Source organism: Tepidimonas alkaliphilus (assembly GCF_007556595.1).
GTDB classification, from domain to species: Bacteria; Pseudomonadota; Gammaproteobacteria; order Burkholderiales; family Burkholderiaceae_C; genus Tepidimonas; species Tepidimonas alkaliphila.
The window spans coordinates 1-56,665 of record NZ_VJNB01000010.1 but is presented as its reverse complement, the minus strand read 5'-3'; the positions used below and the strand labels follow the sequence as shown (position 1 = coordinate 56,665).

Sequence of the window (56,665 nt, the reverse complement as noted above, 5' to 3'; positions counted from 1 at the left end):
CGGTCCGACGATCGAGGTCGTGGAAGGTGACCGCGTGCGCATCTTCGTCACCAACCGGCTGCCGGAGCCCACCACCATCCACTGGCACGGCCAGCGCCTGCCCAACGGCATGGACGGTGTGGGCGGCCTCAACCAGCCGCCGATCCCCCCCGGCCAGACCTGGGTGTACGAGTTCGTCGCCCGCCGGCCCGGCACCTTCATGTACCACCCGCACGCCGACGAGATGGTGCAGATGGCCATGGGCATGATGGGACTGTGGATCACGCACCCGCGCCAGCCGCATCCGTGGATCGCCGACGTGGAGCGCGACTACGCCTTCCTGATCAACGCCTTCGACATCACGCCCGGCGCGCGCACGCCCAACGTCAACACCATGCTGGACTTCAACCTCTGGGCGTGGAACAGCCGCGTCTTTCCTGGCATCGACCCGCTGCTGGCGCGCCTGGGCGAGCGCGTGCGCGTGCGCATCGGCAACCTGACGATGACCAACCACCCTATTCACATCCACGGCCTCGAGTTCGAGGTCACCGGCACCGACGGCGGCCCGGTGCGGCCCGAGGCGCGCTGGCCCGAGGTGACGGTGGACATCGCCGTCGGACAGATGCGCCAGATCGAGTTCGTCGCCGACGAGGAAGGCGACTGGGCCATGCACTGCCACAAGAGCCACCACACCATGGGCCCCATGGGCCACGGCGTGCCGACGCTGATCGGCGTCGATCACCGCGGGCTGGTGCACCGGCTGCAGCGGCTGGCGCCGGACTGGATGGCGATGGGCGAGCGCGGCATGGCCGACATGGGCGCCATGGAGATGCCGCTGCCGGACAACACGCTGCCGATGATGACCGGGCAGGGCCCCTACGGCCCGATCGAGATGGGCGGCATGTTCACGGTGCTGAAGGTGCGCCGCGACCTGCCCACCGGCAGCCTGAGCGACCCGGGCTGGTACACCCAACCACCGGGCTCCCGGGCGCGCCCGGTCGAGGGTCAGGCCGCCCCGCCCGCCCCCCACCCGGCCCACGGGGCCGTGGAACCCCCGTCCGCCACCCCGGCGGCCCCTTTCCAGGCCCGCAAACCCCAAGGAGGTCACCATGGCCACTCGCACTGAATCCTTGCCTCTTCGCCGCACGCTGCTGGCCGGGCTGGCGGCGCTGCCGCTGGCCTGGCCCGCCGCCCGGGCCGCCGAACCGCCCGGCCCGCTGGTGGAGGTCTGGAAGGATCCCAACTGCGGCTGCTGCAACGACTGGATCGCGCACCTGCAGGCGCACGGCCTGCGCGTGCGCGCGCACGACACCGGCAACGCCGCGCTGCGCCAGCGCCTGGGGCTGCCGGCGCGCTACGCCTCGTGCCACACCGCGCGCGCCGGCGGCTACGTGATCGAGGGGCACGTGCCGGCGCCCGACATCCTGCGCCTGCTGCGCGAGCGCCCCCCAGCGCTCGGGCTGGCGGTGCCGGGCATGCCGGTCGGCAGCCCCGGCATGGACGGCCCCGAGTACGGCGGCCGGCGGGATCCATACGACGTCCTGCTGGTGCAGCGCGACGGCTCAAGCCGCGTCTGGGCGCGCTACCCCGGCGGCGGCCTGCGCCCGGTGCAGGCGCACGGGCACGAGACCCATGGCGCCGCCGGTGGCGCGCCCGTGGTCAGCGACTGGGTCGATGGCGAGGTGCACCGCATTGACCTGGCCGCGCGCAAGATCACGCTGCGTCACGGCGAGATCGCGGCGTTGGCGATGCCGCCGATGACGATGGTGTTCCAGGTGCGCGATGCGGCGCTGCTGCAGGGCCTGCAGCCGGGGCAGCGGGTGCGCTTCCGCGCCACCCAGGTCCACGGCGCCTACCTCGTGACCGAGATCAAACCGGGGTCTTGAACGCGCGGCTACGATGCGTCGCCATGAATACGCTCGTCGATGCCACGCTGATCGCCGCCGACAACGCCCTGCGCACGCTGCTGGCCCCGCACCGCGCCGCGCGCCCGACGCCGCAGCCGCCAGCGGAGCTCGCCGCCCAGACCGCGGCGCTGTCGGACGGCGAGCGGCGTCTGAGCGGCGCGCTGATGCGCGTCAACCACGTCGGGGAGATCTGCGCGCAGGCACTCTACACCGGGCAGGCGTACGCGGCGCGCCTGGGGCGGCGCGGCACGCCGGCGGAGCGCGAGCGCACCGCGCGCCACCTGGAGGCCGCGGCGCAGGACGAGACCGATCATCTGGCTTGGTGCCAGCAGCGGCTCGACGAGCTGGGCGAGCGCCGCTCGCTGCTGTGCCCGCTGTGGTACGCAGGGGCGTTCGCGATCGGCGTGGCCGCCGGGCTCGCCGGCCGCGGCGTCAGCCTCGGCTTCGTCGTCGAAACCGAGCGTCAGGTCGAGGCGCACCTGGACGGCCACCTCGACCGCCTGCCGCCGCAGGACCACGCCTCGCGCGCCATCGTGCAGCAGATGAAGGAGGACGAGATCCGCCACGCGCGCGACGCGCTGCACGCCGGCGGCGTGGAGCTGCCGGCGCCGGTCCGGTGGGCGATGCGCGCCGCCGCCAAGGTGATGACGACGGTGGCCCACCGCATCTGACCGGACGCGCAGCGGGGCCGGCTTCGCCGGCGGCGTGACCGCCAGGCTCGCGCCGAGGGGCCCGCGCGGATGCGGCCGCCGCCCGCCGGCGCTCAGCCCTCGACGACCTCGAAACTGGTCGTGATCTCGGCGGTCTTGCCGAGCATGATGCTGGCCGAGCAGTACTTCTCGTGGCTGAGCTCGATCGCGCGCGCCACCGCCGCCTCCGGGATGCCACGGCCCTGCACGACGAAGTGCATGTGGATCCGCGTGAACACCTTCGGGTCGGTCTCGGCGCGCTCGGCCTTCAGCTGCACCTGGCAGCCGCGCACGTCGTGGCGGCCGCGGCGCAGGATCAGCACCACGTCGTAGGCGGTGCAGCCGCCGGTGCCGGCCAGCACCAGCTCCATCGGCCGCGGCGCCAGGTTCGCGCCGCCGTGCTCCGGGCGCTGCGCGTCGGGCGCGCCGTCCATCGCCACCACGTGGCCGCTGCCGGTGCGGGCCACGAAGCCCATGCCCGTGCCGAGCCCCAGACCACCGCCCCACGCCACTGTGCATTCCATCGCTTTTGCCCCCGCGGGCCGCGCACGGCCCCATGTTGCACCGCAATATAAGCCGTGTATAATACGGCTCGTTGTCTCCTCTGCCCTCAAAAGGGTGGTTCACAAGCCCAAGTGGTCTGTCCGCTTGGGCTTTTTTTTGCCTCTCGGCGCCCCGTATGATACGGCTCCTTGGCCGCACGCCGCGCGCGGCCATGGCCCGCCGATCATGAGCACCCACGCAAACCTCACCCCGCAGGACTACCTCAAAAAAATCCTTACCGCTCGCGTTTATGACGTGGCGCGCGAAACGCCGCTGGAGCCGGCGCGCAACCTCAGCCGCCGCCTGCACAACAAGGTGCTGCTCAAGCGCGAGGACCAGCAGCCGGTGTTCAGCTTCAAGCTGCGCGGCGCCTACAACAAGCTGGCGCACTTGTCGGCTGAGCAGCTGCAGCGCGGCGTCATCTGCGCCTCGGCCGGCAACCACGCACAGGGCGTGGCGCTGGGCGCGCACAAGCTCGGCGCGCGCGCCGTCATCGTCATGCCCACCACCACGCCGCAGGTCAAGATCGACGCCGTGCGGGCGCTGGGCGGCGAGGTGGTGCTGCACGGCGACAGCTATTCGGATGCCGCGCAGCACGCCGCGGAGCTGGCGCGCCGCGAGGGTCTCACCTTCGTGCACCCGTTCGACGACCCCGACGTCATCGCCGGCCAGGGCACCATCGCGATGGAGATGCTGCGCCAGCTGCAGGGCCTGGGCTCCAACCGGCTCGACGCGGTGTTCGTCGCCATCGGCGGCGGCGGCCTGATCGCCGGCGTGGCCTGCTATCTCAAAGCCGTGCGGCCCGACATCCGCGTCATCGGCGTGCAGATGAGCGACTCGGATGCCATGCTGCGCTCGGTGCGCGCGGGCCAGCGCGTGCAGCTGGCCGACGTCGGGTTGTTTTCGGACGGCACCGCCGTCAAGCTGGTCGGCGAGGAGACCTTCCGCATCGCGCGCGAGCTGGTCGATGACTTCGTCACAGTGGACACCGACGAGGTCTGCGCCGCGATCAAGGACGTCTTCGTCGACACGCGCAGCATCGTCGAGCCGGCCGGCGCGATGGCGGTGGCGGCGATCAAGAAGCACGTCGCCGGGCGCAAGACGCGCGGCGAGACCTACGCCGCCATCCTGTGCGGCGCCAACATGAACTTCGACCGGCTGCGCTTCGTCGCCGAACGCGCCGAGGTCGGCGAGGAACGCGAGGCGCTGTTTGCCGTCACCATCCCCGAGGAGCGCGGCAGCTTCCTGCGCTTCCTGCAGGCCATCGGTTCGCTGCCCGGCGGCCCGCGCAACGTCACCGAGTTCAACTACCGCATCCACGACGCCAGGGTGGCGCACGTGTTCGTGGGCCTGACCACCCACGGCAAGGGGGAAAGCGGCAAGATCGCCGCGGCCTTCGAGCGGCAGGGCTTCGCCACCCTGGACCTGACGCACGACGACCTGGCGCAGGAGCACATCCGCCACATGGTCGGCGGCCACTCGCCGCTGGCGCAGGACGAGCGGCTGCTGCGCTTCATCTTCCCGGAGCGGCCCGGCGCGCTGCTGAAGTTCCTCACGTTGATGCGCCCGAGCTGGAACATCAGCCTGTTCCACTACCGCAACCAGGGCGCCGACTACGGCCGCATCCTGGTCGGCCTGCAGGTGCCGCCGAAGGACGCGCGGGCGTTCGAGCGCTTCCTGCGCGAACTCGGCTACCCCTACGTCGAAGAGACCGACAACCCGGTCTACCGGCTGTTCCTGCGGGGGTGAGGGAGGGACGCGGCGCCCCCGCTCGCCGCACGGCTGCGAAGCGTGGGCTGACGACCGCCTCAACCGCCGGGCGGCGGCGCCGCAGTCGATGCCGCCGGCCGCACCGGCGCGGGCAGTCGCACCACCTCGCCGCCCTGCGGCGGGCTCAGCCACACCCCGTCGCGCTCGATGCGCTGCACGCGCCAGCCGTCCGGCAGCGCCGCACCCGCGCGGTAGGGCCTGGCGGGCTGGCCGTCGGCAGCGAGCAGCGCCGCGCCGCGCCCGCCGCCATCGGCCACCAAACCGAGTAGGCGCCACGCCGCGCCAGCAGCGGCTACGGCAGCCGGCGCCGGCGGCGGGGTTGCGGCCACGCCCTCCCCACCGCCCAGCGCCCGGGCCATCGTCTCCGCCTGCGCGACCGGGGCCGACGACGGCGGCGGCGCCGCAGGCGCCACGCCCTGCGCCTGCCCCCACAGCCGCCAGCCCCACGCCGCCGCGAGCCAGCCGGCCACCCCCCACGCGAGCAGCGCGGCCAGCGCGGGCAGCCGCGCCCGCCCATGCGCGCGGCAGCGGCAAACGGGCGGCGGGCGGACAGGGGGAACGGCAGGCGGCGTCATGGGCTGCATTATCATCGTTGCCATGACATCCGCCTGCGCGCCTGCACCCTCCGCCCGCCGCGTCCTGCGGGGCTTCACGCTGATCGAGCTGCTGGTCATCCTCGTCATCATCGGGGTGCTGGCGGCGCTGATCGTGCCCAACGTCATCGGCCGCGCCGAGGAGTCGCGCGTCACCGCCGCGCGCGCGGACGTGGCCAACCTGATGCAGGCGCTCAAGCTCTACCGGTTGGACAACCAGCGTTATCCCTCGCAGGAGCAAGGTCTGCAGGCGCTGGTGCAGCGGCCAACGTCGGGGCCGCCCGCGCCCAACTGGCGCCCGTATCTCGATAAATTACCGAACGATCCTTGGGGCCGCCCCTATCAATACCTGAACCCTGGTGTGCACGGCGAGGTGGATGTGTTTTCGCTCGGCGCCGACGGCCAGCCCGGCGGCGAGGGCGCTGATGCCGACATCGGCAGCTGGCAGTGACCCTGCGCCCGCCTGGGGCCCGCGGCGCCCGCGCGGGCTGACGCTGCTGGAGCTGCTGGTGGTGCTGGCCATCGTCGGCATCGCCAGCGTCGGCGTCGTGCAGGCGTGGCGCGGCGACGCCGACCGGCGGCTGGATCGGCTGGCGACCGAACTGCGCGACCAGATCGAGGCCGTGCGGGCGCTGGCGCGCGCCAGCGACACCCGTGCCGAGCTGGCCTGGGACGCCGAGGGCCTGCGCTGGCGCGGCCTGCCGGAGGGCGCGCTGCCCGAACTGCCGCGCGCGCGCCCGTGGCCGCTCGAGAACGTGGCGCTGACGCTGGAGCCGCCGCAGCCGACGCTCAAGCTCGGCACCGAACCGATGGGCCCGCCGTGGCGGCTGACGCTGCGCCACGGCGAGCGCACGCGCACGCTGGCCTTCGACGGCTGGGGCGCGGTGCGCGTGGAGTGAACCGCATGGCGCCCGCACCCGCCGCAGCCCCCCGCCCGGGCGTCCCGCGCCGCCGGAACCCCGGCGGCTTCACGCTGGTGGAGGTGCTGGTGGCGCTGGCGATCGTCGCCACCGCGGCGCTGGCCGCCCAGCAGGCCGGCCAGGCCCTGCTGCGCACCGCCGAGCGCCAGCCGGCCCAGTGGCTGGCACAGCTGTGCGCGCACAACGCGCAGGTCGCGCTGCGGCTGGAGCCGGCCTTCCCGCCCCCCGGCACGCGCGAGCTCACCTGCACGCAGGGCGGCGTGGAGCACACGGTGCAGATCGCCATCGACCCAACGCCGAACCCGAGCTTTCGCCGCGTCGAGGTGCGCGTGCGGCCTGCCGGCAGCGACTTGGTGCTGACGCGGCTGACCACCGTGCTCGGCCGGCACTGACGGGGCCGACGATGCGCCGCGCCGGGGGCCTGACGCTGATCGAGCTGCTGACCGCGCTGGCGGTGCTGGCGCTGCTGGCCACGCTCGGCTGGCGCGCGCTAGACGGGCTGCTGCGCGTGCGCGAAGCCACCGAGGCGCGCAGCGCCGCGCAGCTCGGCTGGGCCGACGTACTGGCGCAGTGGCAGCGCGATCTCGACCAGATGGTGATGCCGGCGGACGGCGCCATCGACCCGCCGCCGGCCTGGTCGCTGCAGGGTGGCACGGTGCGCCTGCTGCGCCACGCCGCCGACGGCGCCGGCTGGCAGGTGGTGGCGTGGGCCGCGGTCGATGATGGCGGACGCTGGGCGCGCTGGCAGTCGCCGCCGCTGACCACGCGGGAGGCGCTGGCGCAGGCGTGGGCGCAGGCCCCGCAGCGCGTGCGCGCCGACGGCGTGCGTACCGTGGCCATCAGCGCCGCCGAGGTGCGGGTGTGGGACGGCGCGCAGTGGAGCCCCGCGGGCGCCGAGGGGGTACCCCCCGCCGCGGTGCGGCTGGTGCTGGTGCCGGCCGCCGGCACCGGCTTCGACGGCGCCCTGACGCTGGACTGGGCCTCCGCCCGCGTCGCCGGGGGCAAGTCGTGAGGCGCACGCGCGGCGCGGCGCTGCTGATGGCGCTGATGCTGATGGCGGTGGTGGCCACGCTGGGGGCCGCCGCCTGGAGCCTGCAGTGGCGCGCCTGGGCCGTGGAGCGCGCCGCGCGCGACCAGGCGCAGGCCGCGTGGCTGCTGACCGGGGCGCTGGACTGGGCGCGGCTGATCGTGCGCGAGGACGGTCGCGCCTCGCGCACCGACCACCTGGCCGAGCCGTGGGCGGTGCCGCTGCAGCCGACGCGCCTGTCCACCTTCCTGCGCGCCAGCGCCGACGACGGCGCCGACGTGCTGGACGACGCGTGGCTGGCCGGCCGTATCGAAGACGCGCAGGCGCGCCTGAACTGGCGCAACCTCATCGACGTCACCGGTGCCACGCCGCGCCTCAACCCCATGGCGCTGGCGGCGTTCGAGCGACTTTACGCGCAACTGGATCTGCCCCCAGAAGAGTTACGCGCAGTAGCCGAAGCGTTGCAGCAAGCCTGGCCCGCCGGGCCGCAGCGCCCGGCGCGACACCCCTTGCCCGAACGCGCCGCTGACCTGCAAGCGCTGGGCTTGAGCGCCGCGAGCTGGGCGCGACTGGCCCCGCACACCATTTGGCTGCCGCAGCCAACGCCGGTCAACCTCAACACCGCCGGCCCCGTGGTGCTGCGCGCCGCCATCGCCGGGCTGGACGGCGCCGAAGCGCAGCGTCTGCTCGCGCTGCGCAACCAGCGCCCGTTCGAGCGCACCGAAGCGCTGGTGGAAGCGCTGCCACGACTGGCGGCCTCATGGCAGCCCGCGCTGCTGAGCGTCAGCAGCCAGCACTTTCTCGTCACCGGACAGCTGCGGCTGGGCGAGCTCACTGTGCAGCAGACCGCGCTGCTGCGCCGCAATGGAGCGCGGGTGGAGGTGCTGTGGCGCCAGCAAGGCGTGGCCGGGCCCGCCAGCCTGCCTTGAGGCGGTGCTATGCTTGCCGCGCCGCGACGTTGCCGCACCGCCGATGCTGATTTTGCGCCCCGTTGACCGCTGCGCATCCGAGACCGAACCCGCCGGCGCTACGCCGCAAGCTGCGCCATCGGCTTGGCATTGGGCCCGTTTGGATGCCTCCGGCGCGGTGCAGGCTCAGGGGCGCGCCCCTGCGGATGAGTTGGCCGCTTTGGGTCGCCGCGAGCACGTCGCGCTGGCGCTGCCCGTCGGCTGGCTGGCATGGCATGCGGTGGCCTTGCCCGCCCAGCGTGCGGCTCGAACACCCCAGGCGCTGGCCGGCTTGTTGGAAGACGAGGTGCTGGATCCCCCCGACCGGCTGCACTGGGCGTTGGGGCCGGCGGCGCCACAGGGCCACACCTGGGTCGCCGTGACGCGCGAAGAGCGCCTGCACGCCACCGTGGCGGCTTTGCAGGACCTTGGGTGGACCGTGCAGCGGCTGCTGGCTGAAAGTTACCCTCAGCCCGCGCCGGTGCTGTGGGTGCACGCGCTGGACGGCGCGCCGATGGCGGTGCTGGCCGGGCCGCACGGCGTGGCCGCCGTGCCGCTGACCGACCTCGACGCACTGCTGCCACCCGGTATGCCGCAGGACGACGACCAGGCCGCCCGCGACGCATGGTCGGCCTCGCTGACTTACACCGCCGATCCAGCCGCCTTCGACGACGCGCGCGCAGCGCGACCGCAGGCCCCCTGGCAGGCGCTGCCGGCGGCGCGGCGCTGGGCCGACGCTGGGCGCGACAGGCCGGATCTGGCGCAGTTTGCCTGGCGGCGGCGCATCGGCGGCGCGGGGTGGCAGCGGGCGCTGCGCGCCATGCGCGCCGTCGGCACCGATCCGGCCTGGGCGCCGGCGCGCTGGGGCGTGGCGGCGGGGGTCGCCGTCCCGCTGCTGGCCGTGCCGCTGGCCGCCTGGCAGGCGCGTCAGGCCGAGCGCGCGCTGCACGCCGAGACCCAGCGCATCGCGCGCGCGGCGCTGCCGCAGGCGCCGGTGCTGCTCGACCCGCCGCGCCAGCTTGCGCAGGCGCTGGCCCGGCTGGGCGGACCGGCGGCCCCCGGCGTGCTGGAGCGCTGGCTGCACGCCTGGGGCGCGCTGGGCGGGCCGCCGCCGCAGCAGGTGCGTCTGCAAGGGGATCGACTGGAACTGCGCTGGGATGCCGCCCCGCCCGCCGCGCAGGTGCGCGCCGCCGCCCGCGCCGCTGGGCTGACCGTGACCGAGGACAGCGGCCCGGTGTGGCGGCTGCAAGCGGAGGCCGGGCAATGACGGCGGTCCGCGCCGCGCTGCCGACGCTCACCGCGCGCCTGCCGGCGCCGCTGCGTCGGCACGCCGGCCTGCTGCTGGCGCTGGGGCTGCTGCTCGCGTGGGGGTTCGGCGTGGCGTGGCCCGCCTGGCGCGCGCTGCAGCAGGCCCCGCAGCGGTTGGCGCACGCCCAGGCCCAGGCGCAGCGCACCGCCGCACTGGCGCAGGCGCTGGCCGAGCGCAAAGCCGCCGCCGACGCCAGCACCGCTCTCCCTGCCACGCTGGAGGCGGTGCGCGCGCTAACCCAGGAACGGCTTGGCGCCAGCGCCCAAGTGCGCGCCGACGACGGTGGCGGCTGGCGCGTCGAGCTGGCCGGCGTGCCGGCACAGGCGCTGGCGCACTGGCTGGTGGCCGTGCGCGAGCGGCTGGCGCTGCAGGTGGTCGAACTCGACCTGCAGCGCGAGGGCGAGCTCTGGCGCGGCCAGGCGCGCCTTGCCCCCATGGGAGGCGCCCAGTGAACGCGCGCGGCTCCCGCCCCCCCTGGCGCGCCGCGGCGCTGGGCGCGCTGTTGGGCGTGCTGGTTGCCAGCGTCGCCTGGGCCCCGGCGCGCTGGGCCGACGTGGCGCTGGCCGCCGCCAGCGACGGCCGGCTGCGGCTGCTGCAGCCGGCCGGCACGCTGTGGGCCGGCTCCGGCGTGCTGCGCGTGGCCGGCGACGGCGCGGCGCTGACGCTGCCTGGGCGGCTGCGCTGGACGCTCTCGCCCGACCTCGCCACCCTCGGCGCGCGCCTGACGCTGCAGCCCGACGCCACCGCCGACGCGCCCTGGCGCGCCACGCTGGCCCGGCGCGACGGCGGCTGGTGGCTGCAGGCCGAACCGTGGCAGGCCCAGCTCGATCTGGCCTGGCTGCAGGCGCTGGGCGCGCCGTGGAACACCTTCGGACTGCAAGGGCGCGCGCACCTGGCGCTGCCGGCGCTGCGCTGGCCGCTTAGGGCGCCCGCCGCCGCAGCCACGGCCGCCCCCGCCTCGGTCACCGTCGAGCTGCTCGACGTCGCCTCCGCCGTCAGCCCGCTGCGGCCGCTGGGCAGCTACCGGCTCACCCTGCAGGCCGCACCGGGCGCCGCGCCGACGTTCGAGCTGGCCACGCTGCGCGGCGACCTGCGGCTGCAGGCCAGCGGCGGCTGGCCCGGCGGCCGGCTGCAGCTGCAGGGACTGGCCGAGGCCAACCCCGATCGGCTCGAAGCCCTGTCCAACCTGCTCAACCTGCTGGGCCGCCGCGACGGCGCGCGCGCCCACCTGCGCATCGGAAACCCCGCATGAACGACGCCACCCTCTCCGTCCGCCTGGGCCGCGCCGCGGCGCGGGCGCTGCTGGCGGCGGCGCTGGCCGGCCCGCTGGCCGCGCAGACCCCGCCGCCGGCGATCCGCCCCGGCCAGCCGATCACGCTCAACTTCGTCGAGGCCGAGATCGAGGCCGTGGCGCGGGCGCTGGCCGTGGCCACCGGACGCGCCATCGTCGTCGATCCGCGCGTCAAGGGGCCGCTGACGCTGATCACCGAGTCGCCGGTGCGCCCCGCCGCAGCGCTGGCGCAGTTCGGCGCCGAGCTGCGGCTGCGCGGCTTCGCGCTGGTGGAGTCGGCCGGGATCCTGAAAATCGTGCCGGAGGCCGAGGCCAAGCTGCTCGGCGGCCCGGTGCTGACCGAGGAGCCGGCCCCGGCGCGCGACGGCCTGCTCGTCACGCAGATCTTTCGCCTGCAGCACGAGAACGCCAACCACCTGCTGCCGATCCTGCGCCCGCTGATCAGCCCAAACAACCCGATCACCGTCAACAACACGCACAACGCCCTGGTCATCACCGACTACGCCGACAACCTGCAGCGGCTGGCGCGCATCATCGCGGCGCTGGACGTCGGCACCGCCACCGACCTGGAGGTGGTGCCGCTCAAGCACGCCATCGCCACCGACGTGGTCGGCTGGCTGCGCCAGCTGCTCGACGACGACGGCGCCCCCGGCCCCAACCGCACGCCGGGCGGGCCGCGCACCACGGTGCTGGCCGACCCGCGCAGCAACAGCCTGCTGCTGCGCGCCAGTCACCCGGCGCGGCTGCAGTTGGCCAAAGCGCTGATCGACAAGCTCGATCGGCCCAGCGCTGCCAGCGCGGCGGCCAACATCCATGTGGTGTATCTGCGCCACGCCGACGCCGTGCAGCTGGCCACGACGCTGCGCGCCGCGCTGGCTGGAGCTGCCGGCGGCGCGCCCCCCGCTGCAGACGGCGTCGCCACGAATCCGAGCACGAGTGCAAGCGTCTCGCCCAGCGGCTCGACGACGTCGGTCAACGCTGCGCCCGCCGCCGCCAGCGTCAACGTCTCCAGCGCCGGCGCTCGTCTCAACGCCAGCGCGCCCGCCAGCACCGCGGCAACAGGCGGTCAGGTGCAGGCCGACCCTGCCAACAACGCGCTCATCATCACGGCGCCGGAGCCGCTGTATCGCGAGTTGCGACGCATCATCGACTTGCTCGACGTGCGCCGCGCGCAGGTATATGTCGAAAGCCTCATCGCCGAGGTCAGCGCCGAAAAAGCCTCCGAGATCGGCGTGCAGTGGCAAAGCATCATCGGGCGCAGCGGCGACGGCGCCATCGGGCTGCTCGGCACCAACTTCGGCAGCGGCGGGGCCAACATCCTTAACTTGGCCACGCAAAATGGCGGCCAGGGCCAGTTGCCGGCGCCGGGCTTCAACATCGGCCTGGCGCAGCGCATCGGCGGCACTTATGTGCTGAGCGCCTTGGCCCGGTTTCTTGAAACCCAAGGCGACGCCAACATTCTTTCCACCCCGACGCTGCTGACGCTGGACAACGAAGAGGCCAAGATCGTCATCGGTCAGAACGTGCCGTTCATCACCGGGCAATACACCGCCAACAACAGCAACCAGGGCGCGGTCAACCCGTTTCAGACCATTGAGCGGCGCGACGTTGGCCTGACGTTGCGCGTGCGGCCGCAAATCCAGGATGGCGACACGGTGCGGCTGCAAATCTTTCAAGAAGTCAGCAGCGTGCTGCCGAGCTCCATCAACAACCCCAGCGGTCTGATCACCAACAAGCGCTCGATTGAATCCACCGTGCTGGTGGAGGATGGCGGCATCGTCGTGCTGGGCGGGCTGCTGCAGGACGAGTTTGGCGGCAATCAGGACAAGGTACCGGGGCTAGGCGACGTGCCGGTGCTGGGTCACTTGTTCCGCAGCGAAAAGCGCTCGCGCAAAAAAACCAACCTGATGGTGTTTTTGCGCCCGGTGGTGGTGCGCGACGCGCGCGCCGCCGACGCGCTGGCGCTGGACCGCTACCAGTGGATGCGCAGCCTGCAGCAGCAAGCGCAACCGCAACCCAGCCGCCTGCATCCCATCCAGGACGCCCCGCTGTTGCCGCCCAGCTGGCCCGGCGTGGCCATCCCCGCCGACGCGGCCGTCCCGGCACCGCCTTCCGCTGCCCCGACCGCGCCATGAACCCCGCCTATCCGCTCCCCTACCCCTGGGCGCGCGCCCACGGCGTGCTGCTGCACGTGGACCGCGGCGAGCGCTGGCTGATCGTGCGCGCCGACACCACGGCCCCTCTGCCCACCGCGCAGCTGACCGCCATCGCCGAGGCGCAGCGCGTGCATGGCCCCTGCCGGCTGCAGCGCGAACCCGCCGCCGCCTTCGACGCCCGGCTGCAGGCCGCCTACGCCGACGGCAGCAGCACCGCTGCGGCCATCGTCAGCGAGGTCGAAAGCGAAGCCGACCTGTCGCGCCTGATGCAGGAGCTGCCGCAGATCGAGGATCTGCTCGAAGCCGCCGACGACGCGCCGATCATCCGCATGCTCAACGCGCTGCTGACACAGGCGGTGCGCGAGCGCGCCAGCGACATCCACATCGAGCCCTACGAGCGCCACTCCAGCGTGCGCTTCCGCGTCGATGGCACGCTGCGCGAGGTGGTGCAGCCCAACCGCGCGCTGCACGCGGCGCTGATCTCGCGCCTGAAGATCATGGCCGAGCTCGACATCGCCGAAAAGCGCCTGCCGCAGGACGGCCGCATCGCCCTGCGGCTGGGAGGCCGCGCGGTGGACGTGCGCGTCTCCACCCTGCCCAGCGCCCACGGCGAGCGCGCGGTGCTGCGCCTGCTGGACAAGTCCGACGGCGTGCTCAGCCTCGAGGCCGTCGGCATGCAGGGCGCCACGCTGCAGGCGTTCGAGCGGCTCATCGCGCAGCCGCACGGCATCGTGCTCGTCACCGGCCCCACCGGCAGCGGCAAGACCACCACGCTCTACGCGGCGCTGAAGCGCCTGGACGCGCAGCGGCTCAACATCATGACGGTGGAAGACCCGATCGAATATGAGCTGCCCGGCATCGGCCAGACGCAGGTCAACCCGAAGATCGACCTGACGTTTGCCACGGCGCTGCGCGCGATCCTGCGCCAGGACCCCGACGTCATCATGATCGGCGAAATCCGCGACCAGGAGACCGCGCAGATCGCCATCCAGGCGTCGCTGACCGGCCACCTGGTGCTGGCCACGCTGCACACCAACGACGCGCCCAGCGCCGTCACGCGCCTGGTGGACATGGGCATCGAGCCGTTTTTGCTGGCGAGTTCCCTGCTGGGCGTGCTGGCGCAGCGGCTGGTGCGCAAGGTCTGCCCGGCCTGCGGCGGCGCCGGCTGCGCCGACTGCGGCCAGGCCGGCTACGCCGGGCGCACGGGGCTGTTCGAGCTGATGGTGGTCGATGAGGGCCTGCGCGCCCTGATCCACGACCGCGCGCCGGAAGCCGCGCTGCGCGCGCACGCGCTGCAACACGGCCTGGTGCCGCTGCGCCAGGCCGGCGACGCGCTGGTGGCGCAGGGCGTCACCACCGCCGAGGAAGTCTGGCGCGTGACGCGCGACTGAGCGACCCCAAGCCCTGCCGACCCGCGATGCCGACCTTCCGCTACCAGGCCCTCGACGCGCACGGACGGCGCCAGCGCGGCACGCTGGCGGCCGAACACGCGCGCGCCGCGCGCGCCCAGTTGCGCGCGCAGGGTCTGGTGCCGCTGCAGGTCACGGCGCTCGAAGGAGCGGCCCCGGCCCGTGGCGGCGCGCCCCGCTGGCCGGCGGCGCGGCTGGCGACGTGGACGCGGCAATTGGCCGCGCTCGTGGACAGCGGCCTGCCGCTGGAGCGGGCGCTGGCCGAACTCGCGCGCGAGGCCGACGACGCCGCGCAGCAGGCCCTCGTCGCCGAGCTGCGCGCCGAGGTCAACGCCGGCAGCACGCTGGCGGCGGCGCTTGCGCGCCATCCGCGCGTGTTCGATGCGCCGTACCGCGCGGTCGTGGCCGCCGGCGAAGCCAGCGGGCGCCTGGGCACCGTGCTGCAGCGCCTGGCCGACGAGCGCGAGGCCACCGAGGCGCTGCGCCAGCGCATCCTGTCGGCGCTGCTGTACCCGGCCATCGTCACCGCCTTCGCGCTGGTCATCGTGGTGTTCCTGATGACCTACGTCGTGCCGCAGGTGGCGCAGGCGTTCGCCAGCGGCCAGCGCGCGCTGCCGACGCTGACGGTGCTGGTGCTGCAGGCGAGCGCCTGGCTGCGCGGCTGGGGCTGGACGCTGCTGCCGCTGCTGGCCGCTGGGGTGGCGGCCTGGCGGCTGGCGCGGCGGCAACCGGCGGCGCGGCTGGCGCTGGACCGCACGTGGCTGCGCCTGCCGCTGCTGGGGCGGCTGGCGCGCCAGCTCGACGTGGCGCGGCTGGCCGCGACGCTGGCGCTGCTGGTGCAGGCCGGGGTGCCGCTGCTGCGGGCGCTGGCCACCGCCGCCGACACGCTGCGCAACACCGCACTCCAGCGCGACGTGCACGAAGCACTGGCGCTGGTGCGCGAAGGCGCGCCGCTGGCCGCGGCGCTGGCCACGCGCCCGGCGCTCGCCGGCCTGCTGGTGACGTTTGCGCGGCTGGGCGAGCAGACCGGCCAGCTCGGCCCCCTGCTGCAGCGCGCGGCGCAGCAGCTGGCCGACGACGCCCAGCGCCGCCTGCTGCGGCTGACCACGTGGCTGGAGCCGCTGCTGATCATCGCCATGGGCGGCGTGGTGCTGCTGATCGTGCTGGCGGTGATGCTGCCGATCATCCAGCTCAACCAGCTGGTGCGCTGACCATGGCCGCGCTGCCCGACCCCGACGACGGCTGGCTGCCTGGCGCGCGCCGCGTGCCGTCGCCCAACCACGGCCCGCGCCCGCCGGGCGTGCAGCCATGGCTCGTGGTGCTGCACAGCATCAGCCTGCCGCCGGGCGAGTACGGCGGCCCGTGGATCGAGCGGCTGTTCACCAACACGCTGGACTGGGACGCGCACCCCTATTTTGAGAGCATCCGCGGGCTGGAAGTCTCGGCCCACTTTCTGATCCGCCGCGACGGCGAGTGCGTGCAGTTCGTCGCGCTGAACCGCCGCGCCTGGCACGCTGGCCGCTCGTCGTGGCAGGGGCACGACAACTGCAACGACTTCTCGGTCGGCATCGAGCTGGAGGGGCTGGAGGGGGACGCCTTCACCGACGCTCAGTACGCGGCGCTGGCCGCACTGCTGGCGGCGCTGCGCGAGCGCCTGCCGGCGCTGCGCGCGGTGGCCGGGCACGAGCACGTCGCCCCCGGGCGCAAACGTGACCCCGGCCCTGGCTTCGACTGGGCGCGGTTGATCCGCCTGACCGGCTGGCCGGCGGCGTGGTTCGCCAGCGACGCGCCGGCCCGCCCGAACGCCTGCGGCCAGCCCCCCGTGCCCGGCGCCTGAGCCGGCGAACGCCCGCGGGTTCTCCCGCAGATATCGGCCGCGCCGGCCACGGTTGAAATTTTCGATGGATCCCGCCGCGCGCGGCGTCGCGCACAGCCGCTACACTACCGCTAGTGTTTCGGCGGTGCCTCAGACACTAGATCTAGTGTCTGACGGCATCGCCCCGACGTCCCACGACGACCCGTGCGAGGAACCATGCAGACCACCCTCTCCCCTGCCGCCACCGTCTCCAGCACCGGCGCCGAGGCGCCGCGCGCCACCAGCAGCACGACGCTGCCGAACTACCAGATCATCCGCCGCAACGGCGCCGTGGTGCCGTTTGAGCCGGCCAAGATCGCCATCGCCATGACCAAGGCGTTTTTGGCCGTGCACGGGCCGCAAGGCGCGGCCAGCGCCAGCGTGCGCGAGACGGTGGAGCGCCTGACGCAGACGGTGGTGCGCGCGCTGACGCGCTCGCGTCCCGCAGGGGGCACCTTCCACATCGAGGACGTGCAGGACCAGGTCGAACTGGCGCTGATGCGCGACGGCCACCACGAGGTCGCGCGCGCCTACGTGCTGTATCGCGAGCGCCGCGCCCAGGAGCGCGCCGCGCGCGGCGAAGCGCCAGCCGCCCCGGCGCAGCCGGTCATCCATGTCCTCGATGGCGGCGAGCGCCGTCCGCTCGACCTCGACAAGCTCAAGGCGCTGATCCACTCCGCGGTCGAGGGGCTGCAAGGCGACGTGCAGGCCGAGCCGATCGTGGCCGAGACGCTGCGCAACCTCTACGACGGCGTACCGATGGAGGAAGTGCACAAGGCCGCGATCCTGGCCGCGCGCACCAAAATCGAGACCGACCCGGATTACAGCTACGTCACCGCGCGGCTGCTGCTGCACACCATCTACAAAGAGGTGCTGGGCGAAGAGACCACCCACGCCCAGATGCGCGAGCGCTACGCGGAATACTTTCCCGCCTTCATCAAGAAAGGGGTGGAAGCCGAGCTGCTCAACCCCGAGCTGCTCACCTTTGACCTGGCCCGCCTGGGCGCGGCGCTCAAGCCTGAGCGCGACCTCAAGTTCGGCTATCTGGGCCTGCAAACGCTCTACGACCGCTACTTCCTGCACGTGCGCAAGCGCCGCATCGAGCTGCCGCAGGCGTTTTTTATGCGCGTGGCGATGGGTCTGGCCCTCAATGAAATCGACCGCGAGGCGCGCGCCATCGAGTTCTACGAGGTGCTCTCCAGCTTCGACTTCATGAGCAGCACTCCCACGCTGTTCAACAGCGGCACGCTGCGCTCGCAGCTGTCGAGCTGCTACCTCACCACCGTGCCGGACGACCTGGAAGGCATCTACGACGCCATCAAAGAAAACGCCCTGCTGTCCAAGTTTGCCGGGGGGCTCGGCAACGACTGGACGCGCGTGCGCGCGCTGGGCAGCCACATCAAGGGCACCAACGGCGAAAGCCAGGGCGTGGTGCCGTTCCTGAAGGTCGTCAACGACACGGCGGTCGCCGTCAACCAGGGCGGCAAGAGAAAGGGCGCGGTGTGCTGCTACCTGGAGACCTGGCACCTCGACATCGAGGAGTTCCTGGAGCTGCGCAAGAACACCGGCGACGACCGCCGCCGCACGCACGACATGAACACCGCCAACTGGATCCCGGACCTGTTCATGAAGCGCGTGATGGAAAACGGCGACTGGACGCTGTTTTCGCCGTCCAGCGTGCCGGATCTGCACGACAAGGTCGGCAAGGCGTTTGAGGAGGCTTACGTCGCCTACGAGGAGAAGGCCGCGCGCGGCGAAATTCAGCCGTGCAAGAAGGTGCGCGCCGTCGACCTCTGGCGCAAGATGCTGACCATGCTGTTCGAGACCGGGCACCCGTGGATCACCTTCAAGGATCCGTGCAACATCCGCAGCCCGCAGCAGCACGTCGGCGTCGTGCACTCCTCCAACCTGTGCACCGAAATCACGCTCAACACCAGCGACACCGAGATCGCGGTCTGCAACCTCGGCTCGATCAACCTGGTGCAGCACCTCAAAGACGGCCCCAATGGCAAGGAACTCGATCACGACAAGCTCAAGCGCACCATCACGGTGGCCATGCGCATGCTCGACAACGTGATCGACATCAACTACTACGCGGTCAACAAAGCGCGCACCTCCAACCTGCGCCACCGTCCGGTGGGGCTGGGCATCATGGGCTTTCAGGATGCGCTATATGAAATGCGCATCCCCTACGCCTCACCGGAGGCGGTGGAGTTCGCCGACCGCTCGATGGAGGCGGTGTGCTACTACGCCTACTGGGCCAGCAGCGACCTGGCGGTGGAGCGCGGCCGCTACTCCACCTTCAAAGGCTCGCTGTGGGATCGCGGCATCCTGCCGCCGGATACGCTGGACCTGCTGGCGCAGGAGCGCGGCGGCTACCTGGAGGTGGATCGCTCGCGCACGCTGGACTGGGACGCGCTGCGCGCCAAGATCCAGCGCGACGGCATGCGCAATTCCAACTGCGTGGCGATTGCGCCCACCGCCACCATCTCCAACATCGTCGGGGTCGATGCCTCGATCGAGCCGTGCTTCGGCAACCTGTCGGTCAAGTCCAACCTCTCCGGCGAGTTCACCGTCATCAACCACTACCTGGTGCGGGACCTCAAGCGCCTGGGCCTGTGGGACGAGGTGATGATCATGGATCTGAAGCACTTCGACGGCTCGCTGTGGCCGATCGACCGCGTGCCGCGCGAGCTCAAGGAGCTCTACCGCACCGCCTTCGAGATCGAGCCGGTGTGGCTGGTGGAAGCCGCCGCGCGGCGCCAGAAGTGGATCGACCAGGCGCAAAGCCTCAACATCTACATGGCCGGCGCCTCCGGCAAGAAGCTGGACGAAACCTACAAGCTGGCCTGGATCCGCGGCCTGAAGACCACTTACTACCTGCGCACCACCGGCGCCACCCACGCCGAGAAAGCCACCGTGCGCAGCGGCGCGCTCAACGCCGTGCCCGCCGCTGGAGTGGGCACGCCGGCCGTGGCGATGGCCGAGCCGGCCACCGACATCAAGTTCTGCGCCCTGGACGACCCCGGCTGCGAAGCCTGTCAGTAACGCCGCGCGCCGCAATCTGGGCGGAAAGGCGCCCTGCCACGGCAGGGGCCGCCCGCCCTGCTCTTGTCAAGCCATCGACATCCTCGAATAATCCATCACGATTGGAGTGCATCATGCTGAGCTGGGACGACGATACCCCCACCGTCACGCCCTCCCCGGCCCGCGCCTCGATGGGCGGCGGCCAGCCCTACCCGGGGGTGGGCGCGCTTGGGTTGCAACCTGTGCTGCCCTCCAGCAGAGGCTTCGGCCACGTCCCGCCGCAGCCCCCCCGCGCCACCGAGACGGCAGCGCCCGTCGCCCCGATCGTCAGCGGCCCCACGCAGGCCACGCGCGCGCAAGCGGCGAGCTACCGTCGCGTCAACGTCGCCGACAAGCGCATCATCAACGGCCAGACCGATGTCAACCAGCTGGTGCCATTTAAATACAAGTGGGCCTGGGAAAAATACCTGGCCTCCTGCGCCAACCACTGGATGCCGCAGGAGATCAACATGTCGCGCGACATCGCGCTGTGGAAAGACCCCAACGGCCTGACCGAGGACGAGCGCCGCATCGTCAAGCGCAACCTGGGTTTCTTTGTCACCGCAGACAGCCTGGCGGCCAACAACATTGTGTTGGGCACCTACCGCCACATCACCGCGCCGGAATGCCGCCAGTTCCTGCTGCGCCAGGCGTTCGAGGAGGCCATTCACACCCACGCCTACCAATACATCGTCGAGTCGCTCGGGCTGGATGAAGGCGAAATTTTCAACGCCTACCACGAAATCCCGTCGATCCGCGACAAAGATGAATTCTTGATTCCGTTTATCGACGCGATCATGGACCCGGCGTTCAAGACCGGCACGCCGGAAAACGACCAAAAGCTGCTGAAATCGCTGATCGTCTTCGCCTGCCTGATGGAGGGACTGTTCTTCTACGTCGGCTTCACGCAGATCCTGGCGCTGGGGCGGCAAAACAAAATGACCGGCGCGGCGGAGCAGTATCAATACATCCTGCGCGACGAGTCGATGCACTGCAATTTCGGCATCGACATGATCAACCAGCTCAAGCTGGAAAATCCGCACCTATGGACGCCGGAGTTCCGGCAAGAGATCAAGGAGCTGTTCCTGACCGCCGTCGAACTCGAATACCGCTACGCCGAGGACACCATGCCGCGCGGCGTGCTGGGCTTGAACGCCAGCATGTTCAAGGGCTACCTGCGCTACATCGCCAACCGCCGCGCCACGCAAATCGGGCTAGAGCCGCTCTTCCCGAACGAAGACAACCCGTTTCCGTGGATGAGCGAGATGATTGACCTGAAAAAAGAACGCAACTTTTTTGAAACCCGCGTCATCGAATACCAGTCGGGCGGCACGCTGTCGTGGGATTGACGCGCCCGCGCGGCGGCTGCTCGGTCTGGCGTTCTCGGGATTGAACCCGTCTTTCAACCACCCGACCGACAGGAGACCTTGATGGCCACCTCAAAAAAAGCCGTCGCGGCGGCGCAGCCGCAGGCGCCCAAAAGCAAAAAAGCCCCCGCCACCGCCGCGCCCGAACAGGCTCAAGCCCGCGCCGCTCAAGCGACCCGCACGCGTCGGGCCACCTCCGCCGCTGCCGCGCAGCCGCTTGACACACCGCCTGCTTCCGCCGCGTCCATCGATCCAGCCGGCGTAACCCCAGGATCGTCGCGTCGCCGCAAACCCGTCTCTTCGCCTGCGGCGCAACCGACGGCCTCCGCAAGCCGCGCCGCGCCAGCGGCTGACAGCCCCGTCAAGGCCAAGAAAACCAAAGAGATCCAAGCGGCTCAGCCAGCCCCGGCCGCCACCGAGCCCGCCAAGGCCGCCCCCGAGGGGGTGAAGGCATCCAAAAAGAAAAAAGCCAAGGACAAGAACGAAGTCTTGCTGGAAACGGTGGCCGAGGCATCCAGCGAGAAAAAGAAAAAGAAGAAAAAATCCAAACAAAAGGAAGCCGACCTGGAGGCAGCCACCCCCGCCGTCAAAACCGAGAAAAAAGCCAAAGCCCAAAAGCCGGCCAAGGACAAGGCGAAGAAGACCGAATCGGCTCAGCGCGAGGATGCTTCCCGCCAAGACGCCCATTCCTTACCCGCCCAGAAAACCGCTGAGCCCAAGACCTCAACCACCGCTGCGTCGGCGCCCCCTGCTGCATCGAGGGGTCGCAGCCCAGCGCGTGCTCGCGCCAAGCCAAGCCAGCCCGCCGAGCCGGCTGCGCGCACCAAGCTGTCCAGTCAAGCTGCGTGGCCCTTCCCGACCGGGGCGCGGCCCTGATCGGCACAGCGGTGTGGGTGGCAGCCGCCGCCGCGTCGCCCCGCGCTTGGCGCGCCGCGGCGCTCGCCTAGTTGGCAGCTGAGCGCGCAGACAGACACCAATTTTGCCCGCCACGGCTGGCGACTTTGATCGCGCCAAGGCGGTTGCCGAGCCGTGCGGCCTCCACAATATCCCAACCGTTGGCCAGACCGTGCAGCAACGCGGCGCGAAAGGCGTCGCCGCAGCCGGTGGGATCGACCACCGCTGAGGCGCGCTCGCCGGGCACCACGGTGCGCTGTCCCCCTTGCCAGACTTCGCAGCCGTGCTCGCCCAGCGTTACGACTAAGGCGCGCAACCGCTGCGACAGCGCCGCCAGGGTCAGCCCGGTGCGGTCGCACAGCAGCCGCGCCTCATAGTCGTTCAGCGCCGCCCAGTCGGCCAGCTCCAGCAAGCGGCGCAACTCCTCACCGTCGAACAGCGGCAGGCCCTGGCCAGGGTCGAACACAAACGGCACGCCTGCGGCATGCAGCTGATGCGCGTGCTCCCAGGTGGCCTGTTTACCGTCCGGCGACAGGATCGCCAGCCGCACCCCGGCGGTGTCGGTGATTGGGTTGGTGTGCGCCAGCGCCATCGCGCCGGGGTGAAAGGCGGTGATCTGGTTGTTGTCGCGGTCGGTCATGATCATCGCCTGCGCGGTGTAGTGCTGCGGCAGCACACGCACGGCCGAGACGTCCACCCCTAGCGCACGCAGCCGCTGCAGGTAGTCTTGGCCGTCCGCCCCCAACGTGGCCACTGGACGCACCGCGGCGCCAAGCTGACGCAGGCCGTAGGCGATGTTGCCGGCGCAGCCGCCAAACTCGCGCCGCAGGGCTGGCACAAGGAAGGCGACGTTGAGGATGTGCAGCTGATCCGGCAGGATGTGGTCGGCGAAACGGCCCTCGAAGTCCATGATGGTGTCGAAGGCCAGGGAACCGCAAACGAGAATGGTCATGATGGCTTGGTTCAAGGGTCAAACAGCACCACTTGGTAGCCGCTCATGCGGCCAGCCTGCGGGTGATCAAACGCCAGCTCCAACAGCAGCGGCCATTCCTGCCCCGCCGCCAGCACGGCCAAGGGTTGCGGCCATTCGGCCGGCAGCCATACGCGACGAACCATCGGTTGCTGCTGCTCATCCAGCAAGGTCAGCTCCAACGCCGGCGCGGCGATGTCGGTGGAGGTGGGATTGCGCAGCACCAATTGAAAACTGTAGCGATCCGGGGCGCGCCGCAACAGCGCCGAGCCTTCGACCACCACGCGGTGCGCCGCGGGTCGGGGCCCCAGCTCGCACCCCAGCCGCGCGCACGCCGCCGCCAGCAGCGGCTGCCAAGCTGGCCAGCGCGCCAGCAGCGGCTCGCGGGCCAGCCAAGCCACCTGAGCCGCCAGCAGCGCAGACAACCCCAGCGCCAGCAACGCCAACAGCGCCCGCACCGCCGGATGCCGCCAGCGCGCCCGTCGCCGTGCCGAGCGCACGAAAGTTGGCTCTGACTCCTGCGCCGCGGCGGCGCCGCGCGGCAGCCCATGCAAGGCGTTGGGAGCAGCCTCACCCGCTGCGGTCACAGCCGATGGATCTTGTTCGATTGCCGCGCTGCCCCCATCGCAGGCCGGCGCAGGCGTGGACGATACCGCCTCGGGGGTTTGCGCAGCCGCGGGGTCGTCTTGCTCGCTGCCGACCCCAGGCAAGGTGGATGAATCGGTCGGCGGCGCTGGCGTGGACGGTTGCTCCGCCGGTTCAATCGGGGGATTGGGGCGGTGCGAGCCGGACGCCAACACCGAGCTGGCGAGGGTTGCGCTTGCCAGCGCGCCTTCGCTTTCGGGCCGCAGCTGGACGGACGCATCGAAGACGTGGTGGCAGCGCCCGCAACGCACCCAGCCGTCGGCGATCTTGAGCTGATCGGCCACGACACGAAACCACGTGCCGCATGACGGACAGCGGGTGATGAAGCGCATGCCCGCCATTATGGCCGCGGCCCAGGGAGAACGGTCAGGCGGTAGGGCGCCGGGCGCTCATCAGCACCCAACCCTCCTCCTCATCGCCCACCTCCAGCGCGAGCCACGGCGCGTAGGCGGCGCGCAGCTCGTCGGCCTGGCGCGCGAGGATGCCGGCCAGCACCAGATGACCACCGGGCGCGACATGGCCGCACAGCAGCGGCGCCAGCACCTTCAGCGGCGTGGCCAGGATGTTGGCCAGCACGACGCCGTAGGCGCCCTGCGCCAGCTCCGGCGGGCCGGCGCGCAGCGCCACGCCGTTGGCCGCAGCGTTGGCGCGCGTGGCCTGCACCGCCGCCGGGTCGATGTCCACCGCGTCGACCTCGGCGGCACGGAAGCGCGCCGCCGCCATCGCCAGGATGCCGGAGCCGCAGCCGTAATCGAGCACGCGCTGAGCCGCCACCGCGCCGCGCGTGGCGATCCAGCGCAGGCACATGCGCGTGGTCGGGTGCGTGCCGGTGCCAAACGCCAGCCCCGGATCCAGCCGCAGCACCGTGCGCGCCTGCGCCGGCGGTTCATGCCAGCTCGGCACGATCCAGAAGTCCTCGGTGACCGGCACCGGCTCAAACTGCGATTGCGTCAGCCGCACCCAATCAACCTCCTGCACTGGACGCACCTCAACGACCTCGCAGTCGGCGAAGAAGTCCTGGGGCTGCAGCAGCGCCGCGGCTTCGCGCGCCTGCGTCTCGGTGTCGAACAGCGCCGTCACGCGCGAGCGCTGCCAGCCCGCCGCCGGCGGCGGCAAACCCGGCTCGCCATACAAGGCTTGCTCCTGCGGCGTGTCCGCATCGGCATCCTCGACGCTGATGCTGAGCGCCTGCAGCGCCTCCAGCGCGTCGCAGACGTCCTCGACGTGCGCCTCGGGCACGCGCAGCACCAACTCGTGCCAGCGCGCCGCGCCGTCGTTCGGTCCGGATTCAGCCGCGCTCACGTTGGGCCAACCAGCTTTCCAAGTAGTGGATGTTGGGGCCGCCGGCCACGAAGTTGGCATCCACCATCAACTCGCGGTGCAGCGGCACGTTGGTCTTGATGCCCTCGATGACCACCTCCGCCAGCGCCCCGCGCATGCGCGCCAGCGCCTGCTCGCGCGTGTCGCCATGCGCAATGATCTTGCCGATCATCGAATCGTAGTTGGGCGGCACGCAATACCCCGTGTAGATGTGCGAGTCCACGCGCACGCCAGGGCCACCCGGGGCGTGCCAGGCGGTGATGCGACCCGGCGACGGCGTAAATTTGTAAGGATCTTCGGCGTTGAGGCGGCACTCGATCGCGTGGCCGCGCAGCTGCAGCTGGCGCTGTGTGAACGGCAGTTTTTCGCCGGCGGCGATCAGAATCTGCTGGCGCACGATGTCCACGCCAGTGATCATCTCGGTGACCGGATGCTCCACCTGCACGCGCGTGTTCATCTCGATGAAATAGAACTCGCCGTTTTCGTAAAGAAATTCAAAGGTGCCTGCGCCGCGGTAGCCGATCTTTTTGCAGGCGGCGGCGCAGCGCTCGGCGATGCGATCGATCAGGCGGCGCGGGATGCCCGGCGCTGGGGCTTCTTCGATGATTTTTTGATGGCGGCGCTGCATCGAGCAGTCGCGCTCGAACAGATGGACGGCGTTGCGATGCTGGTCGGCCAGCACCTGGATCTCGATGTGCCGAGGGTTTTGGAGAAATTTCTCCATATACACCTCGGGGTTGTTGAACGCCGCCGCCGCTTCGCTTTTGGTGGTCTGCACCGCGTGCAGCAGCGCCGCCTCGGTGTGCACGACGCGCATGCCGCGCCCGCCGCCGCCGCCAGCGGCCTTGATGATGACCGGATAGCCGATCGCGCGCGCGATGCGCTTGATTTCGGCCGGATCGTCCGGCAGCGCCCCGTCGGAGCCCGGCACGGTCGGCACGCCGGCGCGCTGCATGGCCTGCTTGGCCGAAACTTTATCGCCCATCAGCCGAATCGACTCGGGCGTGGGGCCGATGAAGACAAAGCCGCTCTTTTCCACCCGCTCGGCGAAGTCGGCGTTTTCCGACAGAAAGCCGTAGCCGGGGTGGATCGCCTCGGCGTCGGTGACTTCCGCCGCCGAGATGATGGCCGGCATGTTCAGGTAGCTCTGGGCGGAGGGCGCCGGGCCAATGCACACCGCCTCGTCGGCGAGCTTGACGTATTTGGCGTCGCGGTCGGCCTCGGAGTACACCACCACCGCCTTGATGCCCAGCTCGCGGCAGGCGCGCTGCACGCGCAGCGCGATTTCCCCGCGGTTGGCGATCAGGATCTTTTTGAACATCGCCGCCGGCTCACTCAAGAACGAACAGCGGCTGACCGTATTCCACGGCCTGGCCGTTTTCCACCAAGATTTCTTTGATGACGCCGGCGCGGTCGGCTTCGATTTCGTTGAGGATCTTCATCGCCTCGATGATGCAGACCGTCTCGCCTTCTTTGACCGCCTGGCCGACCTCCACAAACGGCTTGGCGCCAGGGCTGGGGGCGCGGTAGAAGGTGCCGACCATCGGCGATTTGATGACGTGCCCTTGCGGCGCCACTGGAACCGCCACGGCTGGCGCGGCGGGCTCAGGCAAGGGAGCCGGAGCCTGCACGGTCAGCGGCGTCATCGGAGCCGGCGCGGGCGCTACCGCCGCCGCGGCGGCGGGGGCAGCCTTGACAATGCGCACCTTGCCCTCGGCTTCGGTGATTTCGAGTTCGGAGATATTGGACTCCGAGACCAGGTCGATGAGCGTTTTGAGCTTACGCAGATCCATGGCGACTCCGTACCGTACTATGCTCCGAACGGGCTCCGATCGCGCCGCAACGGCACGCAAGGAGCGCGCAATATACACGAACCACCGCACGCTGCCATGACCGCCGAACCCCAGCCAAACCCGGACGGTGAGTTGGCCGCCACGATGGCGCTGCCGGGTCTGGCGCGCGCCTTGATCGCTCAAGGAGCGTTGACGCTGACGCGCGCCCGGCAACTTTACGCCGATGCGCAACGCAAGCGCAGCTCGTTCATTGCCGAGTTGATTGAGCAGCGCGCGGTGTCGCCGCGCGAGCTGGCGCACATCATGTCGGCGGCCTTTGCCGCCCCGCTGATCGACCTGGACGCGGTCGATCCGCAACGGCTGCCGTATGGCGTGCTGTCGGCCCGCACTTGCCAGCAATTCCGCCTGCTGCCGCTGGCACGGCGCGGCCACCGGCTGACGCTGGCCTGCGCCGACCCGTCCGACCCCCTGGCCGCGGAGAAAGTCAAATTCGAAACCCAGCTGCAGGTGGACTGGGTGGTAGCCGAGGTGGACAAGCTGGATCGCTGGGTGCAGCGCTACGCCGAAGGGAATGCGCCAGGCCAGCCGGCGCCCACGGCGAACGAGACCATCGACTTTGGCTTGCCCGAACCGCCCATCGAGACGGTGCACGCCGAGCCGGTGGCCGCGGAAGTGGAAGACGCGCCGATCGTGCGTTTTTTGCGCAAGATGCTGCTGGACGCTTACGCGATGCGCGCCTCCGACCTGCATTTTGAGCCGTATGAAAAGTTTTATCGCGTGCGCTTTCGCATCGACGGCCAATTGCGGGAGGTGGCCGCGCCGCCGCTGGCCATCAAAGACCGGCTGGCTGCGCGCATCAAGGTGCTGTCGCGGCTGGACATTGCAGAAAAGCGCGTGCCGCAAGACGGGCGCATGAAATTGCGCGTCGCGCCGGACAAGGTCATCGACTTTCGCGTCAGCACCCTGCCAACGTTGTTCGGCGAAAAAATCGTCATCCGCATCCTGGACCCCAGCAGCGCGCAAATGGGCATCGACGCGCTGGGCTACGAACCGGACGAGCAAGCCCGCCTGCTGGCCGCCATCCAGCGCCCTCATGGCATGGTGCTGGTCACCGGCCCCACCGGCTCGGGCAAGACCGTCACCCTCTACAGCTGCCTCCACCTGCTGAACCAGCCTGGGGTCAACATCTCCACCGCCGAAGACCCAGCCGAAATCATCCTACCCGGCATCAATCAGGTCAACGTCAACGAAAAGGCTGGCTTGACCTTTGCAGCCGCGCTGCGCGCGTTTTTGCGCCAGGACCCCGATGTCATCATGGTCGGCGAAATCCGCGATTTGGAAACCGCCGACATCGCCATCAAAGCGGCGCAGACCGGCCATCTGGTGTTGTCCACCTTGCACACCAACGATGCGCCCTCCACCCTGACGCGCCTGATGCACATGGGCGTGGCGCCGCTCAACATCGCCGCCAGCGTGCACTTGATCACCGCGCAACGGCTGGTGCGGCGCTTGTGCCCGCACTGCAAGCAACCGCACCGCGGCCTGCCGCGGCAGACGTTGCTGCAAGCTGGCTTCACCGAGGAGGATCTGGCCGACGGCTGGCAGCCGTTTCGAGCGGTGGGCTGCCCGGCCTGCCACGACGGCTACAAGGGCCGCATTGGGCTGTATCAAGTGATGCCGGTCAGCGAGGCGATCCAGCAATTGATCCTGCGCGGCGCGCATGCGCTGGACATCGCCGCGCAGGCGCGCCGCGAAGGCGTGCGCACCCTGCGCGAAAACGGCCTGCGCAAGGTTAAGATGGGCATCACGTCGTTGGAGGAGGTGCTGTCGGCGACCCACGAGGGTTAATGGGCCGCTGGGCGCCGCCAAACGGTCACACCAAGAGGAATGCGTTCCATGGCCACGGCAACATCGACCGTTCGCGAACACGTCTTTGAATGGGAGGGCAAAGACCGCAACGGCAAAATCATCAAAGGCGAACTGCGCGCTGCCGGCGAGGCTCAGGTGCAGGCCCAGCTGCGCCGCCAAGGTATCGTGGTGCTCAAGGTGCGCAAGCGCCGCTTCGCCTCGGGCCGCCGCATCAAGCCCAAAGATATCGCCATCTTCACGCGGCAGATGGCCACCATGATGAAAGCGGGCGTGCCATTGCTGCAAGCGTTTGACATCGTGGGCCGCGGCAACCCCAATCCGAGCGTGACGCGCCTGCTTTATGAAATCCGCTCCGACGTCGAAACCGGCACCTCGCTGTCGGCGGCGCTGCGCAAGCATCCGGCCTACTTCAGCCCGCTGTATTGCAACCTGGTCGAAGCCGGCGAAGCCGCTGGCATTCTGGAAGACATCCTGGAGCGGCTGGCCACTTACCTGGAAAAAACTGAAGCGCTCAAAAGCAAAGTCAAATCCGCGCTGATGTATCCCACGGCGGTGTTGATCGTGGCGTTCATCGTGGTGGCGGTGATCATGATTTTTGTCGTGCCCGCGTTCAAGGAGGTGTTCAACTCCTTCGGCGCCGACTTGCCGGCCCCGACGCTGGCCGTGATCGCCCTGAGCGAAATCTTTGTGGCTTACTGGTGGCTGATTTTTGGCGCGCTGGGCGGCGGGCTGTATTTCTTTTTCCAAGCGTGGAAGCGCAGCGAAAAAGTGCAGCGCGTCATGGATCGGCTGCTGTTGCGCGTGCCGATTTTTGGCCAACTGGTGGAAAAATCAGCTGTAGCGCGCTGGACGCGCACGCTGTCCACCATGTTTGCGGCGGGCGTGCCGCTGGTGGAAGCGCTGGATTCGGTGGGCGGCGCCGCCGGCAACTCGGTCTATGCGGACGCCACCGCCAAGATCCAGCAAGATGTGGCCAGCGGCACCGCCCTGACGCAGGCGATGACCGCCACCGGGGTGTTTCCATCGATGGTGCTGCAAATGAGCGCCATCGGGGAAGAATCCGGCGCGCTTGACCACATGCTTGGCAAGGCCGCCGATTTTTATGAGCAGGAAGTCGATGACATGGTGGCGGGCTTGTCCAGCCTGCTGGAACCCATCATCATCGTTGTGCTGGGTGGCCTCATCGGCGGCATCGTGGTGGCGATGTACCTGCCGATCTTCAAACTCGGGGCTGTGGTATGACGACCCCGGCCGCGACTGCCCCCGCAGCGCGGCCGGCAATCGGGCCAGGGTCAGCCGCGCTGGTAGCCGAAGCCCACCCCACGGCCCGCATGACGCTGGCCGGGCAATTGCGCGCGTTTGGCTTTGCCAGCGTCGCCCAGGTGGGGTGGCTGGATGACGCGCGCCGCGAAATCGAGCGCCATACCTTCGACGTGGTGGTCTGCGGCGACAGCTTTGCGCACGGCGGCACGGGCCAAGCGTTGCTGGACGATCTGCGCCGCAGCGGCCTGTTGCCGTATCGCACGGTGTTCATCCTGATCACCGACGAAGCCACCTACCCCAAGGTGATCGAAGCCGCCGAATCCGCCGTGGACAGCTACCTGGTGCGGCCTTTTTCAACCGGCACGCTGCTGGATCGCATCGAGCAAGCGCAGCGGCGCAAAGCCGCGCTGGACGACATCCACCAACTGCTGGAAGACGGCCGCGCCGATGAGGCGGTCGAGCGCTGCCTGCAGCGCTTCGCCAGCCGGGGCCCCCAGGCGTTGCAAGCGGCGCGCTGGGGCGCCGAAATCCTGATGCGACGGGGCCGGCTGGGACAAGCGCAAGCGCTGTTTCAGTCGATCTGGGACTCCGACCCGCAGCCTTGGGCGCTGCTGGGCGTGGCGCGCTGCCAACTGGACGATGGCGCGGCGGCTGCGGCGCTGATCACCCTGCAGCGGCTGCTGGAGCTGCACCCCGACTACACCGACGCGCTGGACGCGCTGGCGCGCGCTCAGACGGAATTGGGCCAATTCGCCGACGCCTTGGACAGCCTTGCGCGCGCGCTGGCCGCCACGCCGCTGGCCATCGGACGCCAGCAGCGCCTGGGGATGCTGGCGTTTTTTCTCGGCGACCGCCGCCAAGCCGTGGAATTGTTGCAACGCGCCGCCACGCTGGGGCTGGACTCCAAAATGTTCGACGCCGAAAGTCTGGTCTTGCTGGCGCTGGCCGCCTTTGAGCGCGGCGACGCCGACGCGTTGCATCGGCAAGACGCCGAGCTGCGCCGGCGGACCCATGCTGCGCCCGATGATGAGCGGCTGCAGCGTTTCAGCCATCTGGTTGAGGCGCTGCGCGACGCTCACGACGGCCGCGACGTCAGCGCGGAGGTGGCGCGCTGGATGCAAGACTGCGCGCAACCCCATTTCGACGCAGAGGCCGCCTGCAACCTGCTGGCCGCGCTGGCCGCGCTCACGCAACACGGCGCCTTGCCGCCTCAACCGGCGCTGGTGCAGCGGCTGGGCCTGCGCTTTGGCGTCTCCAAGGCGATGAGTGAGCTGCTGGCTCGCGCCGCTGAGGCGCATCCACCCTACGCCGAGCAGCTGCGACAGTGCGAAGCCGCCATCGTGCAGCGGATCGAGCAGGCGCTGCATCTGATCAACCACGGCTCGCCGTCACACGGGCTGGCCGAATTGGGCGAGCTGGCCTTGCAGACCCTCAACGGTCGGGCGGTGGACACTGCCTGGCTGGCGTTGCAGCGGCACGGCGCGGCGCTGCCCGAGGCGAGCGAGTGGCGGCGCCGCCTCAGCCCGTGGCGTCAAGCGCTGACGGCCATGCGGCGCCGCCCGTTGCTGGGCGACCCACGACTGCGTCCCGCCGGCGGCATCGCCCTGGCGGTGCTGAATCGGCTCAACCCCTTGGCGATCGCAGGATCCGCGGCATGATCCCCTGCGACCTCTACGACGCCACCGCGCTGGTGGTCGATGGCAACCCGACCTCGCGCTCGATTTTGGTGGCCCAACTGCGCGACCTCGGCGCGCGCAGCGTCGCCCAAGCGCCGCGCATCGCCGATGCGCGCCGCCTGTTGGAATTTCGCACTTTTGATGTCGTCGTCTGCGAGCAAAACTTTCCCAACGACCACGGCACCGGCCAGGCGCTGCTGGACGACCTGCGCCGCGCCGGATTGCTGCCGTTTGCCACCGTGTTCATCATGGTCACCGCCGAGGCGTCTTACGCGCGGGTGGCGGAGGCGGCCGAGTCGGCGCTGGACTCCTACCTGCTCAAGCCGTTCACCGCCAACGAGCTGGCCACCCGCATCGCGCAGGCGCGCCACCGCAAAGCGGTGCTGAAAGACATCTTCGCCGCAGTGGAAGCGCAGGACTTCGAGCGCGCCGCGCAATTGTGCCGGCAGCGCTTTGCGCAGCGCGGCGATTACTGGCTGTACGCCGCGCGCGTGGGCGCGGAGCTGCTGTTGCGGCTGCAACGCTACGACGAGGCGCAGCAGCTCTACGAGGCCGTCGTCGAAGCCAAAGCGTTGCCGTGGGCGCGGCTGGGCGTGGCGCGCGCGCAGCTCGATGCGGGCCAGCCGCAAAAAGCCTGCGCCACGCTGCAAGCGCTGCTCGACAACGATCCGCACTACCCCGACGCTTACGACGTGCTGGGTCGCGCGCACATCGAGCAAGGCAACTTCGACGCGGCGCTGGCCGCCTACAAAATCGCCACCGACCTCACCCCGTATTCGATCAGCCGCCTGCAACGCCACGGCATGCTGGCGCACTATTGCGGCCAGCGCGAGCTGGCCGAGCAGCTGCTGGCGCGCAGCGCGCAGCTGGGGCTGGACTCCAAGATGTTCGACGCTCAGACGCTGGTGCTGTTGGGCTTCATGCACTTGGAAACAGGCCAGCGCAAGGGCTTGCAACGCTGCCTGGATGATGCGCTGCGCGTGCTGGAGCGCCAGCCCCACTCAAGGCGCTTGCAGCGCTTGGCGCAGACGCTGGAAATCGCCAACCTGCTGCAAGAGGCGCAAGTGGCGCGCGTGCTGGAGCGCCTGCGGGCCATGATGGCCACCATCTTGGATGAGGACTTCGATTTTGAAGCGGCTTGCAACCTCGCTACGCTGCTGGCGCACACCGCCGCGCGCGCCATCCAGATGGAGGAGGTCGAGGAGCGCCTCACCGTCTTGGGACGGCGTTTTTGCAGCACCAAGGCGTTGACCGCGCTGCTGGCGCAAGCCGCCGCGGTGCATCCCCCTTACGCTGAGCGGCTCAGCGCCCTGCACCACGAGGTGCTCAGCCTGGTGGAGCAGGCCATGCGCCAAGTGCTGGCTGGCCAGCCTCGCGCCGCCGTGCTGGAGCTGCTGGCGCACGCCGAAGCCACCTGCAACACGCGCATCATCGAGTCCGCCTGGGGCACGCTCAAGCGCTACGAGGCGCGCATCGACGACGCGGCCGAGCTGGCGCAACGCATTCAGGCGCTGCGCGCGCGCTACCCCGCTTGGGCGAGTCGGGCCGCCTTGGGCGACAAAGGGGGGCGGCCGCCCGGCGGCGTCAGCTTGCGCACGATGGAGGCGGGCGCCGAAACGAGCTGAGGAGTTTCTTTCCGTTGTATAATGTGGGCCTCACGGGCCGATAGCTCAGCTGGGAGAGCGCCGCGTTCGCAATGCGGAGGTCGGGAGTTCGATCCTCCTTCGGTCCACCAAATTTCCTTTCGCGGAAATCGCGCCTCGCACCCAAACGGTCAGTTATCCGTTTGCGTCCGCATTCCCACCCCCAACGTTCCTCATTCACAAGCTGACGTCGCCAGTGGCTGTCGGAGGCAACTGGCCGTTTGGCCGTCTGCTCGTTCGCTTCGCCCAACGCAGCGAATCCATCACAATCACGCTACAGTGGCGTTTGTTGACGCCAAAATCGATGTCTGGGAGTCCGCGATGTCCGCCTCGTTGCGCTGGATCGCCGCATCGGCCGCCTTGGCTTTGACCAGCTGGCTGGCTGGCTGCAGCACCGCCCCCAAGCCCGTGGTCACCGAAACGCCCGCGCCTGCGCCTGAACTTGCGCCGGCGGCGGTTGCGCCGCCCGCGCCTCCTCCCGCTGCCGCCCCAGCCCCTGAACCGCCATGGACGGGCAAAGTCTCGCTGGCTGCCAGCGAGCGCGAATACCGCCGCGACGGCGCCTCCCACCTGTACGAACGCTACGCTGAGCGCATCTACCGCGGCAAGCTGCCGCCACTGCTGCAAGCCGTGGGTGTCATGCGCGTGACCATTGGCGCGCGCGGCGAGGTGCAGCGCTTCGAATGGATGCGCGCGCCGGATCATGTGCCGCACATCAAGGCGGAAATTGAACGCATGGTGCTGGCCGCCGCGCCCTACCCGGCCCCGCAACGCCTGGGCAGCGTCGTCTATACCGACAGTTGGCTGTGGGACAAAAGCGGGCGTTTTCAGCTCGATACGCTGACCGAAGGGCAACTCGACCGCTTGCCGACGGCCACGCCGGCCGCCGTCCCCAAACCCGCAGCGCGTCCGCCTGCCGCGCGCCCTCGCACGGCCAGCCGTCCAGCCAGCCGCAGCAGCCGTGCCGTGGCGCAAGACAGCGTGGCTCAGCCTGCGGCGCGCTGACGCTCGCGCACCGACGACAGCACCGACGCGGCGATGAAGGCCACGCCGATGAGGCCGGTGACGGCTTCCGGCACGTGCACCACCGTGCCCATCAGCATGATCGCCGCCAGCGCCCCAATGGCGTAGTGCGCGCCGTGCTCAAGGTAGCGGTACGCCTGCAGCGTGCCGCGGCGCACCAGATACACCGTCATCGAGCGCACGAAGATCGCGCCAATGGCCAGCCCCAGCATGATGATGACGACGTCTTTGGTGATCGCAAACGCCCCGATGACGCCGTCGAACGAGAACGAGGCGTCGAGCACCTCAAGGTAAAGGAAGCCCGCAAAGCCGCTGCGCTGCACGGTGGCCACCGCGGCGCGGCCTTCGTCCTCGTCCTCGAACAGCGCGCCCACCGCGTCCACCGCCAGGTACAGCAGAATGCCGGCGATGCCGGCGACGAAGACGCGGTTCTGCTCCGCTTCCGGCACCCACCAGCGCGTCGAGAACACCACCAGCAGCGCCACGAACACGGCGATCTCGTCGAACTTGGCCGCGCGCACCATGCGCCGCTCCAGCACGCCGAGCCAGTGCGTCTCCTTGTCGGCATCGAACAGGAAGTTGAGGAACACCAGCAGCAGAAAGGTGCCGCCGAATGCCGAGATCACCGGATAGACGCTGGTCAGCGCGCGCGAGTATTCGTCCGGGCGCTGCAGCGCCAGCCGCACGGTGTCCATCCAGCCGAGATCGGCCGCCACGGCGACAATGACGATCGGAAACACCAGCCGCATGCCGAACACGGCGATCAGGATACCCACCGTCAGGAACAGCTGCTGCCACAGCCGGCTCATGCCGCGCAGCACGCTGGCGTTGACGACCGCGTTGTCGAACGAGAGGCTGACCTCCAGCACCGCCAGCACCGCGGTCAGCCACAGCGCCGTCCACAGCCCAAGCGGCGACTGCAAGCCCCACCACGCCGCCAGACCCAGACAGACCGCCGAAAACGCCAGCGAGAAGCGAAAGTGTTGCAGCATGGGGGGCGATTGTGCCGCATGCAGTCCGGCGCGCGGCTCGCGCATTGGGGCCGACCGGCCCTTTTCAGCCGCACGGCGGTGGCAGCCCGGCCAGCCGCGCCACTTCGGCGCGCAGATCGGCGGCCCAGACCCGGCGGTCGCGCCCCTGCGCGGTCTGCGGCGCGCCCCAGTGCAGCTCCACCGCCAAGTCGGGCGCACGCAGCACGCGCCACAGGGAAGCCAGCAGCGTCATGTCGCCGACATAGACCGGCGCGTCATGACGCTGCTGGGGGGCGCTGGCGTGACGGTAGGCGATTCCCAGCGGCACCACCGGCCGCCCGGTGGCCAGCGCCGCTTGCAGCAGGTTGGCATGGAAGGGCAGCACGGTGCTGCCGTCGCTCGTCGTGCCTTCCGGGAAGAACGCCAGCACGTCGCCAGCCTGCAGCCGCTCGGCGGCCAGGTGGACGACGCGCAACGCGTCGCGGCGGCTCGTGCGCTCGATGAACAGCGTGCCGGCGCCAGCCACCAGCGCGCCCAGCAGCGGCCAGCGGTGCACGTCGGCCTTGGCGATGAAGCGGCACGGTCGCACCGCGTCCACCGCCATGATGTCAAGCCACGACACATGGTTGGCCACCACCAGGCTGCCCTGCGGCGGCGGCGCGCCGTGCACGCGCAGCCGCACGCCCAGCAGCTCAAGCAGCCGCCGCGCCCAGTCCTGCACGCGCCGCGCGCGCTCGGCTTCGTCCCAGCGCGGAAAGTGGTGCCGCACCGTCCACAGGCCGCGCAACACGTGCCCCAGCAGCCGCAGCGCCCGCAGCAGCGCCTGCGGCCACGGACGACGCGGCGCCGGAACCGGCTTAGCGGGCATCGGCTTCGTAGGCCACATGCCCGCCGACCACCGTGGCGCGCACGCGCGCCGGCAGCTCGTGCCCCTCGAACGGCGTATGGCGCGACTGGCTAATCAGCGCCGCCGGCTCCACGCGCCACGGCGCCGCCGGATCGAGCACGCACAGGTCGGCCACGCCGCCAACCGCCAGCCGCCCGACGCTGGCCTGCAGCGTGCCCAGGCGCGCGCCCAGCACCCGCGCCGGCCCGGCGGTGACGACCTCCAGCGCGCGCTGCAGCGGCACGCCGTCTTGCTCGGCCCACTTCAGCGCCAGGCCCGCCAGCAGCTCCACCGCGCTGGCGCCAGGAGCGGCCTCGCCAAACGGCAGCAGCTTGTCGTCGGCCGACACCGGCGTGTGGTCCGACACCAGCGCGTCGATCGTGCCGTCGGCCAGCCCCTGACGCAGCGCTTCGCGGTCGCGCTGCTGGCGCAGCGGCGGGCGCAGCTTCATGCGGGTGTCGAAGTAGCCGATGTCGGTGTCGATCAGCAGCAGGTTGTGCACGCTGACGTCGGCGGTCACCGGCAGACCCTCGGCCTTGGCGCGGCGCACCAGCTCGACGCCAGCGGCGGTGCTCAATCGGCAGACATGCAGCCGCACCGGGGCCCCCTCGGCGCGGCCCGCCACGCCGCGCAGCAGCTCCAGCATCGTCTGCAGCGCGATGACTTCCGCCGCCGCCGGCACACCGGGCAGGCCCAGCCGCGTAGCCAGCGGGCCGCTGGCCATCGCCCCCTTGGACAGCCACGGCTCCTCTGGCCGCAGCCACAGCGCGTAGCCGAACGTGGCCGCATACTGAAACGCGCGCAGCAGCACCTGGGTGTTGACGATCGGGCGATCGGCTTGGCTAAAGCCCACGCAGCCGCGCTCGCTCAAGTGCGCCATCTCGGCCAGCACCTCGCCGGCCAGCCCGCGCGTCAGCGCCCCAAGCGGAAAGACGCGGCAGCGGTGCAGCGCCGCGGCGCGCATGTGCAGCATATCCACCAGGCCCGGCTCATCCAGCACGGGGTCGGTGTCGGGCGGGCAGACCAGGCTGGTGACGCCGCCGGCCACCGCGGCGGCGGTTTCGCTTTCCAGCAGGCCGGCGTGCTCGCCACCCGGCTCGCGCAGCCGCACGCACAGATCCACCAACCCCGGCAGCACCCAACAGCCGGCTGCCGACAGCACGCGCTCGGGCGTGAAGTCAGGCGGGATGCTGCCAAGGCCGATGATGCGCCCAGCGGCGATGGCCACGTCGGCCACGCGGTCGGCGCCGCTGGCGGGGTCGAGCACGCGCCCGCCTTGAATGAGCAGCTTCATGCTTCGTTTCCTGCCAGGATGCTCATGACCGCCATGCGCACCGCGATGCCGAAGGTCACTTGCGGCAGCACGACGCTTTGCGCTCCATCGACCACGCTGGAGTCGATCTCGACGCCGCGGTTGACCGGCCCCGGGTGCATGACGATGGCGTCCGGCTTGGCCCAGCGCAGCCGCTGCGGCGTCAGGCCAAAGCTCTTGAAATACTCCTGACTGGACGGCAACAGCGCGCCGCTCATGCGCTCGTTCTGCAGCCTCAGCGCGATGACGACGTCGCAGTCGCGGATGCCCTCCTCCAGCGAGTGACAGACGCGCACCCCCAGGTGCGACAGGTCGCTCGGCACCAGCGTGCGCGGCCCCACTACGCGCACGTCCGGGCAGCCCAAGGTGGTGAGCGCGTGGATGTCGGAGCGCGCCACGCGCGAGTGCAGCACGTCGCCGACGATGGCCACCGACAGGTTGCTGAAGTCGCCTTTGTAGTGGCGGATGGTGTAGGCGTCCAGCAGCCCCTGCGTGGGGTGCGCGTGGCGGCCGTCGCCGGCGTTGATGACGTGCACGTGCGGCGCCACGTGCTGCGCGATCAGGTACGGCGCGCCGGACTCGCTGTGGCGCACGACGAAGATGTCGGCGGCCATCGCCGACAGGTTGGCGATGGTGTCCAGCAGCGTCTCGCCCTTGGCGGTGGAGGAGCGCGCGATGTCGAGGTTGAACACGTCGGCCGACAGGCGCGTGGCGGCGATCTCGAACGTCGTGCGCGTGCGCGTGCTGTTTTCGAAGAACAGGTTGAACACGCTCTTGCCGCGCAGCAGCGGCACCTTCTTGACCTCGCGCGCGTTGACGCCGACGAACTGCTGCGCGGTGTCGAGGATCTGCAGCAGGATCTCGCGCGGCAGCCCCTCGGTGGACAGCAGGTGGATGAGCTCGCCGTGCCGATTGAGCTGGGGATTGGGCCGTCTCATCGCGCCGCCTCCGCCGGATCGCCGTGCTCCAGCAGCACAAAGCCGAAGCGCCCGGCCTCGTCGCGCGTCAGCTCGAACGACTGCTGCGGCGGCAATGGCAGGCGCACGGCGGCGGCGTCCGCCGCCACCGGCAGCTCACGCCCGCCGCGGTCCACCAGCACCGCCAGCCGCACGCTCGCGGGCCGCCCGTGGTCGAACAGCTCGTTGAGCACTGCGCGCAGCGTGCGGCCGGTGTAGAGCACGTCATCGATCAGCAGGATGTGCGCGCCCTCGACGTCGAACGGCAGGCGCGTCTGCGCGGCGCTGGCGCTCAAGCCCCGCTGGGCGTAGTCGTCGCGGTGCAGGGCGGAGCTGACCACCCCGACCTGTCCAGGCAGACCCAGCTCGCGCTGCAGCCGCTCGGCCAGCCACGCCCCGCCGGAGGCCACCCCGACCAAGTGCGTCGGCTGCGGCCCGGCGGCCAGCAGCGCCTGCACGGCCCGCTTAAGCTCGGCATACAGCGCTTCAGCGTCCAGCGCCAGCGTCCCCCCAGCCGCCGGGGGCGGGGCAGCGTTCATGGCAAGCTCCTCAAGTATTGTTCCAGAATGATGCAGGCGGCGGCCGCGTCCGCGTCGCGCGCGCCGGCGGCCAGCGCCTCAGTGGTGCTGTAGCGCTCATCCACCTCCACCACCGGCAGGCCCAGGCGCCCGTGCAGCTGGCGCGCGAAACGCTGCGCCTGGCGCGTCTGCTCATGCGGCGCACCGTCGGGGTGCAACGGCACGCCCACCACCAGCGCATCGGGCTGCCACTCGCGCACCAGCGCCTGCAGCCGCGCCCAGCGCGCCTCGCCCTGCTCGACCACGGTGCCCAGCGGGGAGGCGGTGGCGGTGAGGCGGTTGCCGCTGGCCACGCCGATGCGCCTGAGGCCCCAGTCGAAGGCGAGGAAGGTTTGCGCCTGCGTCGGCACTTTGCCCCAGATGTTCATGCGCGCCCCGCGCCCGGCGTCAACATCCATGGCTGCAAGCCCAGCAGCCCCAACGCCCGCTCGTAGCGCTGCGCCAGCGGCACCTCAAACAGGATGGCGGGATCAGCCGGCACCGTCAGCCAGGCGTTGTCGCCGAGCTCTGACTCCAGCTGTCCCTCGCCCCAGGAGGAAAAGCCCAGCGCCAGCAGCAGTCGCCTCGGGCCCGCGCCGACCGAAACCGCCTCCAGCACGTCGCGCGAGGTGGTCAACTCCAGCCCCGCCCCGGGCACCTTGAGCGACGAAGCATAGACGGTGGCGGGGCGCGGGCGCGCAGGGTTGGCCTCTGCGGCCTCGCCCGCTTCGGCTTGGGCAGACTCGTCTTGCGGCTCATCGATCAGCAACGGCACCGGCTCGCCCATGTCGTCGTGCAGCACGAAGCCGCGCTCCATCTGCAGCGGCCCGCCGCGCAGCACCGGCTGGTCGGCCCACTCAGGCCGCCCAAGCGGCAGCTCCAGCCGCTCAAACAACTCCCCAAGGGTCACCCCCGCGCTCTTGTTGACGATCAAGCCCAACGCCCCTTTGGGGCTGTGCTCGCACACATACACCACGCTGCGCCCGAACAGCTCGTCGTTCAGACCGGGCATGGCGATCAAAAAATGGTTCGTCAGATCAACCGGGGTAGCATCCTCGCTCATCGCGTTCGATTGTACGGCCCGCCCTATGACGCCCGCTGCTCGTTACGACACCGGCTTGATGTGGTTCCGCCGCGACCTGCGCGCGCACGACAATGCCGCGCTTTACCACGCGCTGCGCAGCTGCCGGCGCGTCTGGTGCGCGTTTGTGTTCGATACGGCCATCCTGCAGCCGCTGCTGGATCGCGGCCTGCGCGCCGACCGGCGCGTGGAGTTCATCCTGGCGGCGCTGGAAGATCTGGACGCGCAGCTGCACGCCCTTGGGCGCTCATTCGGCACCGACGACGTGCGGCTGATCGTGCGCCACGGCGCAGCCGTGGAGGAAATTCCGCGCTTGGCTGCGCAGCTGGGCGCACAGGCGGTGTGGGCGAACCACGACGACGACCCTTACGCGCTGACGCGCGATGCGCGCGTGCTCGGCGCGCTGGCGCACCAAGGCGCGGTGCTGCACACCTTCAAAGACCATGTGATTTTCGAGCGGCGTGAGGTGCTCAGCAGCCTGGGGCGTCCGTTTACGGTCTTTACCCCCTACAAAAATGCCTGGCTGCGCACGCTTGGCCCGTTTTACCTGAAGCCTTACCCGGTGGAGCGCTTCGGCGCGGCGCTGGCGCCGGTGCCGGCGGAGTGCGCCACCCCGCTGCCGACGCTGGCAGACCTCGGTTTTGAGACGACCAACCTGCGCCAGCTGCCGATGTGCACCGGCTCCAGCGGCGCGCGCGCGATGTGGGAAGATTTCCTCACCCGCATCGAGCGCTACCACCAAACGCGCGACTACCCCGGCATCAAGGGGCCAAGCTACCTCAGCGCCCACCTGCGGTTTGGCACGCTCAGCATCCGCGAGCTGGCCGCCGCCGCGCACGCCTTGCACGCGCGCGGGCAAGCCGGAGGCAGCGCCTGGCTCAACGAGCTGATCTGGCGCGATTTTTACCACCAGATCCTGGCCAACTTCCCGCATGTCGTCGGGCATGCTTTCAAGCCTGAATACGATCGCATCCGCTGGGAGCGCGGGCAGCAGGCCGACGAGCGCTTCGCCGCCTGGTGCGCTGGTCAGACCGGCTATCCCCTCGTGGATGCGGCGATGCGCCAGCTCAACCAAACCGGCTACATGCACAACCGGCTGCGGATGGTGACGGCCAGCTTTCTGACCAAAGACCTCGGGTTGGACTGGCGACTGGGGGAGCAGTATTTTGCCGACCACCTGCTGGACTTTGACCTGGCGGCCAACAACGGCGGCTGGCAGTGGGCCGCCTCCAGCGGCTGCGATGCGCAGCCCTATTTCCGCATCTTCAACCCGGTGGCGCAGAGCCGCAAGTTTGACCCGCACGGCAAGTTCATCCGCCGCTACGTGCCGGAGCTGGCCGCGCTGGACGACACCGCGATCCACGCACCGTGGGAAGCCAGCCTCGGCGCACTGGCCGCCGCCGGCGTCACGCTGGGGGTCACCTACCCGCGCCCGATCGTCGATCACGCCGAGGCGCGCCAGAAGACGCTGGAGCGCTACGCCGTCGTCAAGGCCGCAAACGAAGCAACAAGGGTCGGAGGCGGCGCCGCCGTCACAGCGGCACCATCTCGAAGTCTTCTTTGCGCGCGCCGCACTCAGGGCAAGTCCAGTTGACCGGCACGTCTTCCCAACGCGTGCCGGGAGCGATGCCATGCTCCGGATCGCCGGCAGCCTCGTCGTAAATCCAGCCGCAAATGAGGCACATCCAGGTGCGATAGGGGGTTGTCATGACGCGCTCGGGCAAAAAAGCACACCGTTAGAATGCATGGCATTGTAGTGGTTGCCATGACCGACGCCGCGCTCGCCCCTCCTGATGCCCCGACCAGCGCAAGCGGCACGCCATGCGTGTTGTGCTTCAACGCCAACGATCCCAGCGGCGCGGGGGGGCTGGCTGCGGACATGACCGCCCTGGTCAGCGCATCGTGCCACCCCCTGCCGGTGGCAACCGCCGTCTGGGTTGGCGACACGCGCCAGCGCCACCAGCTGCTGCCGCTGGAGGCCGACTGGATCGACGAGCAGGCGCGCGCGGTGCTAGAGGACATGCCGGTGCACGCGGTCAAGGTGACGCTGGCCGCCGCGGCCGACGGCGTGGCGGCAATCGGCTCGATCCTGAGCGACTACGACGAGCTGCCGGTGGTGACCTACGTGCCGGAGTTGGCCGCGCTGGACGACGGCGCGCGCGAGGCGCTGCTGGAGGCCGCCGCCGAGCTGCTGCTGCCGCAGACCGACGTGCTGGTCGGCAACCACCACACGCTGGCGCGCTGGCTGCTGCCGGACTGGGAAGACGAGCGCCCCCCTGGACCGCGCGACGTGGCGCGCGCCGCCGCCGCGCACGGCGTGGCGGCCACGCTGCTGACCGGCGTGGCGCGCGGCGAGCAGCTCGACAACCTGCTGGCCACGCCGGAGGTGGTGCTGGCCAGCGTGCCGTTCGAGCGCATCGACGCCACCTTCGCCGGGGCGGGCGATACGCTGGCCGCGGCGCTGGCCGGGTTGCTGGCGCAAGAAACCGAGCTGCCGGTGGCCGCCAGCCAGGCGCTGGCCTACCTCGACCAGGCGCTGGTGCACGGCTTTCAGCCGGGCATGGGCCACGCCATCCCGCAGCGCCTGTTCTGGGCCGACGAGGCCGACGACGACGAGGACGCCTCCACGAGCGAACGCTGAGCCGCCATGACCGACCGCAATCAACTCCTGTTCGACCGCGCCAAGGCCGTCATCCCCGGCGGCGTCAACTCCCCGGTGCGCGCCTTCAAAGCCGTCGGCGGCACGCCGCGCTTCATCACCCGCGCCGAAGGGCCCTGCTTCTGGGACGCCAACGGACGGCGCTACATCGACTACATCGGCTCCTGGGGGCCGATGATCCTCGGCCACGGCCACCCGGAGGTGGTCGAGGCGGTGCAGGCCGCCGTGCGCGATGGGTTCTCGTTCGGCGCGCCAACCGAGCGCGAGATCGAACTGGCGGAGGAGATCATCCGCCTGCTGCCGAGCCTGGAGATGGTGCGCCTGGTCAGCTCCGGCACCGAGGCCGGCATGAGCGCGATTCGCCTGGCGCGCGGCGCCACCGGCCGGCCCAAGATCATCAAGTTCGAGGGCTGCTACCACGGCCATGCGGATGCGCTGCTGGTCAAGGCCGGCTCGGGGCTGGCGACGTTTGGCCACCCGACCAGCGCCGGCGTGCCGCCGGAGGTGGTGCAGCACACGCTGGTGCTCGAATACAACAACGTCGAACAGCTGGAGGCGGCGTTCGCCGAGCACGGGCCGCAGATTGCCGCTCTGATGATCGAGCCGATCGCCGGCAACATGAACTTCGTGCGCGCCAGCGTGCCGTTCATGCGCCGCTGCCGCGAGCTGTGCACGCAGCACGGCGCGCTGCTGGTGTTCGACGAAGTGATGACCGGCTTTCGCGTCGCGCTGGGCGGCGCGCAAAGCCTCTACGCGCGCCTGATCCCGGGTTTCGAGCCGGACATGACGGTGATGGGCAAGGTCATCGGCGGCGGCATGCCGCTGGCGGCCTTCGGCGGCAAGCGCGCGGTGATGGAGCAGCTCGCCCCGCTCGGCCCCGTCTATCAGGCCGGCACGCTGTCGGGCAACCCGGTGGCCACGGCCTGCGGGCTGGCCACGCTGCGCGTCATCCAGCGCCCGGGCTTCTTCGAGCAGCTGGCGGCGCGCACGCGCGCGCTGGTCGAGGGCCTCAAGGCCGAGGCCGACCGCGCCGGCGTGCCGTTCAGCGCCGACAGCGAGGGCGGCATGTTCGGGTTTTTCTTCCTGCCCGAGCTGCCGCAGAACTACGCCCAGGTGATGGCCAGCGATGCACCGCGCTTCAACCGCTTCTTCCACGGGATGCTGGAGCGCGGCGTCTATTTCGCGCCGGCTTTGTATGAGGCAGGTTTTGTCAGCGCCGCGCACAGCGATGCCGAGATCGAGGCGACGTTGCAAGCCGCGCGCGCGGTGCTGGCTGCGCTCTGAGCACACCTGCTTGCCGCCCCCATGAATCGCCGGCAGAGCTTGGGGACGCTGGCCGCGTTGCTCGGAGGACCAACCGTGGCTGCCTCGGCAAGAGCGGCAACGCCCCCTCGACGTTATGGCCACCTTCTGGCCGTTGGCGGCGCCGAAGACCGCGAGCGCGACCGGCTGATCTTGCGCCGCTTCATCGAGCTCAGCGGCGGGCCGCAGGCCCGGCTGTTGGTGTTGACCGTCGCCAGCAGCGACCCTGCCGCGTCGTGGGAAGGCTACCGGCGCGTGTTCGAGGCGCTCGGGGCGCAGCGCGTGGAGCCGTTGGATCTGCGCGAGCCGGCCCAGGCCAATGACCCCGCCGTGGTCGATCGCATTCTGGACGCCGATGGCATCTACCTCAGCGGAGGCGATCAGCGCCGCTTGATGGGGGTGCTGTGGGAAAGCGCAGCCGCGCGGGCGCTGCATTTGGCTTTTCACGTGCGCGGCTGCTGCATCGGCGGCACCAGCGCGGGGGCGGCGGCGCTGTCACGCCAGATGCTGGCCATCGGCGAGCCGGCCCTGCGCCCCTACCGTGATGCGGTGTCGCTGGACATCGGCCTGGGGTTGCTGGCCAGCGCCATCATCGATCAGCATTTCAATGAGCGGCACCGGCTGGCGCGGCTGCTGTCGGCCCTGGCCCTGCGCCCCGATCTGCTCGGCGTGGGCATCGACGAAGACACCGCGTTGCTGATCGAGCGCGGCCGCAGCGTTGAGGTGTTGGGCAACGGCGCGGTCACGCTGGTCGATGCACGCCAAATGCGCACCAACGTGCGCGAAGCCGACCCTGAGCAGCCGTTGCAGATGTTGGACGTGCGCTTGCACCTGCTGCCGGCAGGCACGCGCTACGAAGTGGTCGATCTCGATCCCCGCGTGCCGGCTCCGCCGCCGGCTTTGCGCCAAGCGCTAGAGCTGCTGGTGCGACCGGGTCCAATCCGCGGCTGAACAGCGCCACGCCGCGCGCCCGCGAGCCGACGCCGCTACGACGCGCGCACGAGCGGCGCGTAAGCGTCCCAGCCGGTCTTGGCGATCAGCGCCGTCACCACCAGCAAGAAGGCCCCGCGCACAAAGCCGGCGCCGTGCCTGAGCGCCAGCCGCGTGCCCAGCAGGCTGCCGGCCACGTTGGCCAGCGCCATCGCCAGCCCCAGCGCCCACCAGACGTGCCCCTTCCAGGCGAACAGCCCCACCGCCGCCACGTTGGAGGTGAGGTTGAGCAGCTTGGCCGCGGCGCTGGCGTGCAGGAAGTCGTAGCCGAGCACCCGCACGAACGCGAACACGAGGAAGCTGCCGGTGCCGGGGCCGAAGAAGCCGTCGTAGAAGCCGATCGCGCCGGCCACCGCGCACGCCGCCAGCGTCTCGGCACGGCCGCGCCAACGCGGCGCGTGGTGCCGCCCCAGATCCTTGCGCGCCAGCGTGTAGAGCAGCAGCGCCAGCAGCACCCACGGCAGCGCGCGGCGCAGCGGCTCGGCCGGCGCCTGCGTCACCAGCCACGCCCCGGCCCAGGCGCCGGCCCAGCACACCGCCACCGCCGGCAGCAGGGCGTCCCACGGCAGCCGCACGCGGCGCGCGTAGCGCCACGTGGCCGCCGCCGTGCCCCACATCGAGGCGCTCTTGTTGGTGCCGAGCAGCGTGGCCGGCGCCGCCTGCGGGAACGCCGCGAACAGCGCCGGCACCAGGATCAGCCCCCCGCCGCCCACGATCGCATCGACGAAGCCGGCCAGCGCCGAGGCGGCCGACAGCCAGATCCATTCCATCGCGCGATGGTAGCCGCTGGCGGCGCTCGCGCCGGCGCGCCGCTGACGCCCCCGCGACCGCTGCCGCGCGCAAAAAAGGCCCGGGCGCCTGCGCGGCAGCCCGGGCCCCAACCCCCAGCGGACGTCGTGTCGGGGTCAGGCGATCAGCGGTTGTAGGCCGACTCGCCGTGGTAAGTGATGTCCAGCCCCTCGCGCTCCTCTTCCTCGGTGACGCGCAGGCCGATGATCATGTCCACGATCTTGTAGGCGATGGCGGCGACCACGGCGGACCACACCATCGTGATGACCACGCCCTCGGCCTGCACCAGCAGCTGGCTGGCGATGCTGAAGTCCTCAGCGCCGGTGCCGCCCAGGCCCGGCGCGGCGAACACGCCGGTCAGCAGCGCGCCGACGATGCCGCCGACGCCGTGCACGCCGAAGACGTCGAGCGAATCGTCCGCACCCAGCATCTTCTTCAGGCCCGTCACGCCCCACAGGCACAGGAAGCCCGCAACCAACCCGATCACGATGGCGCCCATCGGGCCGACCGAGCCGCACGCCGGCGTGATCGCCACCAGGCCCGCCACCGCGCCGGAGGCCGCGCCCAGCATCGAGGCCTTGCCCTTCAGCAGCGCCTCGCCGATCGCCCAGGCCAGCACCGCCGCGGCCGTGGCCACCAGCGTGTTCAGGAAGGCCAGCGCCGCACCGGCGGTGGACTCCAGGTTGGAGCCGGCGTTGAACCCAAACCAGCCCACCCACAGCAGCGAGGCGCCCACCATCGTCAGCGTCAGGCTGTGCGGCGGCATCGCCTCACGGCCGTAGCCGATGCGCTTGCCCAGCATGTAGGCGCCCACCAGGCCCGCCATCGCGGCGTTGATGTGCACCACGGTGCCGCCGGCGAAGTCCAGCGCGCCCTTGCCGAGCAGGTAGCCGCCCGGGCCCCAGACCATGTGGGCGATCGGCAGGTAGCTGAACGTGAACCAGATCGCGGAGAACAGCAGCACCGCGCCGAACTTGATGCGCTCGGCGAACGAACCGACGATCAGCGCGCAGGTGATGCCGGCGAACGTGGCCTGGAACGCGACGAAGATCAGCTCCGGGATCTTGACGTTCTCGGTGAAGGTGTCCGCCAGCGACTCGGTCGTCACCCCCATCAGGAACACCTTGTCGAGCGTGCCGATGATCGCGCCCTCGCCGCCGAACGCCAGGCTGTAGCCGTAAATGGCCCACAGCACGCTGATCAGCGAGAACACCACCATCACCTGCATCAGCACCGACAGCATGTTCTTGCTGCGCACCAGGCCGCCGTAGAACAGCGCCAGACCCGGCAGCACCATCAGGATCACCAGCAGCGTGGCGGTCATCATCCACGCCACGTCGCCCTTGTCGACGGTGACGGCCGGCTTGGCCTCCCCCTCGGGGGCGGCGGGGGCCGCGGCGGCCGCGGCCTCGGCGGCGGGCGCCTCGGCCGGCGCGGTGGCGGCGGGGGCCGGCGCCGCATCCTTCGGCGGCTCGGCGGTCTGGGCCAGGGCGGCGGCGCTGAACCACAGTCCCAGCCCCACGCACAGGGTCGTGAGCAATCGTTTCATGGCAGTTCCCTCAGGCATGGTTGGCGGTGGTGGATGGGGGTGGCGCTCACAGCGCGTCGGCGCCGGTCTCGCCGGTGCGGATGCGGATCACCTGCTCCAGCGGCAGCACGAAGATCTTGCCGTCGCCGATCTTGCCGGTGCGCGCCGCGCCTTCGATGGCCTCGATGACCTGCTCGACGCGCTCGTCGGGCACGGCGGCCTCGACCTTGACCTTGGGCAGGAAGTCGACGACGTACTCCGCACCACGGTAGAGCTCGGTGTGGCCCTTCTGGCGCCCGAAGCCCTTGACCTCGGTGACCGTAACGCCCTGCACGCCGATGGCCGAGAGCGCCTCGCGCACCTCGTCCAGCTTGAACGGTTTGATGATGGCGGTGACCAGTTTCATGGCTGTCCTTTCCGTTGGGTGGAGCGCCTTGCCCAGCGCCTCATCCTTTGCAAAGCACAATCTGTGCCAACTCGGAACCCCCCGCGAGAAAGCGGCCCGTATGGCAAGATTGCCCTCCAGCGACGACCTCGGCAAAAAAAGGGAGGGGTACCCGACCATGAGCTTGTGCGTGGTGCGCAGCCGCACGCTGGTGGGCTTGCAGGCTGTGCCGGTGCACGTCGAAGTGCATTTGGCCAACGGATTGCCCAGCTTCACCCTGGTGGGGCTGGCCGACACCGAAGTCAAGGAAGCGCGCGAGCGCGTGCGCGCCGCGGTGCAAAACAGCGGTCTAGATTGGCCCTTCAACCAGCGCATCACCGTCAACCTGGCCCCGGCTGACGTCCCCAAAGAGTCGGGACGGTTTGACCTGCCGATCGCCCTGGGCGTGTTGGCCGCCAGCGGCCAGCTCGATGTGGCCGCGCTGCAGGGGATGGAGTTTGCCGGGGAGCTGTCGCTGACCGGCGCGCTGCGTCCCGTGCGCGGGGCGCTGCCGGCGGCGCTGGCGCTACGCACCGAAATGGTGCATGGCGCACCACCGTGCACGCTGGTGTTGCCGCCGCAAAGCGCCGAAGAAGCGGCGCTGGTGCCAGGCTTGAGCGTCGTGCGCGCCACGCACCTAACAGCGGTGCTGCACGCGTTGGGCGCCACCTTGCCGGCGCACGTCGAGGTTCCTGCCTGCGGCTGGCAACGCCTGCCGGCGCCGACGCCCCCCGATGCCGACCCTCCCAGCCTAGACCCTGACTTGGCCGACGTCAAAGGCCAGGCCGCCGCACGGCGGGCGCTGGAGATCGCCGCCGCCGGCGGGCACAGCCTGCTGCTGGTCGGCCCGCCTGGCAGCGGCAAGTCGATGCTGGCGCAGCGCCTGCCGGGGCTGCTGCCGCCGCTGGACGACGAGGCGGCGCTGGAAGCGGCGGCGATCGCCTCGCTGGCCGGGCGCTTCCGGCCCCAGGATTGGCGGCGGCGCCCGTGGGCCGCGCCGCACCACAGCGCCAGCGCGGCGGCGTTGGTGGGCGGAGGCTCGCCGCCGCGCCCAGGCGAGATTTCGCTGGCCCACCATGGCGTGCTGTTTCTCGATGAGCTGCCCGAGTTTTCCCGCGCGGCGCTGGAGGCGCTGCGCGAGCCGCTGGAGACCGGCTCGATCCGGCTGTCGCGCGCCCAGTGGCAAGTCGAATACCCCGCACGCTTTCAGCTGGTGGCGGCGATGAACCCGTGCCCATGCGGCTACCTGGGCTCCACCGTGCGCGCCTGCCGCTGCACGCCGCAGCAAGTGCAACGCTACCGCGCGCGCCTAAGCGGCCCGCTGCTCGATCGCCTCGACCTGCAGGTGGAAGTGCCAACGCAACCGCCTGCGGCGCTGCTGGCTGCGCCGCCGGGCGAGCCCACGGCAGTGGTGCGCGCGCGCGTGCAGGCAGCGCGGCAGCGGGCCCTGCAGCGCCAGGGCTGCGCCAACCACGCGCTCCAAGGCGAAGCGCTGCTGGCCCACGTGCAGCTGGACCCCGCGGCGCAGCGCCTGCTGGAGCAGGCCGCCTTGCGGCTGGGCTGGTCGGGCCGCGCCACCCATCGGACGCTGCGCGTGGCGCGCACCATCGCCGATTTGGCTGCCAGCCCCACCGTGCAAGCCATACACGTGGCCGAAGCCCTGCAATACCGCGCCGCCGACATCGGCTTGCCCGCATAATCGCACGCAGTTGTCGCCTTTCTGCCACGTGTCATGGCCCCTGCTGCCGACTCCAGCTCCTCTACCGATCCTGCCCTGCGCTGGCCCACCCCGCCCTTCATCGGCTACGGCGCTGCGCCCTTGCCCAGCCCGCAGCCCTGCGAAATCGAAGGGGTCAACGGCCAAGTGCGCGCCTGCCAACTGGTGGCCTGGGAGCCCGAGCAGGGCCAGGCGCGCATTCAGGTGCCGCCGTCCAAGGCTGTGCTGCCGCTGCGTCTGGACATGTTTCGGCGCCTGACGTTGACCACCCCGCTGGCGCCCGATGACGTCCGTGACTTGCCTTCCGACGGCCCGCTGCAAGCGCTGATGGAGCACCGTCCGCGCCTGCCGTATCACCTGGAGCTGGTCGATGGCTCGCGCCGCGACGGCCACACCGTCGGCTACGTGGAAACCGATGTCGGCGTCTATTTGTTTGAGCCGCTGGACGAACTCGGGCGCGTGCGCCGCGTGTTCGTGCCGCGTTCGGCCTATTTCAAGCTGCAAGTCGGCGAAGCGATCGGCCATGTGCTGGTGGAGCAGCACGCCCTCAGCCCCGAACAGGTGGAGCTGGCGGCCCGCGAGCAAGCGGCCATGCGGCAACGCAAGCTGGGCGACTACCTGGTCGTCAAAGAAATCATCAAGCCTGAACAACTGCTGCAGGCGCTCGAGGAGCAGCAGCGCATGCCGCTGGTGCGCATTGGCGAGGCGCTGACCGCGCTGGGCTTCATCACCCCGGCGCAGTTGGACGAAGCGTTGCAGCGCCAGCGTCAAGAGCGCAGCATGCCGCTGGGCGAGCTGCTGGTGCAAAGCGGGCAGATCACGCGCGAGCAGCTGCGCGTGGCGTTGGCGCGCAAGATGGGCTACCCGGTGGTCGATCTCAAGCAGTTTCCCATCGACCCTGAAGCGCTGCGCCGCGTGCCGCTGGCCACCGCGCGCAAGCTGCGCATTGTGCCGCTGCTGTGGCAGCACGGCACCCTCATCATCGCGGCGGAAGACCCCTCGCAGCGCGCGGTCATCGATGAGCTGGAATTTTCGCTGCAATGCAAAGTGGTGCCGACCCTGGCCAGCGCGCCGCTGGACAGCGCCGCCGTCGGCGAAGCCTACGCGCGCTTCGGCATGGACAGCGCTGCTGCGACCGCGCCCGCCCGGGCGGATGAGCCGCCGCTGAGCGCCGAGGCGCTGCTGGAGTCGCTGCAGGCCGACGCGCAAGGCGACGATGAGCCGCAAGCGGCGGTGGAGCAGTCCGACAACTCACTGGTGCGCTTGATCAACTCCATCATCATCGAAGCGCATCAGCAAGGCGCCTCCGACATCCATATCGAAACGTATCCCGACAAGCGCAAGGTGCGCATCCGCTTGCGCAAGGATGGTCGGCTGCGCCCCTACATGGAGCTGCCGCACACCTACCGCGCCGCGCTGGTGGCGCGCCTCAAAATCATGTGCGATCTGGACATCGCCGAGCGGCGCAAGCCGCAGGACGGCAAGATCGATTTCGCGCGGTTTTCGCCCCAACACCGCATCGAGCTGCGCGTGGCCACCATCCCCACCTACGGCGGCGCCGAGGACGTGGTGCTGCGCATTTTGGCCTCGGCCCGCGCGATGAGCATCGACGAGCTGGGCTTGAGCGCGCCCAACCGGCAAGCCTTGCTGGCCGCAGCGCAGCGCCCGCATGGCATGCTGCTGTGCGTGGGCCCCACCGGCAGCGGCAAGACCACCACGTTGCATGCGCTGCTGCAGCATCTCAACACCCCTGACCGCAAGATCTGGACCGCCGAAGACCCCATTGAAATCACCCACCCCGACCTGCGGCAGGTGCAGGTCAACCCCAAGATCGACTGGACGTTTGACAAGGCGTTGCGCGCCTTTTTGCGCGCCGACCCCGACGTCATCATGGTCGGCGAAATCCGCGACAGCGAAACCGCGCGCATGGCGATCGAGGCGTCGCTGACCGGCCACCTGGTGCTGTCCACCCTGCACACCAACAGCGCGCCAGAAACGGTGGTGCGGCTGCTGGATATGGGCATGGATCCATTCAACTTCGCCGACTCGCTGGTGTTGGTGCTGGCGCAACGGCTGGTGCGGCGGCTGTGCCGCCAGTGCGTGCGGCTGGCCCCGCCCAGCGAGGCAGAGCTTGAGGAGCTGATCGAAGACTACCGGCACGCCTTTCCCGAAGCCGTGCGGCCCACAGCCGAAGCCGTGCGCGCCGAATGGGCCGCGCTGCTGCCGCCGTCCAGCTGGCAAGTGGGGCATCCGGTGGGCTGCGCCGCTTGCGATCAGACTGGCTTTAAAGGGCGCGTTGGCGTGCACGAACTGCTCAGCATCGACGCCACGCTGCGCCGCCTCATCCAAACCAAAGCCCCTGCGGAGACGCTACAGCAAACCGCCATGGCCGGCAGCCCGTTTCGCACGCTGCGTCAAGACGGCATTTTGAAGGTGCTGCAAGGTCTGACCACCTTGGAGGAAGTGCGCGCCGGCACCGCCAGCAGCTAAAAACGCGGCATCAGCGCTCAGAGATTGGGCGCCAGCCAGCGCTGCAGCTCCTCCACCGGCAGGCCGCGGCGCTGGGCCATGTCCTCCAGCTGATCCTGCCCGATTCTCCCGACGTTGAAGTAGCGCGCCTGCGGGTGCGCCAGATAAAAGCCGCAGACGCTGGCCGCCGGCGTCATCGCCAGGCTCTCGGTCAGCCCCATGCCGATGTCGGCCGCCCCCAGCAGATCAAACAGCGCCGGCTTGACGGTGTGGTCCGGGCACGCCGGGTAGCCCGGCGCCGGGCGGATGCCCTGGTAGCGCTCGGCGATCAGTTCTTCGTTGGTCAGGCGCTCCTCCGGCGCGTAACCCCACAGCTCGCGGCGCACGCGCTCGTGCAGCCACTCGGCCGCGGCCTCGGCCAGCCGGTCCGCCAGCGCCTTCAGCATGATGGCCTGGTAGTCGTCGTGCGCGGCCTCGAACGCCTGCGCGCGCTCGTCGGCCCCGTGGCCCGCCGTCACCGCGAACGCTCCCACCCAGTCCGCCACGCCGCTGGCCTTGGGCGCGACGAAATCCGCCAGGCAGCGGCTCGGGCGCACAGCGCCATCCACCTCCTCCTTCGGCGTCTGCTGGCGCAGGTTGAACCAGGTCAGCACCGGCTGCGTGCGCGCCTCGTCGGCGTACAGCACGACGTCGTCGCCCTCGCCGCTGGCGGGCCAGAAGCCCAGCACCGCGTGCGCCTGCAGCCAGCGCCCCTCGATCAGGCGCCTGAGCATCGCCTGCGCGTCGGCGTAGAGGCGCCGCGCCTCCTGCCCCACCACCTTGTCGTCGAGGATGGCCGGAAAGCGCCCGGCCAGATCCCAGGTCTGGAAGAACGGCGTCCAGTCGATGTAGCGGGCGAGCTCCGCCAGATCCAGGTGCTTGAGCACCCGCCGGCCCGTGAAGCTCGGGCGCACCGGCTGCCAGGCGCCCCAGTCGATCGGCGTGCGGTTGGCGCGCGCCTTGGCCAGCGGCCACAGTTCCACCGGCTTCCTGGCGGCGTGCTGCTGGCGCACGCGCTCGTAGTCGGCGCGCACCTCGGCGACAAAGGCGTCGCGCTGCTCGCCCAGCAGCGCCTGCGCCACCCCCACTGCGCGCGAGGCATCCGGCACGTACACCACCGGGCCGCGGTAATTCGGCGCGATCTTGACCGCCGTGTGCACGCGGCTGGTGGTGGCCCCGCCGATCAAGAGCGGCACGCCGCGTTCGACGAACCACGGATCCTTGTCCATCTCGGCGGCCACATGCTGCATCTCCTCCAGGCTCGGCGTGATCAGGCCCGACAGCCCCACCGCGTCGGCGCCGACCTCCTTGGCCTTGGCCAGGATCTCGTGGCACGGCACCATCACGCCCATGTTGACGACGTTGAAGTTGTTGCATTGCAGCACGACGGCCACGATGTTCTTGCCGATGTCGTGCACGTCGCCCTTGACGGTAGCGATCACGATGGTGCCGCGCGGCTTGACCTCGCCGCCCTCGGCCTGCAGGCGCGCCTTCTCGGCCTCGATGTAGGGCACCAGGTGCGCCACCGCCTGCTTCATCACGCGCGCGCTCTTGACCACCTGCGGCAGGAACATCTTGCCGGCGCCGAATAGGTCGCCGACCGTGTTCATGCCGGCCATCAGCGGCCCCTCGATCACCTCCAGCGGCCGGCCGCCGCGCGCCTCCACCTCGCGCCAGCACGCCTCGGTGTCCTCCACGATGTGGTCGGTGATGCCGTGCACCAGCGCGTGCTGCAGCCGCTCCTGCACCGGCAGCGCGCGCCACGCCTGCTGCGCCGCCTCGTCCTTGGCCGCGCCTTTGACCTGGTCGGCGATCGCCAGCAGCCGCTCGGTGGCGTCCGGGCGGCGGTTCAGCACCACGTCCTCGACGCGCTCGCGCAGCTCGGGGTCGAGCTCGTCATAGACGCCGATCTGCCCGGCGTTGACGATGCCCATGTCCATGCCGGCGCGGATGGCGTGGTAGAGGAACACCGTGTGGATCGCCGCGCGCACCGGCTCGTTGCCGCGGAAGGAGAAGCTGACGTTGGACACCCCGCCCGAGACCTTGGCCCCGGGCAGGTTGGCTTTGATCCAGCGCGTGGCCTCGATGAAGTCCACCGCGTAGTTGGCGTGCTCCTCGATGCCGGTGGCGATGGCGAAGATGTTGGGGTCGAAGATGATGTCCTCGGGCGGGAAGTCCACCTCCTCCACCAGGATGCGGTAGGCGCGCCGGCAGATCTCGATGCGCCGCGCCAGCGTGTCGGCCTGCCCCTGCTCGTCGAAGGCCATCACCACCGCCGCCGCGCCGTAGCGGCGCACCAGCCGCGCCTGGCGGCGGAACTCCGCCTCGCCCTCCTTCAGGCTGATCGAGTTGACCACCCCCTTGCCCTGGATGCACTTCAGGCCCGCCTCGATCACCTCCCACTTGGAGGAGTCGATCATGATCGGCACGCGCGCGATGTCGGGCTCGGCGGCGATCAGGTTGAGGAAGCGCACCATGGCGGCCTTGCTGTCCAGCATGGCCTCGTCCATGTTGACGTCGATGATCTGGGCGCCGGCCTCCACCTGCTGGCGCGCCACCGCCAGCGCGTCCTCGAAGCGCCCCTCCAGGATCATGCGCGCAAACGCCTTCGACCCCGTGACGTTGGTGCGCTCGCCGATGTTGACGAACAGGCTGCCCGGCCCGATGACCAGCGGCTCCAGGCCGGAGAGGATCATGGGGGGAATGGGCTGCGACGTTGGAATTTCAGGCGGGTTGGAGGAGTCGGCGCTATGCGGCTTCACGACAAAACCTATCGGGCTGGCCAGCTTAAAGGGGCCGCATTTTAGGGCCAGCCCTCCAACGGCGCTCGGGGCATTGAAGCCAGCACCTCCGATGATATGCCTCGATGCTTTGCGCCGCTGGACTCACATCCCCCACACCCCGATGGTGCGAGCGCCCACCGTTGCGCTGCGATGGAAGATCTTGTCGTCCCAGCTGATGCCTGGCCGGCGGTCGAAGACGATCAGATGCGCTTCCTGCGCTCCGCACTGCTCGGCGTAGGCGGCGGTCTGGGTGAGGCCCTCCTCGATCGTGGCCTCCAGGCTCTTGTGCAGGATTTTCAGTTCAAGGACGACGCGCTGCACGGGCCCGAGAAAGCCCTGCGCTTCATCGAGCGGCCACTCAAGGAAGAGGTCGGTTCTGCGCCGCCCCAGGCCATACTCGCGGCTGATGCGCCCGCCTCCGTTGACGATCCTCTGCAGGAAGGCTTGCAAGAGCAGCTGCGGGCCGGCTTCCTTGTATTGAAAGCGCTCGATCCAGGCGTCGGCGTTTTCGCGGAAAAACTGCTGGAAGGCGGCAAGGAGCTTGTCGAGGTCAAGACGGCGGTCTTGCGGTCGGACATACCAGGTTTGCTCGTGGGTGATGCGGGTCTGCGTGGTGTAGGTCAGTTCACGAGGAATGACTTCGCGGTAGATGCGGTTGGCAATCCTCCACTGCGGCCGGGATTGGATGAGGCCCAGATCCTCGACGTATTGCAGGTCATCGAGCGGCACGTGCTCGTGCAGGGCGTCGGCCTCGCGGTCGTCGGCGGCCAGGATCGCCGCGATGACGCGGTGCACGCGCGGCTCCCGCAGCTTGTCGGTGAGCTGATCGAGGTGCGTGGCGCGGCTCTGGATCAGGCGCTCACGCGCCGCTTTGTAGCGCTCCAGCGTCACCGGCAGACTGCGGTTTTTGCGCAGCTCCTTGTCCTGCCAGGTGCATTCGTGCCCCAGGGCGTTGACCAGCCACGGCTGGCCGCGGGTGTCTTCCCAAAGTTCCGGCCAGATGGCTTCATCGAAACGCTGGCCGGTGGCTTCGGTGTGCTGCAGCCACAGTGCGCGCGTTTCCTCTTCGCTGAAGTTGCCCAACCGGATCGAGGCGGCCTTGATGTTGAAGGCGCTGCCCCCGGTGATGATCTCGCCGTCGCCGCTGTGGATGCGGTAGTCGCGCACGTCTCTGACCCCGCACAGCACCACCGTCTGCGGAAACGCCATCGGCCGCTGCGCGTAGCCGGCGCGGATCTGGCGCAAAAGGGAAATGAGCGTGTCGCCGACCAAGGCATCGACTTCGTCCAGCAGCAGCACGGCGGGACGCTTGCCATCCATCTGGCTCCAATGCCGCAGCAGGGCGGTGAGCCGGTCACGAGGGTCGATGGCCTCGCCTTCACGGCGATACCACTCATAGAGTGCGCGCTCGCCGGTGCTGTCCTCAATGCTCCGAGCGATGGCGTGACAGGCGGCGCTGATGCCGGCTCGCACATCGCCGCGAGCGGCCTGCGCGCCTTCGATGTTGGCGTAGGCGCAGCGGTAGCGACCTTGGGCGTTCAAGTGCTGCATCAACGCCAGCAGCGCCGTGGTCTTGCCGGTCTGGCGCGGGGCGTGCAGCACGAAGTAGCGCTTGGCCTCGATCAGCGATTCGATCTCCGCCAGATCCACGCGCGTCAGTGGATCCAGCAGATAGTGATCACCCGGAATCGACGGACCGGCGGTGTTGAACTGCTTCTCCATCACATCCCCCACACGCCAATCGCGCGGCCGCCGATGGTCTCCGTGCGATGGAAGATCTTCTCCTCCCAGCTGCGCCCGGGCCGGCGGTCGAAGACGATCAGATGCGCTTCCTGCGCTCCGCACTGCTCGGCGTAGGCGGCGGTCTGGGTGAGGCCTTCCTCGATCGTCGCCTCCAGGCTCTTGTGCAGGATTTTCAGTTCAAGGACGACGCGCTGCATGGGGCCGAGAAAGCCCTGCGCTTCATCCAGCGGCCACTCAAGGAAGAGGTCGGTGCGGCGACGCCCTAGGCCATATTCGCGGCTGATGCGCCCGCCTCCGTTGACGATCCTCTGCAGGAAGGCTTGCAAGAGCAGCTGCGGGCCGGCTTCCTTGTATTGAAAGCGCTCGATCCAGGCGTCGGCGTTTTCGCGGAAGAACTGCTGGAAGGCCGCAAGGAGCTTGTCCATGTCCAGCCGGCGGTCTTGGGGGCGGACATACCAGGCCTGCTGCTGCGGCAGCATGTATTGGGTGCTGAAGGTGAGTTCGCGCGGGATGACTTCGCGGTAGATGCGGTTGC

The 56,665-nt window shown here is 70.1% G+C and carries 51 protein-coding genes and 1 tRNA gene (1 of these 52 cut by a window edge); 31 read left to right on the top strand and 21 right to left on the bottom strand.

The genetic code is table 11. From position 1 onward, the window contains the following. The 3 genes in view from Talka_RS09540 to coq7 are tightly spaced (at most 23 nt apart) and all read left to right on the top strand, a layout consistent with a single transcriptional unit that may run on beyond the window. Positions 1 to 1,105: the 3' portion of a multicopper oxidase family protein gene (locus Talka_RS09540; RefSeq protein ID WP_143891044.1), read on the top strand. Its footprint begins 320 nt before the window's first position; 1,105 of the gene's 1,425 nt are visible here — the last part of the coding sequence; its start codon lies beyond the left edge, outside the window; it ends in the stop codon at positions 1,103 to 1,105. Beyond that, positions 1,089 to 1,865 carry a copper-binding protein gene (locus Talka_RS12305; RefSeq protein WP_143891042.1) on the top strand — a complete coding sequence of 259 codons (777 nt, stop codon included), beginning with the start codon at positions 1,089 to 1,091 and terminating at the stop codon, positions 1,863 to 1,865. The genes Talka_RS09540 and Talka_RS12305 overlap by 17 nt, the downstream gene beginning before the upstream one ends. Before the next feature lie 23 nt (positions 1,866 to 1,888). After that, on the top strand, positions 1,889 to 2,557 hold the full coding sequence (gene coq7 / locus Talka_RS09530) for a 2-polyprenyl-3-methyl-6-methoxy-1,4-benzoquinone monooxygenase (RefSeq protein WP_143891040.1): 669 nt from the start codon (positions 1,889 to 1,891) through the stop codon (positions 2,555 to 2,557). A 92-nt stretch (positions 2,558 to 2,649) separates the two neighbouring features. Here coq7 and Talka_RS09525 read toward each other — a convergent pair whose 3' ends face one another. Continuing rightward, complete coding sequence (locus Talka_RS09525) at positions 2,650 to 3,099, bottom strand: OsmC family protein (protein ID WP_143891038.1); 450 nt, start codon at positions 3,097 to 3,099, stop codon at positions 2,650 to 2,652. A 205-nt stretch (positions 3,100 to 3,304) separates the two neighbouring features. Here Talka_RS09525 and ilvA point away from each other — a divergent pair, with 205 nt between their 5' ends. Further along, the gene (ilvA, locus tag Talka_RS09520) at positions 3,305 to 4,867 is read left to right on the top strand and encodes a threonine ammonia-lyase, biosynthetic (RefSeq protein WP_143891036.1); all 1,563 of its coding nucleotides are present in this window, start codon (positions 3,305 to 3,307) and stop codon (positions 4,865 to 4,867) included. A gap of 59 nt (positions 4,868 to 4,926) precedes the next feature. Here the strand turns inward: ilvA and Talka_RS09515 are convergent, their stop codons facing one another. Then, a complete protein-coding gene (locus tag Talka_RS09515; protein WP_185970124.1) occupies positions 4,927 to 5,463 on the bottom strand; it encodes a type II secretion system protein N in 537 nt (178 codons plus the stop codon). Positions 5,464 to 5,485: 22 nt separating this feature from the next. Between Talka_RS09515 and gspG the strand changes: the two genes are divergently transcribed. From gspG to Talka_RS09440, 15 genes are all read left to right on the top strand, one after another. Then, positions 5,486 to 5,932, top strand: coding sequence for a type II secretion system major pseudopilin GspG (gene gspG, locus Talka_RS09510; protein ID WP_143891032.1), 447 nt, complete (start codon positions 5,486 to 5,488; stop codon positions 5,930 to 5,932). Further along, positions 5,907 to 6,380 carry a prepilin-type N-terminal cleavage/methylation domain-containing protein gene (locus tag Talka_RS09505; RefSeq protein WP_185970123.1) on the top strand — a complete coding sequence of 158 codons (474 nt, stop codon included), beginning with the start codon at positions 5,907 to 5,909 and terminating at the stop codon, positions 6,378 to 6,380. Before gspG ends, Talka_RS09505 begins: the two co-directional genes overlap by 26 nt. A gap of 5 nt (positions 6,381 to 6,385) precedes the next feature. Beyond that, positions 6,386 to 6,793, top strand: coding sequence for a type II secretion system minor pseudopilin GspI (gene gspI, locus Talka_RS09500; protein ID WP_143891028.1), 408 nt, complete (start codon positions 6,386 to 6,388; stop codon positions 6,791 to 6,793). An 11-nt stretch (positions 6,794 to 6,804) separates the two neighbouring features. Further along, positions 6,805 to 7,413, top strand: a complete 609-nt coding sequence (locus Talka_RS09495) for a PulJ/GspJ family protein (RefSeq protein ID WP_143891026.1) — start codon at positions 6,805 to 6,807, stop codon at positions 7,411 to 7,413. Further along, positions 7,410 to 8,357, top strand: coding sequence for a type II secretion system minor pseudopilin GspK (gspK, locus tag Talka_RS09490; RefSeq protein ID WP_143891024.1), 948 nt, complete (start codon positions 7,410 to 7,412; stop codon positions 8,355 to 8,357). The genes Talka_RS09495 and gspK overlap by 4 nt, the downstream gene beginning before the upstream one ends. Before the next feature lie 43 nt (positions 8,358 to 8,400). Then, positions 8,401 to 9,642: a type II secretion system protein GspL gene (gspL, locus tag Talka_RS09485; RefSeq protein WP_185970122.1), complete on the top strand. Its 1,242-nt coding sequence runs from the start codon at positions 8,401 to 8,403 to the stop codon at positions 9,640 to 9,642. Then, entirely contained in the window at positions 9,639 to 10,136 is a 498-nt protein-coding gene (gspM, locus tag Talka_RS09480) for a type II secretion system protein GspM (RefSeq protein ID WP_143891020.1), read from the top strand. The genes gspL and gspM overlap by 4 nt, the downstream gene beginning before the upstream one ends. Then, complete coding sequence (locus Talka_RS09475) at positions 10,133 to 10,936, top strand: type II secretion system protein N (RefSeq protein ID WP_143891018.1); 804 nt, start codon at positions 10,133 to 10,135, stop codon at positions 10,934 to 10,936. The genes gspM and Talka_RS09475 overlap by 4 nt, the downstream gene beginning before the upstream one ends. Next, positions 10,933 to 13,110: a type II secretion system secretin GspD gene (gspD, locus tag Talka_RS09470; RefSeq protein ID WP_143891016.1), complete on the top strand. Its 2,178-nt coding sequence runs from the start codon at positions 10,933 to 10,935 to the stop codon at positions 13,108 to 13,110. The genes Talka_RS09475 and gspD overlap by 4 nt, the downstream gene beginning before the upstream one ends. Then, on the top strand, positions 13,107 to 14,522 hold the full coding sequence (locus tag Talka_RS09465) for a GspE/PulE family protein (RefSeq protein ID WP_143891014.1): 1,416 nt from the start codon (positions 13,107 to 13,109) through the stop codon (positions 14,520 to 14,522). Before gspD ends, Talka_RS09465 begins: the two co-directional genes overlap by 4 nt. A 26-nt stretch (positions 14,523 to 14,548) precedes the next feature. Continuing rightward, positions 14,549 to 15,751 carry a type II secretion system F family protein gene (locus Talka_RS09460; protein WP_143891012.1) on the top strand — a complete coding sequence of 401 codons (1,203 nt, stop codon included), beginning with the start codon at positions 14,549 to 14,551 and terminating at the stop codon, positions 15,749 to 15,751. A 2-nt stretch (positions 15,752 to 15,753) separates the two neighbouring features. Then, a complete protein-coding gene (ampD, locus tag Talka_RS09455) occupies positions 15,754 to 16,377 on the top strand; it encodes a 1,6-anhydro-N-acetylmuramyl-L-alanine amidase AmpD (protein ID WP_143891010.1) in 624 nt (207 codons plus the stop codon). Positions 16,378 to 16,572: 195 nt separating this feature from the next. Beyond that, a complete protein-coding gene (locus Talka_RS09450; RefSeq protein ID WP_143891008.1) occupies positions 16,573 to 19,443 on the top strand; it encodes a ribonucleoside-diphosphate reductase subunit alpha in 2,871 nt (956 codons plus the stop codon). A gap of 113 nt (positions 19,444 to 19,556) precedes the next feature. After that, positions 19,557 to 20,810 (top strand): ribonucleotide-diphosphate reductase subunit beta, encoded by a 1,254-nt coding sequence (locus Talka_RS09445; protein ID WP_143891006.1) that lies wholly within the window; start codon positions 19,557 to 19,559, stop codon positions 20,808 to 20,810. 462 nt (positions 20,811 to 21,272) lie between these two features. Next, positions 21,273 to 21,704, top strand: a complete 432-nt coding sequence (locus Talka_RS09440; protein ID WP_143891004.1) for a histone — start codon at positions 21,273 to 21,275, stop codon at positions 21,702 to 21,704. A 67-nt stretch (positions 21,705 to 21,771) separates the two neighbouring features. On the opposite strand, the gene Talka_RS09435 is transcribed toward Talka_RS09440, so the two are convergent. From Talka_RS09435 to accB, 5 genes are read right to left on the bottom strand one after another with little or no spacing between them, the layout of a single operon-like run. Continuing rightward, a complete protein-coding gene (locus Talka_RS09435) occupies positions 21,772 to 22,674 on the bottom strand; it encodes a carbohydrate kinase family protein (protein WP_143891002.1) in 903 nt (300 codons plus the stop codon). Positions 22,675 to 22,685: 11 nt separating this feature from the next. Beyond that, positions 22,686 to 23,669, bottom strand: coding sequence for a DUF3426 domain-containing protein (locus Talka_RS11935; protein ID WP_185970121.1), 984 nt, complete (start codon positions 23,667 to 23,669; stop codon positions 22,686 to 22,688). 34 nt (positions 23,670 to 23,703) lie between these two features. Beyond that, entirely contained in the window at positions 23,704 to 24,639 is a 936-nt protein-coding gene (prmA, locus tag Talka_RS09425) for a 50S ribosomal protein L11 methyltransferase (RefSeq protein ID WP_246100648.1), read from the bottom strand. Further along, positions 24,626 to 25,978 carry an acetyl-CoA carboxylase biotin carboxylase subunit gene (accC, locus tag Talka_RS09420; RefSeq protein WP_143890998.1) on the bottom strand — a complete coding sequence of 451 codons (1,353 nt, stop codon included), beginning with the start codon at positions 25,976 to 25,978 and terminating at the stop codon, positions 24,626 to 24,628. Before accC ends, prmA begins: the two co-directional genes overlap by 14 nt. 10 nt (positions 25,979 to 25,988) lie before the next feature. Further along, on the bottom strand, positions 25,989 to 26,450 hold the full coding sequence (gene accB / locus Talka_RS09415) for an acetyl-CoA carboxylase biotin carboxyl carrier protein (protein WP_143890996.1): 462 nt from the start codon (positions 26,448 to 26,450) through the stop codon (positions 25,989 to 25,991). A 96-nt stretch (positions 26,451 to 26,546) separates the two neighbouring features. Between accB and pilB the strand changes: the two genes are divergently transcribed. The 6 genes from pilB (at position 26,547) to Talka_RS09385 (ending at position 33,906) form a co-directional block, all read left to right on the top strand. Further along, complete coding sequence (pilB, locus tag Talka_RS09410; protein WP_246100647.1) at positions 26,547 to 28,298, top strand: type IV-A pilus assembly ATPase PilB; 1,752 nt, start codon at positions 26,547 to 26,549, stop codon at positions 28,296 to 28,298. Positions 28,299 to 28,346: 48 nt separating this feature from the next. Further along, positions 28,347 to 29,561: a type II secretion system F family protein gene (locus Talka_RS09405; protein ID WP_143890994.1), complete on the top strand. Its 1,215-nt coding sequence runs from the start codon at positions 28,347 to 28,349 to the stop codon at positions 29,559 to 29,561. Further along, positions 29,558 to 31,240 (top strand): response regulator, encoded by a 1,683-nt coding sequence (locus tag Talka_RS09400; protein WP_143890992.1) that lies wholly within the window; start codon positions 29,558 to 29,560, stop codon positions 31,238 to 31,240. Before Talka_RS09405 ends, Talka_RS09400 begins: the two co-directional genes overlap by 4 nt. Then, a complete protein-coding gene (locus Talka_RS09395) occupies positions 31,237 to 32,883 on the top strand; it encodes a response regulator (RefSeq protein WP_143890990.1) in 1,647 nt (548 codons plus the stop codon). The genes Talka_RS09400 and Talka_RS09395 overlap by 4 nt, the downstream gene beginning before the upstream one ends. A 34-nt stretch (positions 32,884 to 32,917) precedes the next feature. Next, a tRNA-Ala gene (locus Talka_RS09390) sits at positions 32,918 to 32,993 on the top strand. 229 nt (positions 32,994 to 33,222) lie between these two features. After that, positions 33,223 to 33,906, top strand: coding sequence for a hypothetical protein (locus Talka_RS09385; protein ID WP_185970119.1), 684 nt, complete (start codon positions 33,223 to 33,225; stop codon positions 33,904 to 33,906). Here the strand turns inward: Talka_RS09385 and Talka_RS09380 are convergent. From Talka_RS09380 to Talka_RS09350, 7 genes are all read right to left on the bottom strand, one after another. Further along, positions 33,888 to 34,913 (bottom strand): DUF475 domain-containing protein, encoded by a 1,026-nt coding sequence (locus Talka_RS09380; RefSeq protein WP_221933881.1) that lies wholly within the window; start codon positions 34,911 to 34,913, stop codon positions 33,888 to 33,890. The two genes, Talka_RS09385 and Talka_RS09380, sit on opposite strands and share 19 nt — an antisense overlap. Before the next feature lie 67 nt (positions 34,914 to 34,980). Then, a complete protein-coding gene (locus Talka_RS09375) occupies positions 34,981 to 35,763 on the bottom strand; it encodes a lysophospholipid acyltransferase family protein (RefSeq protein ID WP_143890986.1) in 783 nt (260 codons plus the stop codon). Further along, complete coding sequence (locus tag Talka_RS09370) at positions 35,753 to 37,075, bottom strand: dihydroorotase (RefSeq protein ID WP_143890984.1); 1,323 nt, start codon at positions 37,073 to 37,075, stop codon at positions 35,753 to 35,755. The genes Talka_RS09375 and Talka_RS09370 overlap by 11 nt, the downstream gene beginning before the upstream one ends. Next, positions 37,072 to 38,031, bottom strand: coding sequence for an aspartate carbamoyltransferase catalytic subunit (locus Talka_RS09365; protein WP_143890983.1), 960 nt, complete (start codon positions 38,029 to 38,031; stop codon positions 37,072 to 37,074). Before Talka_RS09365 ends, Talka_RS09370 begins: the two co-directional genes overlap by 4 nt. After that, a complete protein-coding gene (gene pyrR / locus Talka_RS09360) occupies positions 38,028 to 38,588 on the bottom strand; it encodes a bifunctional pyr operon transcriptional regulator/uracil phosphoribosyltransferase PyrR (protein WP_143890981.1) in 561 nt (186 codons plus the stop codon). The genes Talka_RS09365 and pyrR overlap by 4 nt, the downstream gene beginning before the upstream one ends. After that, a complete protein-coding gene (gene ruvX, locus Talka_RS09355) occupies positions 38,585 to 39,025 on the bottom strand; it encodes a Holliday junction resolvase RuvX (RefSeq protein WP_425472664.1) in 441 nt (146 codons plus the stop codon). Before ruvX ends, pyrR begins: the two co-directional genes overlap by 4 nt. Further along, positions 38,992 to 39,669 (bottom strand): YqgE/AlgH family protein, encoded by a 678-nt coding sequence (locus Talka_RS09350; RefSeq protein WP_143890979.1) that lies wholly within the window; start codon positions 39,667 to 39,669, stop codon positions 38,992 to 38,994. Before Talka_RS09350 ends, ruvX begins: the two co-directional genes overlap by 34 nt. 25 nt (positions 39,670 to 39,694) lie before the next feature. Between Talka_RS09350 and Talka_RS09345 the strand changes: the two genes are divergently transcribed. Continuing rightward, complete coding sequence (locus tag Talka_RS09345; protein WP_143890977.1) at positions 39,695 to 41,281, top strand: cryptochrome/photolyase family protein; 1,587 nt, start codon at positions 39,695 to 39,697, stop codon at positions 41,279 to 41,281. On the opposite strand, the gene Talka_RS09340 is transcribed toward Talka_RS09345, so the two are convergent. Beyond that, complete coding sequence (locus Talka_RS09340; RefSeq protein WP_143890975.1) at positions 41,220 to 41,396, bottom strand: rubredoxin; 177 nt, start codon at positions 41,394 to 41,396, stop codon at positions 41,220 to 41,222. The two genes, Talka_RS09345 and Talka_RS09340, sit on opposite strands and share 62 nt — an antisense overlap. 32 nt (positions 41,397 to 41,428) lie before the next feature. On the opposite strand from Talka_RS09340, the gene Talka_RS09335 reads away from it, so the two are divergent. The 3 genes from Talka_RS09335 to Talka_RS09325 all read left to right on the top strand — a co-directional run bounded on the left by Talka_RS09335 (position 41,429) and on the right by Talka_RS09325 (position 44,599). Next, positions 41,429 to 42,328, top strand: coding sequence for a bifunctional hydroxymethylpyrimidine kinase/phosphomethylpyrimidine kinase (locus Talka_RS09335; RefSeq protein WP_143890973.1), 900 nt, complete (start codon positions 41,429 to 41,431; stop codon positions 42,326 to 42,328). 6 nt (positions 42,329 to 42,334) lie between these two features. Beyond that, on the top strand, positions 42,335 to 43,630 hold the full coding sequence (gene hemL / locus Talka_RS09330; protein WP_143890971.1) for a glutamate-1-semialdehyde 2,1-aminomutase: 1,296 nt from the start codon (positions 42,335 to 42,337) through the stop codon (positions 43,628 to 43,630). 75 nt (positions 43,631 to 43,705) lie between these two features. Next, positions 43,706 to 44,599: a cyanophycinase gene (locus Talka_RS09325; protein ID WP_185970118.1), complete on the top strand. Its 894-nt coding sequence runs from the start codon at positions 43,706 to 43,708 to the stop codon at positions 44,597 to 44,599. Positions 44,600 to 44,634: 35 nt separating this feature from the next. Here the strand turns inward: Talka_RS09325 and Talka_RS09320 are convergent, their stop codons facing one another. The 3 genes from Talka_RS09320 to glnK form a co-directional block, all read right to left on the bottom strand. Beyond that, positions 44,635 to 45,408, bottom strand: coding sequence for a sulfite exporter TauE/SafE family protein (locus Talka_RS09320; protein ID WP_143890967.1), 774 nt, complete (start codon positions 45,406 to 45,408; stop codon positions 44,635 to 44,637). A gap of 143 nt (positions 45,409 to 45,551) precedes the next feature. Continuing rightward, positions 45,552 to 46,976 carry an ammonium transporter gene (locus Talka_RS09315; RefSeq protein ID WP_143890965.1) on the bottom strand — a complete coding sequence of 475 codons (1,425 nt, stop codon included), beginning with the start codon at positions 46,974 to 46,976 and terminating at the stop codon, positions 45,552 to 45,554. A gap of 46 nt (positions 46,977 to 47,022) precedes the next feature. Beyond that, positions 47,023 to 47,361, bottom strand: a complete 339-nt coding sequence (gene glnK, locus Talka_RS09310; protein WP_143890963.1) for a P-II family nitrogen regulator — start codon at positions 47,359 to 47,361, stop codon at positions 47,023 to 47,025. A 157-nt stretch (positions 47,362 to 47,518) separates the two neighbouring features. On the opposite strand from glnK, the gene Talka_RS09305 reads away from it, so the two are divergent. After that, on the top strand, positions 47,519 to 49,078 hold the full coding sequence (locus Talka_RS09305; RefSeq protein ID WP_143890962.1) for a YifB family Mg chelatase-like AAA ATPase: 1,560 nt from the start codon (positions 47,519 to 47,521) through the stop codon (positions 49,076 to 49,078). Between the two features lie 33 nt (positions 49,079 to 49,111). Then, on the top strand, positions 49,112 to 51,586 hold the full coding sequence (locus tag Talka_RS09300) for a GspE/PulE family protein (RefSeq protein WP_246100645.1): 2,475 nt from the start codon (positions 49,112 to 49,114) through the stop codon (positions 51,584 to 51,586). A gap of 17 nt (positions 51,587 to 51,603) precedes the next feature. Here the strand turns inward: Talka_RS09300 and metH are convergent, their stop codons facing one another. The 3 genes from metH to Talka_RS09285 form a co-directional block, all read right to left on the bottom strand. Next, entirely contained in the window at positions 51,604 to 54,327 is a 2,724-nt protein-coding gene (gene metH, locus Talka_RS09295) for a methionine synthase (RefSeq protein ID WP_425472667.1), read from the bottom strand. 162 nt (positions 54,328 to 54,489) lie between these two features. After that, complete coding sequence (locus Talka_RS09290) at positions 54,490 to 56,109, bottom strand: AAA family ATPase (protein WP_143890960.1); 1,620 nt, start codon at positions 56,107 to 56,109, stop codon at positions 54,490 to 54,492. Further along, a partial coding sequence (locus tag Talka_RS09285; protein WP_221933878.1) for a hypothetical protein occupies positions 56,109 to 56,665 on the bottom strand: 557 nt, incomplete at its 5' end. The genes Talka_RS09290 and Talka_RS09285, both read right to left, overlap by 1 nt.

Coding starts and splice junctions, on each gene's coding strand:
- Talka_RS12305 (WP_143891042.1), top strand. CDS start 1,089: ATGGCCACTCGCACTGAATCCTTGCCTCTTCGCCGCACGCTGCTGGCC.
- coq7 (WP_143891040.1), top strand. CDS start 1,889: ATGAATACGCTCGTCGATGCCACGCTGATCGCCGCCGACAACGCCCTG.
- Talka_RS09525 (WP_143891038.1), bottom strand. CDS start 3,099: ATGGAATGCACAGTGGCGTGGGGCGGTGGTCTGGGGCTCGGCACGGGC.
- ilvA (WP_143891036.1), top strand. CDS start 3,305: ATGAGCACCCACGCAAACCTCACCCCGCAGGACTACCTCAAAAAAATC.
- Talka_RS09515 (WP_185970124.1), bottom strand. CDS start 5,463: ATGACGCCGCCTGCCGTTCCCCCTGTCCGCCCGCCGCCCGTTTGCCGC.
- gspG (WP_143891032.1), top strand. CDS start 5,486: ATGACATCCGCCTGCGCGCCTGCACCCTCCGCCCGCCGCGTCCTGCGG.
- Talka_RS09505 (WP_185970123.1), top strand. CDS start 5,907: ATGCCGACATCGGCAGCTGGCAGTGACCCTGCGCCCGCCTGGGGCCCG.
- gspI (WP_143891028.1), top strand. CDS start 6,386: ATGGCGCCCGCACCCGCCGCAGCCCCCCGCCCGGGCGTCCCGCGCCGC.
- Talka_RS09495 (WP_143891026.1), top strand. CDS start 6,805: ATGCGCCGCGCCGGGGGCCTGACGCTGATCGAGCTGCTGACCGCGCTG.
- gspL (WP_185970122.1), top strand. CDS start 8,401: ATGCTGATTTTGCGCCCCGTTGACCGCTGCGCATCCGAGACCGAACCC.
- gspM (WP_143891020.1), top strand. CDS start 9,639: ATGACGGCGGTCCGCGCCGCGCTGCCGACGCTCACCGCGCGCCTGCCG.
- gspD (WP_143891016.1), top strand. CDS start 10,933: ATGAACGACGCCACCCTCTCCGTCCGCCTGGGCCGCGCCGCGGCGCGG.
- Talka_RS09465 (WP_143891014.1), top strand. CDS start 13,107: ATGAACCCCGCCTATCCGCTCCCCTACCCCTGGGCGCGCGCCCACGGC.
- Talka_RS09460 (WP_143891012.1), top strand. CDS start 14,549: ATGCCGACCTTCCGCTACCAGGCCCTCGACGCGCACGGACGGCGCCAG.
- ampD (WP_143891010.1), top strand. CDS start 15,754: ATGGCCGCGCTGCCCGACCCCGACGACGGCTGGCTGCCTGGCGCGCGC.
- Talka_RS09450 (WP_143891008.1), top strand. CDS start 16,573: ATGCAGACCACCCTCTCCCCTGCCGCCACCGTCTCCAGCACCGGCGCC.
- Talka_RS09445 (WP_143891006.1), top strand. CDS start 19,557: ATGCTGAGCTGGGACGACGATACCCCCACCGTCACGCCCTCCCCGGCC.
- Talka_RS09435 (WP_143891002.1), bottom strand. CDS start 22,674: ATGACCATTCTCGTTTGCGGTTCCCTGGCCTTCGACACCATCATGGAC.
- Talka_RS11935 (WP_185970121.1), bottom strand. CDS start 23,669: ATGCGCTTCATCACCCGCTGTCCGTCATGCGGCACGTGGTTTCGTGTC.
- accC (WP_143890998.1), bottom strand. CDS start 25,978: ATGTTCAAAAAGATCCTGATCGCCAACCGCGGGGAAATCGCGCTGCGC.
- accB (WP_143890996.1), bottom strand. CDS start 26,450: ATGGATCTGCGTAAGCTCAAAACGCTCATCGACCTGGTCTCGGAGTCC.
- pilB (WP_246100647.1), top strand. CDS start 26,547: ATGACCGCCGAACCCCAGCCAAACCCGGACGGTGAGTTGGCCGCCACG.
- Talka_RS09405 (WP_143890994.1), top strand. CDS start 28,347: ATGGCCACGGCAACATCGACCGTTCGCGAACACGTCTTTGAATGGGAG.
- Talka_RS09400 (WP_143890992.1), top strand. CDS start 29,558: ATGACGACCCCGGCCGCGACTGCCCCCGCAGCGCGGCCGGCAATCGGG.
- Talka_RS09395 (WP_143890990.1), top strand. CDS start 31,237: ATGATCCCCTGCGACCTCTACGACGCCACCGCGCTGGTGGTCGATGGC.
- Talka_RS09385 (WP_185970119.1), top strand. CDS start 33,223: ATGTCCGCCTCGTTGCGCTGGATCGCCGCATCGGCCGCCTTGGCTTTG.
- Talka_RS09375 (WP_143890986.1), bottom strand. CDS start 35,763: ATGCCCGCTAAGCCGGTTCCGGCGCCGCGTCGTCCGTGGCCGCAGGCG.
- Talka_RS09370 (WP_143890984.1), bottom strand. CDS start 37,075: ATGAAGCTGCTCATTCAAGGCGGGCGCGTGCTCGACCCCGCCAGCGGC.
- Talka_RS09365 (WP_143890983.1), bottom strand. CDS start 38,031: ATGAGACGGCCCAATCCCCAGCTCAATCGGCACGGCGAGCTCATCCAC.
- pyrR (WP_143890981.1), bottom strand. CDS start 38,588: ATGAACGCTGCCCCGCCCCCGGCGGCTGGGGGGACGCTGGCGCTGGAC.
- ruvX (WP_425472664.1), bottom strand. CDS start 39,025: ATGGATGTTGACGCCGGGCGCGGGGCGCGCATGAACATCTGGGGCAAA.
- Talka_RS09350 (WP_143890979.1), bottom strand. CDS start 39,669: ATGAGCGAGGATGCTACCCCGGTTGATCTGACGAACCATTTTTTGATC.
- Talka_RS09345 (WP_143890977.1), top strand. CDS start 39,695: ATGACGCCCGCTGCTCGTTACGACACCGGCTTGATGTGGTTCCGCCGC.
- Talka_RS09340 (WP_143890975.1), bottom strand. CDS start 41,396: ATGACAACCCCCTATCGCACCTGGATGTGCCTCATTTGCGGCTGGATT.
- Talka_RS09335 (WP_143890973.1), top strand. CDS start 41,429: ATGCATGGCATTGTAGTGGTTGCCATGACCGACGCCGCGCTCGCCCCT.
- hemL (WP_143890971.1), top strand. CDS start 42,335: ATGACCGACCGCAATCAACTCCTGTTCGACCGCGCCAAGGCCGTCATC.
- Talka_RS09320 (WP_143890967.1), bottom strand. CDS start 45,408: ATGGAATGGATCTGGCTGTCGGCCGCCTCGGCGCTGGCCGGCTTCGTC.
- Talka_RS09315 (WP_143890965.1), bottom strand. CDS start 46,976: ATGAAACGATTGCTCACGACCCTGTGCGTGGGGCTGGGACTGTGGTTC.
- glnK (WP_143890963.1), bottom strand. CDS start 47,361: ATGAAACTGGTCACCGCCATCATCAAACCGTTCAAGCTGGACGAGGTG.
- Talka_RS09305 (WP_143890962.1), top strand. CDS start 47,519: ATGAGCTTGTGCGTGGTGCGCAGCCGCACGCTGGTGGGCTTGCAGGCT.
- Talka_RS09300 (WP_246100645.1), top strand. CDS start 49,112: ATGGCCCCTGCTGCCGACTCCAGCTCCTCTACCGATCCTGCCCTGCGC.
- Talka_RS09290 (WP_143890960.1), bottom strand. CDS start 56,109: ATGGAGAAGCAGTTCAACACCGCCGGTCCGTCGATTCCGGGTGATCAC.